The 57,671-nt window shown below is 70.3% G+C and carries 46 protein-coding genes and 1 tRNA gene (1 of these 47 cut by a window edge); 19 read left to right on the top strand and 28 right to left on the bottom strand.

Features of this window, described 5'->3' with window-relative positions:
• Nucleotides 1-435, bottom strand: partial view of a carboxyl transferase domain-containing protein gene (locus MUN33_RS04975; RefSeq protein WP_244803782.1) — the start only. Its footprint begins 1,191 nt before the window's first position; the window shows 435 of its 1,626 coding nt (coding positions 1-435); its start codon is at nt 433-435; its stop codon lies off the left edge, out of view.
• Nucleotides 436-697: 262 nt separating this feature from the next.
• On the opposite strand from MUN33_RS04975, the gene MUN33_RS04970 reads away from it, so the two are divergent.
• Entirely contained in the window at nt 698-1,318 is a 621-nt protein-coding gene (locus tag MUN33_RS04970) for a TetR family transcriptional regulator (protein WP_244803781.1), read from the top strand.
• 49 nt (nt 1,319-1,367) lie between these two features.
• On the opposite strand, the gene MUN33_RS04965 is transcribed toward MUN33_RS04970, so the two are convergent.
• Nucleotides 1,368-2,588 (bottom strand): acetyl-CoA C-acetyltransferase, encoded by a 1,221-nt coding sequence (locus tag MUN33_RS04965; protein WP_244803780.1) that lies wholly within the window; start codon nt 2,586-2,588, stop codon nt 1,368-1,370.
• A 156-nt stretch (nt 2,589-2,744) separates the two neighbouring features.
• On the opposite strand from MUN33_RS04965, the gene MUN33_RS04960 reads away from it, so the two are divergent.
• The gene (locus MUN33_RS04960; RefSeq protein WP_244803779.1) at nt 2,745-4,202 is read left to right on the top strand and encodes a phytoene desaturase family protein; all 1,458 of its coding nucleotides are present in this window, start codon (nt 2,745-2,747) and stop codon (nt 4,200-4,202) included.
• A 29-nt stretch (nt 4,203-4,231) separates the two neighbouring features.
• Here MUN33_RS04960 and MUN33_RS04955 read toward each other — a convergent pair whose 3' ends face one another.
• From MUN33_RS04955 to MUN33_RS04935, 5 genes are all read right to left on the bottom strand, one after another.
• Nucleotides 4,232-4,801, bottom strand: a complete 570-nt coding sequence (locus MUN33_RS04955; protein ID WP_244803778.1) for a dihydrofolate reductase family protein — start codon at nt 4,799-4,801, stop codon at nt 4,232-4,234.
• A gap of 68 nt (nt 4,802-4,869) precedes the next feature.
• A complete protein-coding gene (locus MUN33_RS04950; RefSeq protein ID WP_244803777.1) occupies nt 4,870-5,844 on the bottom strand; it encodes a sigma-70 family RNA polymerase sigma factor in 975 nt (324 codons plus the stop codon).
• A gap of 40 nt (nt 5,845-5,884) precedes the next feature.
• Complete coding sequence (purH, locus tag MUN33_RS04945) at nt 5,885-7,483, bottom strand: bifunctional phosphoribosylaminoimidazolecarboxamide formyltransferase/IMP cyclohydrolase (protein ID WP_244803776.1); 1,599 nt, start codon at nt 7,481-7,483, stop codon at nt 5,885-5,887.
• Nucleotides 7,476-8,111: a phosphoribosylglycinamide formyltransferase gene (gene purN, locus MUN33_RS04940; RefSeq protein WP_369414928.1), complete on the bottom strand. Its 636-nt coding sequence runs from the start codon at nt 8,109-8,111 to the stop codon at nt 7,476-7,478. The genes purH and purN overlap by 8 nt, the downstream gene beginning before the upstream one ends.
• Nucleotides 8,112-8,206: 95 nt before the next feature.
• A complete protein-coding gene (locus MUN33_RS04935) occupies nt 8,207-9,919 on the bottom strand; it encodes a cell division protein PerM (protein WP_244803775.1) in 1,713 nt (570 codons plus the stop codon).
• A 299-nt stretch (nt 9,920-10,218) separates the two neighbouring features.
• On the opposite strand from MUN33_RS04935, the gene MUN33_RS04930 reads away from it, so the two are divergent.
• The gene (locus tag MUN33_RS04930; RefSeq protein WP_244803774.1) at nt 10,219-10,971 is read left to right on the top strand and encodes a M23 family metallopeptidase; all 753 of its coding nucleotides are present in this window, start codon (nt 10,219-10,221) and stop codon (nt 10,969-10,971) included.
• A 103-nt stretch (nt 10,972-11,074) separates the two neighbouring features.
• Here MUN33_RS04930 and MUN33_RS04925 read toward each other — a convergent pair whose 3' ends face one another.
• Nucleotides 11,075-13,579, bottom strand: coding sequence for a UvrD-helicase domain-containing protein (locus MUN33_RS04925; RefSeq protein WP_244803959.1), 2,505 nt, complete (start codon nt 13,577-13,579; stop codon nt 11,075-11,077).
• A 359-nt stretch (nt 13,580-13,938) separates the two neighbouring features.
• Between MUN33_RS04925 and MUN33_RS04920 the strand changes: the two genes are divergently transcribed.
• Nucleotides 13,939-14,232 (top strand): chorismate mutase, encoded by a 294-nt coding sequence (locus MUN33_RS04920; protein WP_244803773.1) that lies wholly within the window; start codon nt 13,939-13,941, stop codon nt 14,230-14,232.
• Between the two features lie 26 nt (nt 14,233-14,258).
• On the opposite strand, the gene MUN33_RS04915 is transcribed toward MUN33_RS04920, so the two are convergent.
• The gene (locus MUN33_RS04915; RefSeq protein WP_244803772.1) at nt 14,259-15,092 is read right to left on the bottom strand and encodes a S1 family peptidase; all 834 of its coding nucleotides are present in this window, start codon (nt 15,090-15,092) and stop codon (nt 14,259-14,261) included.
• 277 nt (nt 15,093-15,369) lie between these two features.
• Here MUN33_RS04915 and MUN33_RS04910 point away from each other — a divergent pair, with 277 nt between their 5' ends.
• From MUN33_RS04910 to MUN33_RS04900, 3 genes are read left to right on the top strand one after another with little or no spacing between them, the layout of a single operon-like run.
• Nucleotides 15,370-16,149: a DeoR/GlpR family DNA-binding transcription regulator gene (locus MUN33_RS04910; protein ID WP_244803771.1), complete on the top strand. Its 780-nt coding sequence runs from the start codon at nt 15,370-15,372 to the stop codon at nt 16,147-16,149.
• Entirely contained in the window at nt 16,146-17,156 is a 1,011-nt protein-coding gene (locus tag MUN33_RS04905; RefSeq protein ID WP_244803770.1) for a 1-phosphofructokinase family hexose kinase, read from the top strand. The genes MUN33_RS04910 and MUN33_RS04905 overlap by 4 nt, the downstream gene beginning before the upstream one ends.
• Nucleotides 17,157-17,158: 2 nt before the next feature.
• The gene (locus MUN33_RS04900; RefSeq protein ID WP_244803769.1) at nt 17,159-19,306 is read left to right on the top strand and encodes a PTS fructose transporter subunit IIABC; all 2,148 of its coding nucleotides are present in this window, start codon (nt 17,159-17,161) and stop codon (nt 19,304-19,306) included.
• 57 nt (nt 19,307-19,363) lie between these two features.
• On the opposite strand, the gene MUN33_RS04895 is transcribed toward MUN33_RS04900, so the two are convergent.
• The 3 genes from MUN33_RS04895 to MUN33_RS04885 form a co-directional block, all read right to left on the bottom strand.
• Nucleotides 19,364-20,623, bottom strand: coding sequence for an acid phosphatase (locus tag MUN33_RS04895; protein WP_244803768.1), 1,260 nt, complete (start codon nt 20,621-20,623; stop codon nt 19,364-19,366).
• A gap of 380 nt (nt 20,624-21,003) precedes the next feature.
• Nucleotides 21,004-21,077, bottom strand: a tRNA-Met gene (locus MUN33_RS04890).
• A gap of 199 nt (nt 21,078-21,276) precedes the next feature.
• Nucleotides 21,277-24,357 carry a UPF0182 family protein gene (locus tag MUN33_RS04885; protein ID WP_244803767.1) on the bottom strand — a complete coding sequence of 1,027 codons (3,081 nt, stop codon included), beginning with the start codon at nt 24,355-24,357 and terminating at the stop codon, nt 21,277-21,279.
• Nucleotides 24,358-24,517: 160 nt separating this feature from the next.
• Here MUN33_RS04885 and MUN33_RS04880 point away from each other — a divergent pair, with 160 nt between their 5' ends.
• Nucleotides 24,518-25,054, top strand: coding sequence for a PPA1309 family protein (locus MUN33_RS04880; protein WP_244803766.1), 537 nt, complete (start codon nt 24,518-24,520; stop codon nt 25,052-25,054).
• 2 nt (nt 25,055-25,056) lie between these two features.
• On the opposite strand, the gene MUN33_RS04875 is transcribed toward MUN33_RS04880, so the two are convergent.
• The gene (locus tag MUN33_RS04875; protein WP_244803958.1) at nt 25,057-26,154 is read right to left on the bottom strand and encodes a YlbL family protein; all 1,098 of its coding nucleotides are present in this window, start codon (nt 26,152-26,154) and stop codon (nt 25,057-25,059) included.
• Nucleotides 26,155-26,366: 212 nt separating this feature from the next.
• Here MUN33_RS04875 and MUN33_RS04870 point away from each other — a divergent pair, with 212 nt between their 5' ends.
• On the top strand, nt 26,367-27,848 hold the full coding sequence (locus MUN33_RS04870; RefSeq protein ID WP_244803765.1) for a zinc-dependent metalloprotease: 1,482 nt from the start codon (nt 26,367-26,369) through the stop codon (nt 27,846-27,848).
• Here MUN33_RS04870 and MUN33_RS04865 read toward each other — a convergent pair whose 3' ends face one another.
• Nucleotides 27,849-28,433, bottom strand: a complete 585-nt coding sequence (locus tag MUN33_RS04865) for a M48 metallopeptidase family protein (RefSeq protein ID WP_244803764.1) — start codon at nt 28,431-28,433, stop codon at nt 27,849-27,851.
• Nucleotides 28,434-28,533: 100 nt separating this feature from the next.
• On the opposite strand from MUN33_RS04865, the gene MUN33_RS04860 reads away from it, so the two are divergent.
• On the top strand, nt 28,534-29,436 hold the full coding sequence (locus tag MUN33_RS04860) for a TOMM precursor leader peptide-binding protein (protein ID WP_244803763.1): 903 nt from the start codon (nt 28,534-28,536) through the stop codon (nt 29,434-29,436).
• Here the strand turns inward: MUN33_RS04860 and MUN33_RS04855 are convergent.
• From MUN33_RS04855 to MUN33_RS04825, 7 genes are all read right to left on the bottom strand, one after another.
• Nucleotides 29,417-31,540 (bottom strand): ATP-dependent DNA helicase UvrD2, encoded by a 2,124-nt coding sequence (locus tag MUN33_RS04855; RefSeq protein ID WP_244803762.1) that lies wholly within the window; start codon nt 31,538-31,540, stop codon nt 29,417-29,419. The two genes, MUN33_RS04860 and MUN33_RS04855, sit on opposite strands and share 20 nt — an antisense overlap.
• 43 nt (nt 31,541-31,583) lie before the next feature.
• Nucleotides 31,584-32,657, bottom strand: coding sequence for a potassium channel family protein (locus tag MUN33_RS04850; RefSeq protein ID WP_244803761.1), 1,074 nt, complete (start codon nt 32,655-32,657; stop codon nt 31,584-31,586).
• Nucleotides 32,654-36,277, bottom strand: coding sequence for an ATP-dependent helicase (locus MUN33_RS04845; RefSeq protein ID WP_244803760.1), 3,624 nt, complete (start codon nt 36,275-36,277; stop codon nt 32,654-32,656). Before MUN33_RS04845 ends, MUN33_RS04850 begins: the two co-directional genes overlap by 4 nt.
• Entirely contained in the window at nt 36,278-39,679 is a 3,402-nt protein-coding gene (locus MUN33_RS04840) for an ATP-dependent helicase (RefSeq protein ID WP_244803759.1), read from the bottom strand. It lies immediately after the preceding gene.
• 3 nt (nt 39,680-39,682) lie between these two features.
• Complete coding sequence (locus MUN33_RS04835; protein ID WP_244803758.1) at nt 39,683-40,711, bottom strand: TIGR02569 family protein; 1,029 nt, start codon at nt 40,709-40,711, stop codon at nt 39,683-39,685.
• 72 nt (nt 40,712-40,783) lie between these two features.
• Nucleotides 40,784-41,938 (bottom strand): DUF3152 domain-containing protein, encoded by a 1,155-nt coding sequence (locus MUN33_RS04830; RefSeq protein ID WP_244803757.1) that lies wholly within the window; start codon nt 41,936-41,938, stop codon nt 40,784-40,786.
• 72 nt (nt 41,939-42,010) lie between these two features.
• Nucleotides 42,011-42,247, bottom strand: coding sequence for a DUF3107 domain-containing protein (locus MUN33_RS04825; RefSeq protein ID WP_244803756.1), 237 nt, complete (start codon nt 42,245-42,247; stop codon nt 42,011-42,013).
• 92 nt (nt 42,248-42,339) lie between these two features.
• Here MUN33_RS04825 and MUN33_RS04820 point away from each other — a divergent pair, with 92 nt between their 5' ends.
• Entirely contained in the window at nt 42,340-43,632 is a 1,293-nt protein-coding gene (locus MUN33_RS04820; RefSeq protein ID WP_244803755.1) for a DEAD/DEAH box helicase, read from the top strand.
• Nucleotides 43,629-44,942 (top strand): Rv3212 family protein, encoded by a 1,314-nt coding sequence (locus MUN33_RS04815; RefSeq protein WP_244803754.1) that lies wholly within the window; start codon nt 43,629-43,631, stop codon nt 44,940-44,942. Before MUN33_RS04820 ends, MUN33_RS04815 begins: the two co-directional genes overlap by 4 nt.
• Here MUN33_RS04815 and MUN33_RS04810 read toward each other — a convergent pair.
• Nucleotides 44,930-45,379, bottom strand: a complete 450-nt coding sequence (locus MUN33_RS04810) for a hypothetical protein (RefSeq protein WP_244803753.1) — start codon at nt 45,377-45,379, stop codon at nt 44,930-44,932. The genes MUN33_RS04815 and MUN33_RS04810 overlap by 13 nt on opposite strands.
• Before the next feature lie 443 nt (nt 45,380-45,822).
• Here MUN33_RS04810 and MUN33_RS04805 point away from each other — a divergent pair, with 443 nt between their 5' ends.
• Complete coding sequence (locus MUN33_RS04805) at nt 45,823-46,086, top strand: WhiB family transcriptional regulator (RefSeq protein ID WP_038546744.1); 264 nt, start codon at nt 45,823-45,825, stop codon at nt 46,084-46,086.
• A 113-nt stretch (nt 46,087-46,199) separates the two neighbouring features.
• The gene (locus MUN33_RS14280) at nt 46,200-46,274 is read left to right on the top strand and encodes a 50S ribosomal protein bL37 (protein ID WP_439647833.1); all 75 of its coding nucleotides are present in this window, start codon (nt 46,200-46,202) and stop codon (nt 46,272-46,274) included.
• Nucleotides 46,275-46,342: 68 nt separating this feature from the next.
• Here the strand turns inward: MUN33_RS14280 and rsrA are convergent, their stop codons facing one another.
• The 3 genes from rsrA to MUN33_RS04790 all read right to left on the bottom strand — a co-directional run bounded on the left by rsrA (nt 46,343) and on the right by MUN33_RS04790 (nt 48,056).
• Complete coding sequence (gene rsrA, locus MUN33_RS04800) at nt 46,343-46,672, bottom strand: mycothiol system anti-sigma-R factor (protein WP_244803752.1); 330 nt, start codon at nt 46,670-46,672, stop codon at nt 46,343-46,345.
• Between the two features lie 15 nt (nt 46,673-46,687).
• Nucleotides 46,688-47,302, bottom strand: coding sequence for a sigma-70 family RNA polymerase sigma factor (locus MUN33_RS04795; protein WP_244803751.1), 615 nt, complete (start codon nt 47,300-47,302; stop codon nt 46,688-46,690).
• Between the two features lie 64 nt (nt 47,303-47,366).
• Entirely contained in the window at nt 47,367-48,056 is a 690-nt protein-coding gene (locus MUN33_RS04790) for an SOS response-associated peptidase (RefSeq protein WP_244803750.1), read from the bottom strand.
• A 59-nt stretch (nt 48,057-48,115) separates the two neighbouring features.
• Here MUN33_RS04790 and aroA point away from each other — a divergent pair, with 59 nt between their 5' ends.
• The 4 genes from aroA to katG all read left to right on the top strand — a co-directional run bounded on the left by aroA (nt 48,116) and on the right by katG (nt 53,291).
• Nucleotides 48,116-49,399, top strand: coding sequence for a 3-phosphoshikimate 1-carboxyvinyltransferase (gene aroA / locus MUN33_RS04785; RefSeq protein WP_244803749.1), 1,284 nt, complete (start codon nt 48,116-48,118; stop codon nt 49,397-49,399).
• An 8-nt stretch (nt 49,400-49,407) separates the two neighbouring features.
• Nucleotides 49,408-50,430, top strand: coding sequence for a ribosome small subunit-dependent GTPase A (gene rsgA / locus MUN33_RS04780; RefSeq protein WP_244803748.1), 1,023 nt, complete (start codon nt 49,408-49,410; stop codon nt 50,428-50,430).
• 100 nt (nt 50,431-50,530) lie between these two features.
• A complete protein-coding gene (locus tag MUN33_RS04775; RefSeq protein WP_244803747.1) occupies nt 50,531-51,016 on the top strand; it encodes a Fur family transcriptional regulator in 486 nt (161 codons plus the stop codon).
• Nucleotides 51,009-53,291: a catalase/peroxidase HPI gene (gene katG / locus MUN33_RS04770; protein ID WP_244803746.1), complete on the top strand. Its 2,283-nt coding sequence runs from the start codon at nt 51,009-51,011 to the stop codon at nt 53,289-53,291. The genes MUN33_RS04775 and katG overlap by 8 nt, the downstream gene beginning before the upstream one ends.
• Before the next feature lie 20 nt (nt 53,292-53,311).
• On the opposite strand, the gene MUN33_RS04765 is transcribed toward katG, so the two are convergent.
• Both MUN33_RS04765 and MUN33_RS04760 read right to left on the bottom strand, forming a co-directional pair.
• Complete coding sequence (locus MUN33_RS04765; RefSeq protein WP_244803745.1) at nt 53,312-53,818, bottom strand: DUF6912 family protein; 507 nt, start codon at nt 53,816-53,818, stop codon at nt 53,312-53,314.
• Nucleotide 53,819: 1 nt separating this feature from the next.
• Nucleotides 53,820-54,230 (bottom strand): HAD-IA family hydrolase, encoded by a 411-nt coding sequence (locus tag MUN33_RS04760; protein WP_244803744.1) that lies wholly within the window; start codon nt 54,228-54,230, stop codon nt 53,820-53,822.
• 40 nt (nt 54,231-54,270) lie between these two features.
• Between MUN33_RS04760 and MUN33_RS04755 the strand changes: the two genes are divergently transcribed.
• Nucleotides 54,271-54,849, top strand: a complete 579-nt coding sequence (locus MUN33_RS04755) for an Rv3235 family protein (protein WP_244803743.1) — start codon at nt 54,271-54,273, stop codon at nt 54,847-54,849.
• 15 nt (nt 54,850-54,864) lie between these two features.
• Here MUN33_RS04755 and secA read toward each other — a convergent pair whose 3' ends face one another.
• The gene (secA, locus tag MUN33_RS04750) at nt 54,865-57,498 is read right to left on the bottom strand and encodes a preprotein translocase subunit SecA (protein WP_244803742.1); all 2,634 of its coding nucleotides are present in this window, start codon (nt 57,496-57,498) and stop codon (nt 54,865-54,867) included.
• Between the last annotated feature and the right edge of the window lie 173 nt (nt 57,499-57,671).

Genomic DNA, 57,671 nt, shown 5'->3' with positions numbered 1-57,671 from the left:
GTCGACCAGGTAGATGCAGGGCAGGCGGTTCTGTTCGGCGATCTCCTGGGCCCGCAGGTGCTTCTTCACGCTGACCGGGTAGTAGGTACCGCCGGACACCGTGGCGTCGTTGGCGGCGACCATGCACAACCGGCCTTCGACCAGACCGACACCGGCGACGATGCCCGCACCCGGGGAACGCCCGTCGTACATGCCCTCGGCCGCCAGCGGCGCGATCTCGAGGAAAGGGCTCCCCGGGTCGAGCAGGGCGTCCACCCGGTCCCGGGGCAGCATCTTGCCGCGGGCGACGTGGCGCGCCCGGGCCGCCTGTCCCCCGCCGCGGCGCGCGCGGTCGAGCCGGTCGCCGAGTTCGGCGACCAGGTCCCGGAGACCCTGTGTCTCCTGTGTCTCTTGGGTCTCCTGTGCGTCCTGTGTGTCCTGTGTCCCTGCCGTCATCGCTTGGTCCTCTCCGGTCCGTCCGTCGATGGTTCACTTTCGGCGACCTCATCACTGTCGGCTTGCAGCGAGCATATATGACGGGGATCACACCGTAAAGAGATCACGCGAGATTTTTTTCTCGGCGCCCCTGAAACGACTCTCAACAGCGTGCTTACCGAACATCCCTGACTTCTCCGCCGGATCACCTGGACTTCACCGGACCAATGAGTCACAATTGACTCAGCATTTCCCCCACATCCCCCTCGCCCCGGGAGCCCCCATGCCGCCGACCCCACAGCAGGACCGCAGCCGAGAAACCCGTCGCAAACTGCTCGACGCCGCCATCGCCACGCTCTCGGAACACGGGGCCGCCGCCACGACCGTGAGCGCCGTCGCCACGCGCGCCGGCATGTCACGGGGCGCGGCCCAACGGCACTTCCACACCCGGGACGTCCTCATCGAGGAAACCGTCACCGAGTTCTACTCCCGCCTGACCCGCCACCTGCGCCAGGCCGTGACCGACCTCGGCGTCTCCCCCGGCGTCTCCCCGGGCGCCGCCACGACGACCCGCGTCGTCGAGCTCGTCGTCGACTCCTTCAGCAGCGACCCCTTCCGGGCCGCCCTGCACGTCTGGTCCGCCGCCGCCGGGGCGGAGAGCGGCCTGCGCGAACTCATCGTCTCCGCCGACGCCCGCTACGCCCGCGAGGTACTCCAGCTCATGGCACTGGCCCTCGACGCCGACCTGACCGACCCCTCCACCCGGGAGCTGCTGCGCATGACCGTGGACCTCGCCCGCGGCCTCGGCCTCGGCGCCGTCCTCATCGACAACGCCGACCACCGCGACAAGGTCGTGGCACGCTGGGCGACCATGCTCGACCAGGGGCTACGCCACAACAGCTGAAACCGGGGCCCGCCCCCTGTGTGCCCCCCGCACCCCCTTTTCCGTGGCCTCAGCGCCAGAGCAGCAGCGCGTCCCCCTGGCCGCCACCGCCGCACAGCGACACCGCGGCGCGTCCCCCACCACGCCGGTTCAGCTCATGGGCCGCGGTGACCACCAGCCGGGCCCCGGACGCCCCGATCGGGTGCCCCAGGGAGATGCCGCCGCCGTGGATGTTCGTCTTCTCCAACGGGTAGCCCAGGTCCTTGAGCGACTGCACCACCACCGCGGCGAACGCCTCGTTGACCTCCAGGAAGTCCAGGTCCGAGGCCTCCCAGCCCTGCTTCGCCAACGCCGCCGACACCGCCTGGGCCGGCTGGGAGTGCAGGGAGGTGTCCGGCCCGGCGGTCTCCCCCGACGCACCGAGGGCGGCCAGCACGGTCAGCCCGTTCTCCTCCGCGTAGGCACGCGTCGTCAGCACCACCGCCGACGCGCCGTCGGAGATCTGCGACGCCGAGGCCGCGGTGATCGTCCCGTCCTTCGCGAACGCCGGACGCAGCCCCGCCAACCCCTCACGGGTCGTCCCGGGACGCACACCCTCGTCGGTGTCCACCACGACCGTCTCACGGCGCCGGGTCACCTCCACCGGCACGATCTCCTCGGCGAAGGTGCCGTCGGCGATCGCTGCCTCGGCACGCTGGTTCGACAGCACGGCGACCTCGTCCTGCTCCTCACGGGTGATGCCACGGGTGGTGTTGCCCTGCTCGGTCTCCACCCCCATCGCCGTGCCGTGCACCGGGTCCGTCAGCCCGTCACGCTCCAACGAATCCTGCAACGCCAGCGACCCGAACTTCGCCCCGGCACGCACACCGGCGGCGAGGTGCGGGGCGTTGGTCATCGACTCCTGACCACCGGCGACGACGACCTCGGCGTCCCCCACCCGGATCATGCGCGCGCCGTTGATCACCGCGTCCAGGCCCGACAGGCACACCTTGTTCACCGTGACCGCCGGCGTCGACATCGGCAGCCCGGCGGCGACCGCCGCCTGCTTGGCCGGGTTCTGCCCCGCCGCAGCCTGGACGACCTGCCCCAGGTACACGTAGTCCACGGTCTCCGGCGACACCCCGGCCTTCCGCAGGGCGCCGGTCACCGCCGCGGCACCGAGCTCCACCGCGGACTTCGACGCGAGGGCGCCGAGCATCCTCCCCTGCGCGGTGCGCGCCGCACCGACGATCACGACGTCCCGGGGGGACGGGGTCAGAGACTGGTCAGACTGGTCAGACTGGCTGGACATGTTGGTTTCCTGCACCTTTCACGGGGGGATGGTTCTGGCGATGGTTCTCCAGTGCTCCATTATGGGCCAGACCGCGCGTCAGGGGGCGGTTCCCGGAGGTTTTCCCCTCCGTGTCCCCGGCCCCGGGGACACGCGGCACCGGATAAGGTGGGCGCCATGTCCGGACCAGCCACCACCGCCGTCGTCGTGGGCTCAGGACCCAACGGACTCGCCGCCGCGCTCGTCCTCGCCCGGGCGGGCCTGTCCGTCACCGTCGTCGAGGCCGGGGACACCCCCGGCGGCGGGGTACGCAGCAGCGACCTCCTCGGCGCCGGGCTCATCCACGACCACTGCTCCGCGGTGCACCCGCTCGCCCAGGTCAGCCCACTGCTACGCGACCCCGCCATCGGTCCTGGACTCGCCGACCACGGCCTGCGCTTCGCCACCGCCCCGGTGGACATGGTCCACGTCCTCTCCCCGTCCACCGCCACCACCCTGCACACCTCCGCCGCACAGACCGGCGCCGGCCTCCCCGGACACGACGGACGCACCTGGCAGGCCAGCTTCGCACCGCTGGCGTCCCGCGCCGACGCCGTGGCCGACGAACTCCTCGGCCCCCTCGTCCACCTCCCCCGCCACCCCCTGCTCCTCGCGGCGTTCGGTGCCGGCGCGGCCCTCCCCGCCTCCTGGTCGTGGCGACGGTGGCGGTCACCGGACGCCCGGGCCCTGTTCGCCGGTATCGCCGCCCACGCCTTCACCCCACTGCACCACCCCGCCTCGGCCGCCGCGGGGACACTGCTCACCGTCGCCGGACACCGGCACGGCTGGCCGGTCGCCGTCGGCGGATCCCGACGGATCGCCGACACCCTGATCCACAGCCTCCGCCAGGCCGGCGGCACCGTGACCACCGGCACCCGGGTCACCGACCTGTCCCAGCTCGGCGACGCCGACATCGTGCTCCTCGACACCTCGGTGGAGGCCGCCGCGGGCATCCTCGGCGACCGGATCCCGGGCCGGGTCGCACGCGCCTGGTCCAGGTTCACCCGGGGCCCCGCCGTCGCGAAGATCGACGTCGTGCTCGACGGCGACGTCCCCTGGACATCCACCGACGCCCGGCGCGCCGGGACCGTGCACCTCGGAGGGACCGCCGAAGAGATCGCCGTCGCCGAACGTGACTGCTGGGAGGGCCGGCTCCCCGACCGGCCGTTCACCCTGGTGGCCCAGCAGTACCTCGCCGACCCCTCGCGCAGCCGGACTGTCGGCGGCCGCCGATTGAACCCGTTGTGGGCCTACTCCCACGTACCGGCCGGGTGGGACGGGACGGCACAGGAGACCTTCGACCTCGTCGCCGCCCAGATCGAACGCGTCGCGCCGGGCTTCCGGGACGCCGTCGTGGACTGGGCGGCCACGCCCCCGTCCGCGGTGGAGGCCCACAACGCCAACAACGTCGGCGGGGACATCTCCGGCGGCGCCAACCACCTCCGGCAGCTCGTCGCCCGCCCCCGGTTCAGCCCGGACCCCTACTTCACCGGCGTCCCCGGGGTGTACCTGTGCTCGTCGTCGACCGCGCCCGGCGGCGGGGTGCACTTCATGTGCGGGGTCCGGGCGGCGGAACGGGCGCTCACGGCCCTCTGAGCGGGGATGACGGACCCCGGGGGGTCCGGTCAGTCGCGCAGCCCGTAGGTCAGCACGGCGTTCCCGCTGGAGGTCCGCGAGGAATTCAGCAGCCGCAGGCGTGTGGTGGGGACCGTGCCGTCGAAGAGACGACGGCCCGATCCCGCGACGACCGGATGGGTCGTCAGTGTGAGCTGGTCGATCATCCCGGCGAGGAACAGGGACCGGACCGTGCGGATGCCGCCGAGCACGGCGATGTCCCCGCTGCCGGACGCCTTCAGCCGCCTCATGAAGGCGACCGGGTCGCCGGTGGCCAGGGTGCTGTTCCACGGCAGGCCGTCCGGGTACTCCGCCGCCAGCGTGGAGGAGACGACGTGTTTGCGGACCGGGTTGATCCAGCCGACGAAATCGTCGGGCTCACCCGCGTGCTCGGCGTTGGGCCAGTAGTCCAGCCACTCCTTCCACAGCGTCCTGCCGATGACCGCGTCGGTCACGGGGGCCAGGTGGGCGTCCATCGCGGCGCCGTCCTCGTCTCCGAAGGAATCGAACTGCCACAGGTGCGGGTCCCCGACGACCCCGTCGAGGGAATGGAACAGGTGGGCAATGGTCGTGCGGCTCATGGCCGCCTCCTTTCAACCTCGGGTTCCCCCGGGTGGGGACCCCGTCACCCATAAGACGGAACCGGGCGTCAGAACTCGTCGGTCTCCGACAGGGATCCCGGTAACCCGAAGTCGGCGAACACCTCCGGCCCCATGAAATGGGTCAACCCCGTGATACGCCCGTCCCCCGTCTCCACGACGTGGAGGGCGAACGGCGTCCAGCGCCCCGGGCCGTCGGCGTGGTACACCGCCACCGCCGGGGCACCGTTCGCCGAGGTCGGCACCGTCCTAGAGTGCCGGCAGACCTGGCCGGGCCCGTTCCACCACTGCCTGATCGCGCTCCGCCCCCGCAACCAGAGCGTGAACGGCGGCATGCTGAAGGTGGCGTCCTCGGCGAGAAGTGCGACGAGCGCGTCGACGTCGAAGGCCTCGAACGCCGTCACATAGCGTCCGAGCACCGTCTCGTCGAACTCCGCGGCCGGGGCCGAGAGCCGGTCCCGCAGCGTGGTGCGGGCGCGGGCGAGGGCCGAGTTCACCGCGGTGACCGACATGTCCAGCAGGTCCGCGCATTCAGCGGCCTGCCACGCCAGCACGTCGCGCAGGATGAGGACCGCCCGCTGCCGCGGGGGCAGGTACTGCAGTGCCGCGATGAACGCCAGCTGCACGGTCTCCCGGCGTACCGTCACCTCCGCGGGGTCGTCCGCCAGACGCGTCGAGGGCAGCGGACTGATCCACACCGGGTCACCGGCGGTGGCCAGCGTCCCGGGATCCTCCGGGACACTCCCCGGCCCCGACAGGTCTACCGGGAGACCGCGTCGTTGCCTCGCCCTGCTCATGTCGATGCAGACGTTCGTGGCGATCGCGTACAGCCACCGGCGTAGCGACGCACTCTGCCGGAAAGTCGCCCTGGCCTGCCACGCCTTGACCAGGGTGTCCTGGACGGCGTCCTCGGCCTCGCCGTGGCAGCCGAAGAACCGGTAGCAGTAGGCGACGAGTTCGCCCCGGTAGGACTCCAGGCTCTCCCCACACAGGTCAGGCACCGGCGGACGTCGCTTCCCGTTCATGCCTGCATACTAGCGGCTCCCCGGCGCCGGAGCCGGTGGGTCAGTGCGCGAAGTGGCGCTCCCCGGTGAGGTACATGGTGACACCGGCGGCCACGGCCGCGTCGACGACCTCCTGGTCACGCACGGAGCCGCCGGGCTGGACCACGGCACGCACGCCGGCCGCCGCCAGGGTCTCGAAACCGTCGGCGAAGGGGAAGAAGGCGTCGGACGCGGCGACCGCGCCCTGCGACCGGACCTCGTCACCGGCGAGGGTGTTGGCCCGCTCCACGGCGATCTTCGCGGAATCCACACGGTTGACCTGACCCATGCCCACCCCGACGGTCGCGCCGTCCTTGGCGAGCAGGATCGCGTTCGACTTCACCGCACGCACCGCGCGCCAGGCGAACTCGAGCTCGGCGAGGGTCTCGGCGTCGGCGGCCTCACCGGCGGCCAGCGTCCAGTTCGCCGGGTCGTCGCCGGGCGCGTCGACGAGGTCCCGCTCCTGGACCAGCACACCACCGGAGATCTCGCGGTGCTCCACCGCGCCCTCCTTCACCGGCGGGGTCGTCTGCAGGATCCGGATGTTCTTCTTCTGGCTAAGCACGTCCACGGCACCGTCCTCGTAGCCGGGGGCCACGATGACCTCGGTGAAGATCCCGGCCACCTGCTCCGCCATCTCGACGGACACCGGACGGTTCACCGCGATGACACCGCCGTAGGCGGACACCGGGTCACAGGCGTGGGCGGAACGGTGCGCGGTGGCCACGTCGTCCGCCACGGCGATACCGCAGGGGTTGGCGTGCTTGATGATCGCCACGCAGGGGCGCTCGTGGTCCCAGGCGGACCGCCAGGCCGCGTCCGCGTCGGTGTAGTTGTTGTAGCTCATGGCCTTGCCGTGGAACTGCTCGGCGTTGGCGAGACCACCCTGCTGGCCCGGGGCGGTGTACACCGCGGCGGCCTGGTGCGGGTTCTCGCCGTACCGCAGGGAGTGGACACGCTCGTTGACCTCGCCGATCCACTCGGGGAAGCGGGCCGCGCCCTCGGCGTCCGAGGCGTCCGACTCCCCGATCTGCTCCGTCATCCACGACGCCACGGCCACGTCGTAGGACGCGGTGTGGCGGAATGCCTCGGTGGCCAGGCGGGTACGCGCGGCACGGGTGAAGCCACCGGCCTCCACGGCGGCGAGGACGTCCCCGTACGCGGCCGGGTCCACGACCACCGCGACAGACGGGTGGTTCTTGGCCGCGGCGCGGACCATCGACGGTCCCCCGATGTCGATCTGCTCGACGCAAGCGTCGAAGTCCGCACCGGAGGCCACGGTGTCGGTGAACGGGTACAGGTTCACCACGACCAGGTCGAACGGCTCGACACCGAGCTCCTTGAGCTGGGCGAGGTGGTCGTCCTTGCGGGTGTCGGCCAAGATGCCGGCGTGGACCCGGGGGTGCAGCGTCTTCACCCGCCCCTCGAGACACTCCGGGAACCCGGTGAGCTCCTCGACGCGAACCACGGGCACGCCCGCGTCGGCGATCTTCGCCGCCGTGGACCCGGTGGAGACGATCTCGACACCGGCACGGTGCAGGCCGGTGGCGAGGTCCTCCAGTCCGGTCTTGTCGTAGACGCTGATCAGAGCGCGGCGGATGGGGCGGGTGGTCTCAGTCATTGATCCATGCCTTTCGTCCTTCGATGGTGTAACCGCTCTCCGCGGTCTGGTGGAGCACGTCGACGATCAACGCACGCTCCACGGTCTTGATCCGTTCATGGAGCGACTCCTCGGTGTCGTCCCGGGCCACCGGGACGGCACGCTGGGAGAGGATCGGTCCGGTGTCCACCCCGTCGTCGACGATGTGGACGGTCGAGCCCGTGAGTGTGACACCGTAGGCGAGGGCGTCCGGCACGGCGTGGGCGCCGGGGAAGGACGGCAGCAGGGCCGGGTGGGTGTTGAGGATCCTGCCGCGGAACCGGGTGACGACACCCGCACCGAGGATCCGCATGAACCCGGCACTGACGACCACGTCCGGGTCCCAGGCGCCGATCTGCCCGGCCAGGCGGTCATTCCACCCCTGACGGTCGTAGTCGGCGACCCGGTCCGGGTTGTAGTCCTCCCGGAACACCGCGACCCCGGCGCGGGCGGCCCGCTCCAGTGCCGCGCACGGCCGGTCCGCGCCCACGGCGACGATCTCGACGGACGGGCCCAGGTCGTCCAGCATGGCCTGCAGCAGCGTGCCGCTGCCCGACGCCAGGACGACGACCCGGAGGGCACCGCCCCTGCCCCGGACCGTACGGCCCACCGTCTCCCCCGCTGTCGTGGCGGTAGGCACGGCACCGCCTCCGGCGGGTCCACCGGTCGGTGCGGAAGTTACGGGCTCACTCACGATGGGCCAGTTTACTGTGTCGGGTTCTCGTCCTCGACGTCGGTGTCCTTCCGCTCCCCCGGAACGGCGGTGTCCCCGTCCGTCGTGTCGTCGGGTTCGTCGGGCTCGTCCGGTTCCGTCCCGTCGTCGGCATTCTCGGTGGACTCGGTGGACTCGGTGGACTCGGCGTCCGCAGTGGACGCAGCGTCCTCCGGCTCCTCGGCATCCCCGGCGTAGTCGGCGTAGTCGGCATAGTCCGCGTATCCCGAGTCCTCTATGTCCTCCGTATCTTTCGCGTCCTCTGTATCCTCTGTATCTTCCGGTTCCTCCGCCGCGGTCTCCCGGACGCGTGCCCCCTGCCACTGCCCCCAAGCGAGCACCAGGAACGCCGGGACCAGGATCCAGCAGGCGAAGACCAACGGCGTCAGCCACAGCAGGGGCCCGGCTGCGCCGTAGACCCCGAGCGTGCCACCCGCCGCCAGGCTCACGAGCAGCCCCAGCACGCCCGACGCCACCCCTGCGCCGAGAGCAGTGAACACCGGCGACTCCACGAAGGTGCGCGTGCTGAAGAACCGGTACACGATCACGATGGCCACCACGGCCGGGACCACCAGGAGGAACTCGCCGAACCGCATCCCCGAATGGGGCATCGCGGCAAGCACCGGCAACGGCGGCAAGTTGGCGTTGGTGACCGCGAACAGCGACGCCGAGGCGTCGCCGAGATGCATCTCACTGCCCATGAGCACACCGGCCGCCCCGACAGCCAGGTTCGGCACGTAGAGCACCGACAGGACGCTCAGCCCGACCTTCCCCCAGGTGTCCGGGGCGATCGTGTAGGCGTCGGTGAACGAGGAGATGTTGATCACCAGCTGCACCAGGACGGCCACCAGCCCGGCGACCAGCATCCACCGCACGAAGGCGCCGGCCAACCGCACCGACTCCACCGGCCATGTCGGCAGACCCCGGCGCAGCAGCAGGGCACGCCAGACCTTCGGCCCCAGCCCCAGCACGAACACGACACCGTTCAACAGGGCCGTGGTCGCCACAGCCAGCGCCAGGTTCGGCGGCGCGATGTCGAAGACCTTCGAGGCGTCCCAGAGCACCAGCCACGCGAGCACCGTGAGGATCACCGGCACCGTGACAGCCAGCACCGCGAAGACCCTGATGTTACGGACGGTGATCTGGGTACCGCAGGTGACACGGATCCTGCGCGAATGGACGAGGACGATCAACGCCGCCGGCAGCAGGGGGACAATGCCCAGCTGCGCCCCGGCGAACTCCACCGGGGCGAGGTTGGCGACCATCCAGAAGGACCCGACCATCGCCGGGACCGCGGTGAACGTCTCGCCGATACCGACGACGACCGCGAGAGCGATCGCGACGGCCAACGTCACCGCATGGCTGACCAGGACGGTGGGGGCGAACCGGCGGACGTGCGGGCCCCACAGCCCCCACCAGGACGCCAGGGCGCCGCGGACGCCGCGCGCCTCGACGACCGGCGCCGCGCCGTCCTGCGCCCCCGGCGGGGTTGCGGTGGCGGCACGGGCGGCACCGGTGGCGCGGGACGGGACCCGTCCGTTCTCCCCTGCCACGAACCGTTCGGAACCGGTGGTCGCGGTGGACGCGCCCCACCCCGGGTCGCGTCCCGGGTCGCGCCGCCGAGCGTCCGGACCTCGTCTGGTCCCACGGCGGGGCCGCTGTCGTCTCGAAGTCGGTCGCTGGGATTCGTTACTCACCTGTCCCATTGTGCACAACACGGGGACACTCACCGGTCAGGCACGCCCACCGACGAGCGCTACATCACACCTACCCCCGTCACACCAGTCACACCCCGCCCGTGACCTGCCCGTTATGAAAGCGTATCGACCCCGCACCCCCCTCAGGCCCCGTTTCACCGATACCGATTCGTGACCTTTTTGGCGAAGTGGCTTGCCCGGGACGTCGCGTCCCGATAGTGTTACGTCTCGTTGATAACGATCCGGTCACGATTTGAAACTGATCGGGTAACGGCACGAGAGCAAGACTACGGAGAGGTTCACAGAGAATGACTGTTGCACGGCGAGGCGGAGCCCACCGCAAGCTGGACACCGCTGCAAAGCGTCGGATGGCGTTCGTCGCGATCGCCGCCACGGGCGTCGCCGCCGCCGGTGCCACCGGTGCAGGTGCCGCCACCGTGCACGAGTCCGCCGACCGGGACGGTCAGGACACCAGCGACATCTCGCTGGCCTCGAATACCGAGGTCCTGGCACAGGGTGCCGGCAGCAGCGCCGGCGGTGCCGACGTCGACGCCGCCGCCGCACAGATCCTGGCCCTGCCGCAGACCACCCAGATCGACAACCTCTCCGCACAGCTCTCCAGCGCCCTCGAGTTCGACGCCGAGCGCGCCGCCGCCGACCTGCTCTCCCGCGCCCCGCAGGTCGTCAAGCCCGCCGAGGGCAGCTACACCTCCCCCTTCGCGATGCGCTGGGGCACCATGCACAAGGGCATCGACATCGCCAACGCCATGGGCACCCCGATCGTCGCCGCGATGGCCGGCACCGTGATCGACGCCGGCCCGGCCTCCGGATTCGGTAACTGGGTCCGCATCAAGCACGACGACGGCACCATCACTGTCTACGGACACATGGCCACCATCGACGTCACCGTCGGCCAGCAGGTCCAGGCCGGCCAGAAGATCGCCGGCATCGGCAACGAGGGCTTCTCCACCGGCCCGCACGTCCACTTCGAGGTCTACCCCACCGAGGGCAACGCCGTCGACCCGGAGCCGTGGCTCCGTGAGCGTGGCGTCGAGCTCTGACCCTCCTCCCCTCCGCCGTCATCAACACCGGCTGAACACCCGCCGTCTGTCCCGCCTCCCCGGGAACGACGGCGGGTTTTCCGTTACCCCGGGCGCCGGGCCCCTACAGCTTCTCCATCGGCACGCCACCGATGAGCATGAGCCGCACGGTACCGTTGCTGCCGAAGTCGATCATCACGGTGGCACGCGCCCCCTGGCCGTCCACGCTCTTCACCGTGCCCAGGCCGTACTTGTCGTGGTTCACCCGGTCACCGACCTCCAGCTCGAGCTGCTTGCCTGACGAGCGCAGGACCCCGGAGGACCGGGACGCCGACGGGGACTTCTTCGGTGTACCGCGGCGCGAGCTCCCCGGCGTGGACCAGCCGCCACCACCGAAACTCGTGCCGTCGGCGTACCCGCCCGACGCCCCCCAACTGTCCGACCAGGCCGGTGCCGGCTCCTCCCGGATCCAGTCCACCAGCTCACCGGGGATCTCGCCGAGGAACCGCGACGGCGGGTTGTTCTGCGGGGTACCCCAGCTGGAGCGGGTCATCGCGCGGGTGAGGTAGAGCCGCTTCCGTGCGCGGGTGATCCCGACATAGGCCAGACGCCGCTCCTCGGAGAGCTCGGTCGGGTCCCCGAGCGCCCGCATGTGGGGGAACTGGCCGTCTTCCCAGCCGGTCAGGAAGACGACCGGGAACTCGAGCCCCTTGGCGGTGTGGAGGGTCATCAGGGTGACCATGTCCTGTTCCTCGGCCGGGAGCTGGTCGGCGTCGGCGACGAGACTGACCCGCTCCAGGAACGCCTGCAGACTGCCGGGCTCCGGCTCGCCTTCCGCCAGCACGGCGTCCTCGGCGGCACCGGACGCGGCGGACACCGCCGACCCGGTCGGTTCCGTCGGTTCCGTCGCGGACGACGCCTGGGACGGCATGGCCTCGTAGGCGGCGAGGTTCGCCGCCTCCTGGGAGAACTCATGCCCCACGGACACCAGTTCGTTGAGGTTGTCCAACCGGGTCCCGTCCTGCGGGTCGTTCGACGACTCGAGCTCCGAGTCGTAGGACGTGGCGTCCAGGACGGCCCGGACGATCGCCCCGACATCGGGGATGCCCAGCGACTCGCCGTCCGAGGTGCGCATCACCGCTGCGTCGACCTCGGTGCGCAGCGCGTCCATCATCTCGAGGAACCCGGCGATGGCGTTGCGTCCGCGGCCGCTGAGCCCGGGCACCTCGCCACGGCCTGCCGCGGCGAGCCCGTCGGCGAAGCTCACGCCGATGTTCTCTGCGTGCACCCTCACCTGGGACAGCGCACGGTCGCCGATGCCGCGGCGCGGCGTGTTGATGATGCGCCGCAGTCCCATCGTGTCGTCGGGGTTGTCCAGCACCTTGAGGTAGGCGACGATGTCGCGGATCTCCTTGCGCTCGTAGAAGCGGGTGCCGCCGACGACCCGGTAGGGCAGGCCGGAACGCACCAGGACGTCCTCGACGACACGCGAGGAGTTGTTCGTCCGGTACATCACCGCGATATCGCCGTAGGACGCCTCCCCGCGGTCGACGAGCTCGTCGATGGTCTGCGCGATGAACCTCGCCTCGTCATGCTCGTTGTCGGCGACGTATCCACCGATCAGGTCGCCCTCGCCGGAATCGGTCCACAGGTTCTTGTCCCGCCGGCCCTGGTTCCGGGCGATCACCGCGTTGGCCGCGGAGAGGATGTTCTGGGTCGACCGGTAGTTCTGCTCCAGCAGGATCGTCCGGGCGTGGGGGTAGTCGCGTTCGAACTCCTCGATGTTGCGCACCGTCGCACCGCGGAAGGCGTAGATCGACTGGTCGGCGTCACCGACCACGCAGAGTTCGCCGGGCTCACCGGCGCCACCTGACCCATCCACATCGGCGCTGTCACCGACCAGGGTGGACACCAGCACGTACTGGGCGTGGTTGGTGTCCTGGTACTCGTCGACGAGGATGTGCCGGAAACGGCGCCGGTAGTGGTCGGCGATACCCCGGTTGTTCCGCAGCAGTCCGACGACCTCACCGATGAGGTCGTCGAAGTCGACGGCGTTGGCCTGCCGCAGCCGCACCTGGTACTCGCGGTACACCTGGGCGACGGTCTCGCGGTGGCGGTTACCGTCCTCCTGCGCCTCCCGCAGCGCCTCCTCGGGCCCCTGGAGCTCGTTCTTCCAGTTCGAGATCACGCTGAGGACCGCCCGTGGGGCGTACTCCTTGGCGTCCAGGCTCCGGTCCCGGAGGATCATGGTGACCAGACGCTTCATGTCGTCGGAGTCGTAGATGGTGAAGTTCGAGTTCAACCCGTCGACGAGCTGGGCGTTGGCCCGCAGGATACGCACGCACACCGAGTGGAACGTGGACACCCACATCCGTTCCGCCGCCGGCCCCACCAGCCCGGCGATACGTTCCCGCATCTCGGCGGCGGCCTTGTTGGTGAAGGTGATCGCCAGGACCTGCCACGGCGCCACTCCCCCGGCCAGCAGCCAGGCGATGCGACGGGTGAGCACACTGGTCTTGCCCGATCCGGCACCGGCGACGATGAGCAGAGGGGAGCCGGTGTGGGTCACCGCCTCACGCTGGGCCGGGTTCAGCCCCTCGAGCAGCTGGTCGCGGGTCTGCGGGCTCATCACCCTGCCCTGCAGCCCGCCGTGTACCCCGCCGTGTACCCTGCCCTGGCCGTCGACCCCGGACGAGGCGGCCGGCGCCCGGTCGTGCACGGGGACAGGGTACTCCGGCAGCGGTGCCAGGTGGGACGCGGTCTCCGCCATCTCCGCCAGGATCGCCGCGGCGTCCTCCGGAGGCTGGTCGTCCTCGTCGGGCGGCGGTTCCCACAAGCCGTCCTGACCGTCCCACGGTCCCGGCGCGGGTTCCGCGGGGAGGGGGATCTCGTCGAAGGCGTCGGATTGGCCCGGAATCACTGTCGTGTTCTCCTGTCGGTAGGGGTCATGTTCACCCTACAACCCGGTACAGACGTAGAATCAGGGCCATGACAAACGACGTGGAGTTCTCCAGCGGGACCGATGATCCGTTGTCCGACGCCCAGATCCAGGATTACCGCAAGGAGATCAACGAACTGGACCAGACCATCATCGCCTCCGTCAAGCGCCGGTCGGAGATCTCGAAGCTGATCGGGCGCACCAGGACGGCCTCCGGGGGGACGAAACTGGTGTACTCGAGGGAGACAGCGATCCTCAACCAGTTCCGCGAGGAACTCGGACCCGAGGGTGTCGCCATCGCCAACGCGCTGCTCCAGCTCGGCCGCGGACGGCTCGGCGCCTAACCACTCCTGCCTCCCCCGGGGGCAGGTCAGGCCAGGTGGAACCCGGCGCCGACGCCGCCGACGGAGTTCATCTCGGCGACGACCGCGTCCCACGTCACCGCCGTCACCGGGGAGTGCAGGGGGCCCTGCAGCGGGGTACGGCAGGACGGCACACCCGCGAAACCGCCGCTGAGCAGACCCACGAGTCGCCCACCGGCGTAGACCGGGGCGCCGGAATCCCCGTGCGAGGAGCACACGTGCATGGCGAAGCCGGGGCTCCCGGTGACGACGACCGGCCCGCAGGAGGTCCCGGTCGCGATGCCGGTCTTGCAGACCTGTGCCCCGGCACCGGGCAGCGGGCCGCCGGCGCTGTGGAGGACCGCGGCGTTGTAGGCGCTGGTGACCTGTGCGTTGCCGTTCAGCAGGATCACCCCGTTGTCCACCGCACCGCGGCGCTGGAAGGTGCCGACGACGGTACCCTCCGGGTCGTCGGCGGAGCGGACCTCGTCACCCGGCGCACCGCAGTGGCCTGCGGTGACGGCGACGGCGTTGCCGGCCGCATCGTACCCTGCGGCGGTGGCGGTGCAGACCGCCCCGCCGACGATGAGCGGGGTGGACGGGCCGACGAGGACTGTCGGCCGGATGTCCTCCGCGGCGGCGGGGACCCCGGGTGAGGTGAAGTACTGGCCGTCGATGCGGTGGGGTCCGGGCTCCCCGGTGGCGGTGAGGAGATCGTCGACAGCCTGATCGACAGCCTGACCGACAACGCTGTCCACCGAGGGGAGTGCGCTTGCCGACGGGGCGACCGCGGCTCCGGCGAGGACGGTGGCGGCGGCAGCGGCCGTGGCGACGGCGAGCCTGCGAAGGGACCGGAGGGGCATCTGAACCATTTCTTCTCTCATGCGGGGCCGTGTCCCGGGGCGACGGAGTCGCCGGACGTGGACACGGCACGTCGGTGTCTCCCGCCAGCCTATCCTCCCGCGCCCGGGCCGCCCCACCGGTTCCGCGAGACCGGTGCCGACGCCACCCCCGCCGGTCACGCGCAGTGCACTGCAACGGAGCGACGCAGTGACCGTTTATGCCCGGTCTGCCACAAAACCACATTCACATGACCATATAACCGTTGACTTCCCACACATTCCCACAGATACTGGAGACATGTACGCGCCACAACGGCAGGACGTGATCGCCGGCGAGATCCAGGACCGGGGTGGGATCTCCGTGTCCGAACTCGCCGAACGCTACGGCGTCTCCGCCGAGACGATCCGCCGCGACCTCGATGTGCTGGAACGCCAGCAGCGGCTCACCCGCGTCCACGGCGGCGCGGTCCCCTACCGGACGCACAGCGGTGACGAGAACACCGTCGCCGCACGGACGACGACCTCCCGCGACGCCAAAGCCCGGATCGCCGCGGCCGCGGCCGAACACTTCCCGCCGACCGGCGGGTCGGTCATCGTCGACTCCGGCACCACCACCGCCGTGCTCGGCCAGCACCTCGCCGAGCGCCCCGACCTCACCGTCATCACCAACTCGGTGCTCCTGGCCTACCAGCTGTCGCTGGAGTCGCCGGCCTCGTCACCCAACCGCCTCCACCTCGTCGGCGGCCGGGTCCGCGGGATCACCCAGTCCGTCGTCGGCTCCGACACCGTCACCGCACTGCGTGGCCTGCGTGCGGACGTGGCCTTCCTCGGAGCCAACGGAATCACCGCCGGCTTCGGCTTCTCCACCCCCGACCAGGCCGAGGCGCAGACGAAGCACGCGATGACGGAAGCCGCCCGCCGACGCATCGCGCTCGTCGACGAGGCGAAACTCGGGGAGGAACTCCTGTGCTCCTTCGGCACCTCCGCCGACATCGACGTCCTCATCACCGACGCCCCCTCCGACAACCCCGTCATCACCGGCCTCCGACATGAAGGAATGGACGTGATCCACACGTGATCATCACCGTCACCCCCAACCCCAGTATCGACCGCACCCAGCGGCTCCCCGGCCCGCTGGACGTCGGCGGCGTCAACCGGGTCGTCTCCGGCACCGACCAGGCCGGCGGGAAGGGCGTCAACGTCGCCACCGTGGTCCACCACGCCGGCGACGAGGTACTCGCCGTTGTCCCCGCCGACGCCCACGGCCACTTCGCCGACCTGGTCCGGGACGGCGGGGTCCCCGTCCGTTTCGTCGGGGGCGGCGGAGTGCGGGTGAACCTCACCCTCACCGACGGTGACGGCGTCACCACCAAGATCAACTCACCCGGTGACGCCTCCGCCGACGGCCGTGCCCTGTCGGACGCGGTGGAACAGACGTTGTCCGACGTGACCGCCCAGGGGGTGCCGGGCCCCCACTGGGTGGTGCTCGCCGGGTCCCTCCCACCCGGGTTCCCCGACGACTGGTACGCCAGGATGACCGCCACCGCGCACGAACAGGGGTTCCGCGTCGCCGTCGACACCTCCGACGCCGCCCTGGCCGCCCTGGTCGACCTCTCGGACCGGAACCCCGCCGCGGCACCTGACCTGGTCAAACCGAACTCCCATGAACTGGCGCAGGTCGTCGGCGGTGACGGCGACGCGATGGAACGGGCCGCCGCGGACGGCGACCTCTCCGCCGTCGTCGAGGCGGCCTCCACGCTCATCGCCCGAGGCTTCGGCGCCGCACTCGTCTCCCTCGGGCCCGCCGGCGCACTGCTGGTCACCAGGGACGAACGCACCGACGGTGCCGACAGGGACGTGGCGGCCTGGTTCTGTCCGAGCCCGTCGGTCACCGCCGTATCCACCGTCGGAGCCGGCGACTCCACTCTCGCCGGCTACGTCATCGGCGCCGTCCGGGGTGCGGACGCCCCGGCGCGGCTCGCCCTCGCCGTCGCCCACGGTTCCACCGCCGTCACCCTGCCGGGGACCACCCTCCCCCGACCCGCCGACCTTCCCACCGTCCTCCCCGACGCAAGGAGAGTATGACCATGACCACACCCACCACGGGCGGTCCGGACGACCGCCCAGTCATCATCCCCGAACTCGTCTCCCTCGACGCCGACCTCCCGGCGGAGAAGGACGCGGTCCTCACCGAACTGGCGAACCTCCAGGTCGCCGCAGGACGTGCCTCCGAGACGACCCAGCTCCTCGCCGACATCCACGCCCGTGAAGAGAAGGCCGCCACCGGACTCCCCGGCGGTATCGCCATCCCCCACTGCCGCACCACCGCCGTCGACGGGCCGTCCCTCGGCTTCGCCCGGTTGCGGACGCCCACCGACTTCGGGTCCGACGAGACCGACAACCAGGGCAATCCGCTGGGCACCGACCTGGTCTTCATGATCCTGGCCCCCGAGGGAGCCGGCAGCGCACACATGAAGGTGCTGAGTACCCTGGCCCGCGCCCTGGTGAAGAAGGACTTTGTCGCCGCGTTGCGCTCGGCGGAGTCGGAGGAGGAGATCGTCTCCCTGGTCACCGCGGTCCTGGACAAGAAGAAGGCGAAGAAGGCCACACCCGCCGCTGCCGACGACGCCGACGGTGCCGACGCTGCCGCCGCCAGCCCCGCTGCAGCGCCGCGGACCGTGAAACTCGTCGGCGTCACGTCCTGCCCCACCGGCATCGCCCACACCTACATGGCCGCTGACGCCCTCACCCAGGCCGCCGACGCCAGGGACGACGTCGAGCTCGTCATCGAGACCCAGGGCTCCTCCGGGGGCGACAAACTCACCGCCGCGCAGATCGACGGGGCCGACGCGGTGATCTTCGCCCACGGTGTGGGGATCCGCGACATCGCCCGCTTCGCCGGCAAGCCCGTCGTCGACGTGCCGGTGAAGAAGGGCATCTCCGACCCCGACGAACTCATCGACCGCGCGATCGCCGCGTCCACGGCGGAGAACCCGCCCCGGGTGTCCGCCAGCGGCTCGTCCGACGACGGTGACGGCGACGGTGGTGACGGCGACACGAGCGTCGGCTGGGGCCGGCGCATCCAGCAGTCCGTCATGACCGGTGTCTCCTACATGGTGCCCTTCGTCGCCGCCGGTGGTCTGCTCATGGCCCTCGGCTTCGTGATCGGCGGGTACAACGTGTCCAACGTCTGGGACACCGTGGTCCAGGAGTTCTCCCTGTGGAACCTGCCGGGGCACCTGCCGTACACCCTCGACGGCTCCGAGATCGAGATGACCGACCGCTCCGGCCTCATGCTGTACCTCGGCGCGGTCTTCTTCGGCGGCGGTACGACGGCGATGGGCTTCCTCGTCGCCGCGCTGTCCGGCTACACCGCCTACGCCCTGGCCGACCGCCCCGGCATCGTGCCGGGCTTCGTCGGTGGCGCCGTGTCCGTCCTCGTCGGCGCCGGCTTCATCGGCGGCCTGATCACCGGCATCATCGCCGGCCTGGTCGCGATGTGGATCCAGACCTGGAAGGTCCCGCGCTGGCTCGGCTCGATGATGCCCGTGGTGATCATCCCGCTGCTGGCCACCCTCGTCACCGCCGCATCCATGTTCCTCGTCCTCGGACGTCCCCTGGCCGCGCTGATGGAGACCCTGCAGAACTGGCTGGCCGACATGTCCGGGTCCTCCGCGGTCATCCTGGGCCTGATCATCGGGCTGATGATGTGCTTCGACCTGGGTGGGCCGGTGAACAAGTCCGCCTACCTCTTCGCCACCGCGGGACTGTCCACCGGTGACACCGCCGCGTTCCAGGTGATGGCCGCCGTCATCGCCGCCGGTATGGTGCCGCCCCTGGCACTGGCCCTGGCCACGACGCTGCGTCCGAGTATGTGGAGCAACGTCGAACGCGAGAACGGCAAGTCCTCGTGGCTGCTGGGCGCGTCCTTCATCTCCGAAGGTGCGATCCCCTTCGCCGCCGCCGACCCCCTGCGCGTCATCCCCTCGATGATGGTCGGTGGCGCCGTGACCGGTGCCCTGTCCATGGCCTTCGAGGTCGGCAGCCGCGCACCCCACGGCGGTATCTGGGTCATGCCGCTGATGGAGAACTGGTGGGGCTTCATCATCGCCGTGGTCGCCGGCACGGTGGTCTCCGCGGTGACCGTGCTCCTGGTGAAACAGTTCACCGCCACGGAGCCGGAGGCCACCCCCGCGGAGGCCCCGGAGCAGGACCCGGCCGCTGCCTCCGCCTGAGACTGCCCGGGAACGACGACACCCCCACCATCGGTGGGGGTGTCGGTGTCTGCAGGGTCAGGCCGGACGACCGTTGACGGTCATCGCACCGCCCTGACCCACCTCGACGTCGGCGGTGAAGGCGGCGGCGAGGTTGATCCGCTGCCACCCCCCGGCCTCGCGACCCGACCGCGACGGGTCGTCCAACGGGTAGCCCGCCGGCAGAGCCGTCGCCGCCAGGACCCGGGCGCGCTGTCCCCAGTCCAGGTGCGGGAACGCCGTCACCAACAGTTCCGGGGCGCCCTGCGGCACGACGGCCGCACGGTCGGCGTCGTCCATCCTGGTGAGCCCGTGGGTCATCCTCTCGGTGTACTCCTCCACCGCCGCCGCAGTCGTCCGGTAGGGGGTGTCCGCGGCGACCGCGTCCGCCAGGGACGTCCCGGTGCGCCACTCCAGTTCCGCACGGATCTCGTCCCCGGCACGTGTGAGCACCTCCCGCATCCGCGGGTCGTTCCACCGGTCCGCGGCCGCGGCCTGCCCGGTCATCCGGCCGCCCGCGACGTCCAGCGGGTAGTGCACACCCATCACCATGCGGTTGTACCCGGCCTCCGCACCGCGGGCCAGCAGCTGGGGCGCCAACTCCGGCAGCAGGACCGCCAGCAGCGTCGTCGTCCAGACGGCCTGGTTGGTGTGCCCGGACGGGAAGGACGGCGAGTCCTCGAGGTCGTAGAGGTCCTCGTTACCGCCACCGGTGTGCTTCGTGATCCGGTCGGGCGCCACGATGAACGGCCGGTCGTAGCCGAAGATCTGCTTCTCGATCAAGGTCGAACTCGCCAGTCCGCCCGCGCGTGAAAGGTACCCGGAGTCCATCAGCGCCCGCGTCACCGGCAGCCGGTTCTCCCGGAGCGCGGTGCGCAGCTCCCCACCGAGGGTGGAGCCGAACGCGTCCGAGAGCGCGGTCATCAGGTCCCCGTCGTCGGCGGCGGCGTCGACCTGGGCCCGGCGCACGGTCTCCGCGTCGGCGTTGTTGTTGACCTCCACGACCGTGTCGAGGTTCTCCTTCATCACCTCCGGGTGGTGCGCGCGGAGGTCGTCGAAACCGCTCACGACGTCGTAGTAGATGCCGCCGTTGTAGGAGCTGAGGTCAGAGATGTACCACCCGTAGTCGGCCGGGGACAACGGCTTCGGGACCGGTGCGCCCGGGTGCTGCACCGGCGGGAGCGTGGCGGGCAGGTACTCCCCCACCATGTCCGGCACCGGGGCCGCACCGGCCGGGACAACACCCACCCCGGCCGCTAATGCCACGGTCAGTGCTGGTGCGATACTGGCGCAGGCCATTCGGCGGATGGTTGTCTGGCGGGCGGACGGCGACACCGCGTTCTCCTCAGTCAGTCAAGCCCCACAGGGCACCCGGAACTGTTCCCGGCCAGGTAATCGTACGTCGCGGCGGTGTACGGGATGTGAACATTCAGTGGATCCGGGAAGAAATGCCTACTGCCGGCCCACAGAACCAAGCCGACTGCGACCTTCGCACTCCATAAGTATGCTATCCACACAAACGCCCTGGTCAGATTCCTAACACCGGCTTATGGGGTGTAATATCGGGAGGCTGGACGCAGCCAGGCTCCGACCCCCGCCGGATAAACGGCCCGCCAACGGTCCATACGCAGAAGTGCAGGCCACCGGATTTCTCCGGTGACCTGCACTTTCTTTCCTAGTAGCGGGGGCAGGATTCGAACCTACGACCTCTGGGTTATGAGCCCAGCGAGCTACCGAGCTGCTCCACCCCGCGACGGGTAACTGATCAGAACCGGACTTTTCCGTCCCGCTCTCTCAGCGACTCCATTAGTGTAACGCGGAGTGCCGAGAATGTGAAATCGTGTCTCCGCGCCACTTCCCACCCAGACAAAAATGCAGCGCACCGGGGGTTTCCCGGTGCGCTGCCCCGCTGTTCACCCGGCGGAGGACAGGGTGTCACGGACTGATGCGGACTACTGTGCGGCGCCCACCGCTTCATCGAGGGCGTCGAGGGCCCGTCCGAACTCCTCGAAGGTGCCGTTCTCGCGGGCGTCGTTCACCCGGTCCATGGCGTCGCGGATCGCGGACAGCTGCTCGTCTGTCGGCTCGGAGCCGCCGTTCGAGCCCGACCCACTGCCCGACGACGGTGCCTCGGAGGTACTCGTCGGCGACGACGTGGTCGTCGAGTCCGAATCGCTGTCGGAGTCGTCCCCTCCGGCGGCCGCGGCGTTCTCGTCGGCGGCCTCACCACCGGACTCGGCGATCTCCGTCGCCGCGTCCGGGTCGATGCCCACCTGCTCGAGAGCCTCACTGATCGTCGGCGCGTAGCCGACCGACCCGTTGTAGCTCACCAGCACGCGCAGCAGCTTCGGGAACGCCGACTCCTGGTCGGCACGCTGCGAGTACACCGGCTCCACGTACAGGATCTGGCCGTCACCGACCGGCAGGGTCAGCAGGTTGCCGTTGGTCAGGGTGTTCGTACCCTCCAGCAGGGTGCGCTCCCGGGCGATCTCGTCGGAGGACATCATCGTGTCCTGCGCCTGCTTCGGACCCTGCGTCTGGGTGTTCGTCGGCAGCTGCCGGACATGGATCCGCCCGTAGGTCTCCGGGTCGGAGCTGACCGTCATGTGTGCGGCGAGGAACTCACGGCGCAGACCGCGGAACGGCGTGATCAGCTGGAAGCTCGGCCGGTTGGTCTCCGGGTCCGTGGCCACCACGTGGTACGGCGGCTGGGCGAGCTCCTGACCGCGCTCGGGTGCCGTCGGGTCACCGGGGACGGACCAGAAGGCGTCGTTGGTGAAGAAGGTCCCCGGGTCGTCGACGTGGTACTTCGCGATCAGTTCACGCTGGACCTTGAACAGGTCCTCCGGGTACCGCAGGTGGTCCATCAGCTCGTCGCTGATCTCCTCCTTCGGCTTCACGACGTCGGGGAAGACACCCTCCCACGCCTTGAGCACCGGGTCCTCTTCATCGAACTCGTAGAGGTCGACCGAGCCGTCGTAGGAGTCGACGACGGCCTTGACCGAGTTACGGATGTAGCTGACGTCGTTGGTGACGGCGCGCTGCTGCGACGCCGGGTCCTCGGTCAGTGCGTCCTCGGTGGCGGCGTCGAGCTGGGTGCGCTCGGAGTACGGCAGGTTCTCGAGGGTGGTGTACCCGTCCACGATCCACTTGATCCTGCCGTCGATGACGACCGGGTAGGTCTTCGAGTCCGTGGTCAACCACGGCGCGACCTTGTGGACGCGCTCACGGGGGTCACGGTCGTAGAGGATCTTCGACTCGTCGCCGATGACGTCCGACAGGAGGATGTTCATCTCCTGGAACTTCGCGGCGTACATCGCACGGTGGAAGATGTTCGAGACATCCACTCCCCCGCTGCCTGTGTAGGTGTACTCGGAGTTGTCCGTGTCGTACTCACGCGGGGTGCCGGACCCGTCGTCACCGACGATGGCGTAGTCGGCGTTGACCGCGTCAGCGCCGGCGATGACCGGGCCGAAGTAGATACGGGGCTGTTCCATCTCGAGGTCCAGCTCGCCGGTCTGCCGCTCGGCCTCCATGTTCTGGAGGTCGGCGACGGTGTAGATCGGGTAACCGCCACGTGCCGACGCCGCGTCCTGCGCGACCTCGTCCACGGTGTTCGCCGGCGCGGCGATGAAGCCGTTGCCGTGGGTGTAGACGGTGTGCTGGTTGATCCAGTCGGTCTGGTTGCCCGACAGCGCGTTCGGGTCGATCTCACGGGCCGCGACGACGAAGTCGCGCATCTCGCCGTCGACCTCGTAACGGTCCACCGAGAGCTCCTCGGGGAAGCCGTAGAAGTTCCGCAGCTGCTGCTGCTGGGTGAACGTCGGTGCCAGCACGTCCGGGTCCAGGAGGCGGATGTTCGACAGGGTCGCGTCGTCGTCGGCGATCGAGCGGCGCTCGCTGGCGTCACCGGAGGTCTGTCCACCCCAGTTGCGCTCGTAGACGACCTGGCCGTCCGGGTTCTCGTAACCGTCGCGGGCACTGTCCGTCGCCGTCTCGATGCCGTACGCCTGACGCGTGGACTCGATGTTCCGGGCGATGTACTCCCGCTCCTTCTCGGCACGGTTCGGGTTGACCGAGAACTGCTCCATCACCGCGGGCCAACCGACCCCGATGGCCAGGTTGGCGACGACCATTAGTGCCACGGCGAGGGCCGGGATCCGCAGGTCCTTCAGCAGGATCGAGCTGAAGAACATGGCGGCGACGAACAGCGACACGACGAGCAGCAGGATCTTCGCCGGCAGAATCGCGTTGATGTCGGTGTAGGAACCACCGGTGAAGGTCTCGTGCCGGTTGTTCAGCAGGGCGTAGCGCTGGAACCAGTAGTCGACCGCCTTGAGCAGCATCCAGATGCCGGCGATGATCGCCAGCTGCCGGCGGGCGGGGGTCCCGATCCGCGCCTTCTCCCCGACACGGGGGTTACCCGTGCTGATCGTCCCGAGCAGGTAGTGCGCCAGCAGGTTCACCAGGAACGCGACGATGACCAGCAGGGACAGTGTCCCCAGCACGAAGGTCAGCATCGGCAGGGTGAAGGCGTAGAACCCCAGGTCCATCTGGAACTGCGGGTCCTTGATTCCGAAGTCGCCGCCGGACAGGAACAGCCGGACGGACCGCCAGTTACCCTGCGCGACCATGCCGGTGACCACACCGGCGATCAGCGGGACGATGACGAGGAAGGGGCGGATCGCCTTACGGATCTCGGCCCGGTTCACCGTCAGCGGGGAGTCACCGCCGCCGAGGCCGATCTCCGAGATGTCGGGGAAGTCGGACTCCTTCGGCGCCGCCCGGAACGCCGCGAAGCAGGCGCCCCAGACGATGGCGGCGGCCACGAACCCGAACACGATGAACAGAATCACCCGGGTCACGAGGACGCTGAAGAAAATGGCCTGGAAGTCGATCGACCGGAACCACTGCAGTTCCGTGTAGTTCGAGACCAGGACCGGGACAAGGAAGAAGAGCAGAGCGATCACGACGGCGACGGTGCCGAGGATCTTCGATCTGCGTCCTGGTTTTGGGATCTCCGGGATGCTCAAGGGTTCAGTTCTCTCCTGCTGTCGGTCATGAGAGTCGGGCCGACCCCGGGTTCCGGCGGGGATGACGCCAGATGCACGGACTGTCGGATGCCGACGACAAAACTGTCTGGGTCTAGACTACTGTCCGCACCCTGCCGCCGTCACCGTGAGGCCCTCCTAGATGAACGCCAGTAACCCCCCGGGCGATATCCGCCCGCTCAACGCCGCCCTCCGCGAAGCCGTGGATTTCGTCCACGCCGAAGGCTGGGACCGTCCCGCCACGCTGTTCGCGCTGGTGCCGGCCGAGCTCGTCCAGGACGCCATCGCGTCCGGGGACAACGACGGCGACGACGCCGACGCGCCGCTCGCCCTGGTCGTCCAGGACGACCTGCCGGACCACATCCGCCCGGGGTCCGACGAACTCGGCGAGTACATCGCCACGGTCCGCTGGCCGGAGGTCGTCGTCGGGGCGGTCCTGGCGCAGGAGATCATGTTCCGCAACTCCGCGGACCCGGAGTCCACACCGCGTCAGGCACGGATCTTCACCGGGGTCATCGACGGCGGCCCCGACCGGACGCTGCTCCAGCTGCGCCCGTCCGAGGACGACCTCGACGCCGACCCGTTCGCCGAGGACAAGGTGGAGCTGCTCGGCGGGTTGGACGGGGCGGAGATCGCCCCGGGCGTCACCTCGATGCTGCGCTACACCTTCGAGGACTGAGTTCAGCCGCAGGTCGGGGCGTCGTCCCCGTTGTTGTACTTCTCCAAGGCGTCGACTGCACCCTCGAGGGAGTCGACGGACAGCAGGTCGATGTCGCCGTCGTAGGACCGTCCCGTCGCCTCGCTGCAGTTCCCGGCCGGGACCAGGAAGACCTCGGCACCGGCGTGCTCGGCGGCGGCGATCTTGTGGGTGATGCCGCCGATCGGGCCGACGGAACCGTCGGCGGAGATCGTCCCGGTCCCGGCGACGAACTTGCCGCCGCTGATCTCCCCCGGGGACAGTTTGTCCACGACGGCCAGGGAGAACATCAGCCCGGCGCTGGGGCCGCCGATGTCCTTCAGGTTGTACCGGACCTTCAGGTCACCGGCGGGCTGCGCCACCATCGTGACCCCCAGGTAGGCACGGTCCGATTCGCCGGCGTCCTCGGCGGCCGACGCCCCCGGCCCGTCCCGCAGCTCCTCGGGCACCTCGCCGAGGGTGACGGTCTCGGTCAGCTCGTCCTGTCCACGGCGCACCGTCAGCTCGACGTCGTCGCCCGGGGCGTGCTCGGCGACGGCGTCGGCGACGTCGGAGGGCAGCGTCACCTCCGTGTCGTCCACGGCGGTGATGACGTCGTTCACCCGGAGCGTGCCGGCGGCGGGTGCGTCGTCAGCCAACTCGTAGACCGTCGTCTCCAACGGACGGCCGAGATAGCCCATCGCGGCGACCGTCGCATTGGACTCCGAGGCGGCGAAGGCCGCGGCGTTGCGCCGGGCGACCTCCTCCGGGGTGGAGTCCGACGGGATGACCTGCTCGACGGGGACGATGGTGTCGTCGCTGCCCAGCCAGCGCTTCATCGTCTCGGCCAGGCTGAGCTTGGTCCGCACCGCCACCGTGGTCATGTTGAGCTGCCCGTCCGACTCCGACAGCGCCTCGTCCAGCTCGGCGTCGGTACCGGTGACGTCCACCACCGGTGTCCCGTCGACCTCACCGAGGGTGTCGAACGTCGGTCCCTCTCCCTCGGCGGCGAACGGCACCGTGAGGTTGACTTCCGTCCCGGGGATCGTGGGGACCGCGAGCAGCGCCACCAACGCCACCACGGGCAGCAGCCCGACGACCACGGTGCGGAACCTGCGTCGGCCGGCGGCGGTCGACGCCGGGTCGCCCGGACCGGAGGGGCCGGGCGAGGCGGAGGGGGCGGCGCTGTCGCTGTAGGGGGGGATACTGGAACTCACCCCGGACACTTTACAGCCCGTCCCGGACATCGGCGGTGTTCGCTGTCAGCGCACGGACGACGGTGGGGCCCGTGGGAACACCCGGGTAGTCTCGTGGCATGAGCAATTTCGGATTCGGTTCCAACGGCCCTGACGATGAGTCCGACGACGAGCGTCGGCGGCGGGAGAACGAGAACGGGCGCTCCGGCAACGACCCGTTCGGATTCGGAGCGAACCCGTTCGGCATGTTCTTCGGCCCGCAGGGCGGACCGGGCAACCAGGGCAGTCACGGCGGCCCGCAGGGACCGGGTCTCGGGGACATCCTCAACCAGTTCGGCTCGATGCTGAGCGGCTTCGGCAGGGACATGAACTCCCCGGACGCCCAGGGGCCGGTGAACTACGCCCTCGCTGAACGGATCGCACGCCAGCAGCTGTCCGGCAGCGCGGCGAAGAGCAGGCCCGCCGCCAAGGACAGCCAGGCCGTCGCCGAGTCCGTGCGCCTGGTGGAACTGTGGCTCGACGAGGCCACGACGCTGCCCGCCGGCGCAACCGGGTCCGTGGCGTTCACCGGCCCGCAGTGGCTTGACGAGACGCTCCCGCGCTGGAAGCGTGTCATCAACCCCCTCGCCGAGAAGCTGGGCGACGCCACGATGGAGGGCATGCCCGAGGAGATCCGGTCCCAGATGGGCCCGATGATGGGGATCTTCAGCCAGGTCAACGGCATGAACTTCGGCATGCAGCTCGGGCGTGCCCTCGGTGAACTGGCCGGCAGCGTGGCGATGTCCACCCAGTGGGGCATCCCGCTGGCGGAGGGGTCCGTCGCCGCCATCGCCACGGACCGGCTCGACGACCTGTCCAGGAAGCTCGGCGCCGAGCGTCGCGAGACCCTGATCTACCTCGCCGCCCGTGAAGCCGCCCACCTGCGCCTGTTCCAGCACGTCCCGTGGCTCGTCGAGCGCGTGATCCTCGACGTCGAGGAGTTCGCCACCGGACTGAGCCTGGACAACTCGGCGCTGGAGGAGGCCAGCCAGGAGTTCAACCCGGAGATGCTCGGCGACCCGGAGAAGCTGCAGGAGATGATGTCGCAGCTGCAGAACTCCGACCTCTCCCCCACCATCGTCTCCTCGACCGACCACGCCCGCGTCCGGCTCGAGACCAGCCTGTCGCTCATCGAGGGCTGGGTGGACGTCGTCGTCGGCGAGGCACTCGGTGAACGGCTGCCGGTGGCCTCCAGCATCGGGGCCGCCTGGTCGGTCTACCGGGACAACGACCAGCCCGGCATGGAGTCGCTGGTGAAGACCGTCGGGATCAGCCTGGCCGCCCCCAAGGCCTCGGAGGCCGCGGAGCTGTGGCGCCGGCTGACCGTCGCGGTGGGCACCGAGCGCCGCGACGACATCTGGAACCACCCCGACTTCCTGCCCGTCGACACCGACCTGGACTCCCCCGCCGGGTTCATCGACTCCGTCCTGGCCTCCCAGGAGGAGGTCGCCGGTTTCGACCCCATCGGCGAGATCGAGCGTCTCGAACGCGAGCTCAACGAGGGCTTCGACGCCCCCGACGACGGGGATAACGGGGATACCGGGGACAGCGACGACAAGTAGTCAGTCGACGTCGCCGGACTCCTCGCCCCGTCCGACGCCCCACCGGCCGTAGGCCTCCAGGTACCCCGCAGCGCGTTCCGCCTGCGGGGCTTTCGCCGCCCAGGCGTGGAAGTTGGCGCCGTGGTCCGGGATCCAGGTGTGCACCAGTTCATGGATGATCACCGAGTCCAGGACGTACCCCGGCACCTCCTTGAGGCGGTCGGAGACCCGGATCCGGCCGGTGTCGACCGAACAGCTCGCCCACCGGCGTGTCATGTTCCCGACCCACCGCACGCTCCGGAACTCCGCACGCCCCTCCAGGTACTTGTCGTTGAGCTCCGCCGCGCGGAGCAGCAGGTCCTCGTCGGACGCCTGTCCGGCAGCCGCGCTGTTGCGGCGCCGTATCCGTTCCACCAGGTCGGTGGTGCTGCGCCGCAGGTTCGCCGCGTCCATGGACATCGGGGCGAGGACCACGACCCGGCCCCGTTCCATCCGGCCGGCGATGGTGCGCTCGCGACGGGCGGAGAGGCGGATCTCGACGTCCGGGGCGAAGTCGTCGACGACTTCGAGTTGCGCCCGCGTGGGGGTACGCCGCCGTCCTGCCATGAGTCACCTTCCGCGGTCTCGTCGACCTGCTGCACAGTGCCGGGAACGCAGGCTACACTGTGCGTGTCGAGAGCTTGTGTGCCAGTCAGGGGGATTTTACATGACATCGACCGTCGTCGGGGGCGGGAACATGGTGATGCTGAGGGACGCCACGTCACTGATCCTGCGTTCGCCGCACCACCTCCAGTTCGGGACGCTCCCCGGTCATTCCCTGGTGCTCACCATGCCGACCGGGGTGTCCGCCAACCAGGTGATGCTCGTGCTCCGGGAATCGATGCGCCCGGTGGCGGCCACGGAGCTCGTCGACCGGCTCGGGCACTGCGGTTTCTCCGCCGAGCACGCCGCCGGTGTCCTCGCCGACCTGGTGTCCGCCGGCCTGCTGCGCCCCGTTCCGCACACGGCCACGTCCGTGCACGTCACCGGCCCGGCGGCGATGTCGACCGCGCTCCTCCGGGACCTGCTCCGCCGTGGTGTCACGGCCGCGACGGTCACCCCCGGTGCCCCGGCGTTCGGCCGCCTGGGGCCGGAGTCACTCGTCGTCCTCGCCGGACAGCTCTTTCCCCCGCAGGACGTCACCCGCCGGCTCATGGCGCAGGGGGTGCCGCACCTGCCCTGCGGTGTCGTCGACGGCAGGGTCGTGGTCGGTCCACTCGTCCTGCCCGGCACCACCCCCTGCCTGACCTGCCTCGACACCCAGCTGCTCAGCGAGGACCCGGAGTGGCGGCTGATCCGGGCCCAGTCGCCCGGCAACGTCGGACGGCCCGGGCCGGGGCTGACCGACCTCGCGTCCTCCGTCGTCGCCGAGGTCGTCAGGGACGCCCTGGGCGCCGGGACGCCCACGGACGCGCGGCACCTGGACGGGCTGGTGGACCGCCGGTTCCTCGACCCGGTCACCCTGGACACCTCCCGGGTGACGCCGCTGGCGCTGCGGGGGTGCCCGTCCTGCCGGGCTGCCCCGGTCCGGCACACCGCGCCGGCGGTGGTCAGCGGAAGTTCCGGATGATGCCCAGGATGTCCTCCCCGAACTGATCGACCTTCATCGGCCCGATCCCGGGCACCTGGACCAGTTCCTGCGCGGTCGTCGGCGCGCGGTGGCAGACCGCACGCAGCGTCGCGTCACTCATGATCACGTAGGCGGGCACTCCCCGCGAGCCGGCCAGGGAGCTGCGCCACCGCCGCAGCTCGGTGACCAGGACCTGGTCGACCTCCGCGGCGTGGGCGTCGCACAACCCGAGGATGCGCTGCTCCGGCGTGGTCAGGCGGGTACCGCAGTTCTCGCAGGCGTCCCGTGGTTTCGCCTTCGGGCCGCGCTGCTGCGACTGCCGGGACGGCAGGGCCTGCTGGGCGGCGGCGCGCTCGGCCTCCCAGGGCACCATGCCGTCGAGGAAGCGTGTCCGTCGCCGGGTCGCCTTGCCCCCGGGCTGGCGGGCCTGCGACCACGACAGGTGGAGGTGCTCCCGGGCGCGGGTGACCCCGACGTAGAGCAGCCGGCGTTCCTCCTCGATGGCGTCCTCGGAGTGCGAGCCCTTCAACGCATGGCGGATCGGGACGGTGCCGTCGACGAGCCCGACGAGGAACACCGCGTCCCACTCCAGGCCCTTGGCGGCGTGGATGCTGGCCAGGGTCACCCCCTGCATCCGCGGCGGGTTCTTCGCCTGGGCGCGCTCCTTGAGCAGCCCCATCAGCCCCGGCAGGTCGAGCCCCGGGGTCGTCGTCGCCAGCTCGGCGGCCAGGTCCACCAGGGCGCTCAGCGACTGCCACCGCTGGCGTTCCTGGGCACCTTCCGGTTCCGCCGGTGTCAGGCCGACCGGCAGCAGGACGGCCTTGACCTGGTCGACGAGGTGGCCGGACGGCCCGTCGGCACCGGCGTGCACCTTGCGGGCCGCCTGGCCGAGCGCCTGGACAGCCTGCCGGATCTCGGCACGCTGGAAGAACCCGTCGCCGCCCTTGACCTGGTAGGCGATGCCCGCCTGGTCGAGGGCGTACTCGAAGGCGGCGGACTGCGCGTTGATGCGGTAGAGCACCGCGATCTCCGCAGCGGGCACGCCCTGCCTGATCAGTGCGGCGATGCGGCGGGCCACGTCGTCGGCTTCGGCGGTCTCGTCCGGGTACTCGGTGAACTCGGGGTCCGGCCCCGGCGCCCGCTGCCCCTCCAGCACCAGGCGGGTCCCGGCCGCCCTCCCCTTCGCCTGCCCGATGACCCGGTTCGCCAGATCCACGACCTGCGGCGTCGAGCGGTAGTCACGGTGCAGGCGCACCGTGGTGGAGTCGGGGAACCGCGTGGAGAACCGCAGCAGGTGGTCCGGGGTCGCCCCGTTGAAGGAGTAGATCGTCTGGTTGGCGTCACCGACCACGGTGAGGTCGTCCCGTGGGCCGAGCCAGGCGTCCAGGAGCCGCTGCTGCAGCGGGGTCACGTCCTGGTACTCGTCGACGACGAAGGTGCGGTAGCGTTCCCGGAACTCGTCGGCGATGCCCACCTCCGACTCCAGCAGTCCGGCCATGGACTGCAGCAGGTCGTCGAAGTCGAGCAGGACCCGGTCCGGGGTCGCCTTGGCCTGCTCGTACCCCTCGAAGATCTTCACGAACTTCTCCGGGTCCACCGGGCAGTCCCGACGGTCCGGGCCGATGCGCGCCGGATAGGAGGTCGGGGCGACGAGGGACGCCTTGGCCCACTCGATCTCACCGAGCAGGTCGGCCAGCATCGTACGGTCGGGTTCCAGGCCGACGGCACGGGTGATCCGGGCGACCAGCGGGAACTTCGAGTCCAGCAGCTCCCACGGGGTGTCGCCCATGACCTTGGGCCAGAAGTACCGCAGCTGGTGCATCGCGGCGGCGTGGAAGGTCTTGGCCTGCACCCTCGCCACGCCCATCATGGTGAGGCGTTCCCGCAGTTCCGCGGCCGCCCGGTTGGTGAACGTCACCGCGAGGACGTGGTCCGGGTTCACGAAACCGCCGGACACCAGGTGTGCGATGCGGTGGGTGATCGTCCTGGTCTTGCCGGTGCCGGCGCCGGCGATGATGCTCACCGGACCGCGCGGTGCGGTGGCCGCCCGGAGCTGTTCGGGGTCCAGTGCGTCCAGGTTGAGCTGGTCGAGTCGTCCTGACACGGTGGGTGTTCTCGCCTCCGTCGGGGGGGGTGTGCGGTTGAAGTCAGTCGGTGCCGGGGGCGCCGGTGATACGTCGGATGTAGAGCAGCCGGTCACCGGGCTCCACCGTCTCCGCCTCCGAGGAGTTGACCCGGTAGAGCACGCCGGAACGCACCACGCCGAGGACGATGTCCTCGAGGTTGCGGGGGTTGCCGCCGACCTCGTCCTCCCCGACCACCCGTTCGGCCACGGAGAACCCCTCGTCCGGGCTGAGCAGGTCCTCCATCATGCCGGTCACCGACGGGCTCACCGTGGCCAGGCCCAGCATCCGGCCGGCCGTCTCGGAGGAGACCACCACCGAGTCCGCCCCGGACTGCCGCAGCAGGTGGGAGTTCTCCGACTCCCGGACGGAGGCCACGATCGTCGCCGAGGGGGCGATCTCACGGACCGACAGGGTGATCAGCACGGCCGTGTCGTCCTGGTTCGGCGCCACGACCACGGCACGGGCGCGGGCCGCCCCGGCCAGTTTCAGGACGTCGGACCGGGTGGCGTGGCCGTGGACGGTGACCAGGCCCCGCGACGAGGCGTGGGTGAGCGCCTCGGAGTCGGAGTCGACGACGACGATCTGCGAGGCGGGGACGCCGTCGGCCAGCAGTGCGGTGGTCGCCGCCCGGCCCTTGGTCCCGTACCCGATGACGACGGTGTGGTTGCGCATATGCCTTCTCCAGCGACGGATCTGCAGGGTCTTGCGGGATTCCTCGGTCAGCACGGACAGGGTCGTGCCGACCAGCAGGATCAGGAAGATGACCCGCATCGGTGTGATGACGAGGATGTTGATCAGCCGGGCGGACTGGGTCACCGGTGCGATGTCCCCGTACCCGGTGGTGGACAGCGAGACGGCCGCGTAGTAGACCGCATCCAGGAACGTCTCGAGGCCTGTGTAGCCGCCCCGGTCGAAATAGGCCGCCATCGCAGTCGCCAGTACGAGCAACATCGCGTAGAGCATCCTGCGGCTGATCAGCCACCACGGGCTGGCCGGCGCGCTGTCCGGGATGTTGACGATCCTGATCAGTGACTGCGGTGGCAGCGCCTCGATATCCGAGTCCGACCGGAACCGGTCCCTGAGCCTGTCGTTCACCGCCGCATCCGCTCCCTGTCATTTCCGTCGTGTCCGTTGTTTCTGCCGTGTCCGTCGTGGCCGTCCTGTCCGATCAGTGCGGCCAGTTGCTCCGATGACGGCAGTGTACCCGGTTCATAGGTCTCATTGGAGAGCACGTAGTGGAACGCGGCGCGGACGGAGTCGGGGCTGACCGGTCGCCCCAGCCGGACGCTCTGGACCTTCGCCCAGGCGAGCCGGTACACGGCGAGCTGGAGTTCCGCGGCGGCGAGTTCCGCCCCGCCGGGACGCTTCCCGGTCTTCCAGTCGACGACGAACCAGCCGTCGCCGTCCCGGAAGACCGCGTCGATGCGCCCCTCGAAGACGTGTCCGGCCAGGGTGACCGAATATGCCCCCTCCACGCTCTCGGGTGTACGCCCGGCCCAGTCGCTGTCGAGGAAACGCTGCTTGAGGTGCTCCAGGGCCGGGTCGGTCAGTGTCGCGTCCGCGGCACCGGGCAGGTCGTCCTCGTCCAGGAGGCTGGCGACACCGTAGTGTTTCTCGACCCAGTTGTGGAAGGCGGTGCCCCGCTTGGTGTACGGGCGGGGCTCCATCGGCACCGGGCGCCGGCGACGACGGGCGAACTCGGCGCGGTCGCGCGACAACGACACCGCCTCGGTCGCGGTGAGACGGGATCCGAGGGGGACGACGACCTCAGGCACCGCGCCGGCCCGGAACTCGTCGATGAGGACCCGGGTCTCCTGGGTCCACTGGTCGGCGAGTGTCCCGGGGTCGGGGGCCCGGCGCGCGACCTGCTGTCCGATGTCCCGGCGCGCCTGGCGGACCCTCCGGATACCGTCGACGACCGCTGCGGCGTTCTCCCGTGACGGGTCGGTGAGGGTGGGCCGGGGCCACACCGCTGTCGGGGCGGCGGGTGCCTCGCGGTGGAACTCGGCGACGAGGTCGTTGCGTGCGGCCGGGTTGTCCGGCACCATCACCGGGTCCTCCCGGTGGTGGGGCCCTTTCTCCAGCCGGCGTAGCTCGGTCTTGGAGTACTCCATGCCCAGGTCGGACCAGGTGACGACGGACTCCGGGTGGTTCGCCCGTGCCCGGTCCCGCAGGAGGGTGAGTGCCACGGACGGGTCGACGGGCCGGCGGTCGGCGTTGTTGAACGCCGCGCCGCTGACCAGCAGTGTCTGTTCGCTGCGAGTGACCGCGACGTAGAACAGGCGGTCGTCTTCGCGCGCACCGTGCACCCCGAGGTCGACCTTGAACCTCTCCTGCGCCTCGACCACGCCCTTGCGGTCCTCGACGTCGCCGAGATCGAGCACCGGAGCACCGGTGTCGTCGTCCGGCCCGGTGGCGGCGTCGCCGCGCAGCCCGGACGGGAGGATCTTCGCGTTGGTCGTCCAGGACGTCACGGTGGGACGTTTGACGGCGTCGGCGTAGGTCTTGCGCGTGGCGTGGGGTACCGCGACGATCTCCCACTCCAGGCCCTTGGCCTTGTGCACGGTGAGCAGCTGGACGCAGTCGGTGCGCACCTCGACTTCGCCGGGGTCGAGGCCCTTCTCCCTCGCCGAGGCGGAGCGCAGGTAGTCGACCAGGGCCGCCGGGCTGGAGGCGCTGAGTTCGGAGAAGGACCGGACCACCTCGGCGAACTTGTCGAGGTGGCTGGTGCCGATCGACCGGTCGGTGGAGCGGTGGTAGCGGGTGAGGACCTCGGTACGCACGCCGGTCATGTTCTCGATGTCGGCGACGAGGTCGGTCAGTGGTTTTGACAGGGAATGCCGGCGCAGGAACCGGAGTTCCCGGCCGAGTTCGCCGAGACGACGGACCCCCTCGTCCGACATCCCGTAGTTCTCCATGCCGCGCAGGTCCGCCAGCGCCTCCGCCAGCCCGACGGCCACCCGGTTGGTGTCACGGTCGATGTCGGCGAGCCGACGGCGCACCGTGGCCAACGCCGGGGAGTCGCCGAAACGCCCGGTGACCAGTGCGGTGAGACCGGCAGCCCCCGCGTCCGTGTCCGTGTCCGTGTCGGCGGCCGGATTCGACTCCGTGTGCGCCGCGGCGGCGTCACGTCGGGACAGCTGGTCGACACGCCTGGCCAGGGCCAGGAGGTCGGCGGCACCGATGTTCCAGCGCACGCCGGTGAGCAGCCGGAGCAGGGCGATGTCGTCGTCGGGGTCGACGAGGACCCGCAGGGTGGCGAACACGTCGGCGACCTCGGGGACGTCGAGCAGGCCGGGCCCGGCCGTCATGTCGACGGGAACCCCCCGGGCGCGCAGCAGGTCGTGGATGGGTTGGGCGTCGGCGTTCTTGCGCAGCAGCACCGCGGCGGAGAACGGCGCCGCGGCCGGTCCGCCGTGCTCACGGTGCCCCCCGTGCTCACGGTGCTCGCGGTGCTCGTGGTAGCGGGCCGCAAGGTCGTCGGCGAGCCAGTCGAGTTCCTCTTCACGGGTGTCGAACCACCCCAGCAGAACCTCCCCGGTCCCCGCCCCGGGGCGGGCCGACAGTGGGGAGACCATGGGGGTGTCGGTGTCCATCGACCACCGTGACACGGTGTTCGCCAGGTCGAGCACCCGGGCGGGGTTGCGCCACGAGGTGGTCAGCTCGAGGATCGGCGCGGGGCCGGTGGCGGTGGGGAAATCCGTGCGGAAGTGGGCCAGGTTGGCCGCCGTGGCCCCGCGGAAACCGTAGATGGACTGCATCGGGTCGCCCACGGCCGTCACCGTGAGCCCGGGGTCGGCACCGTTGCCGAAGAGGTTCTGCAGCAGCACCCGCTGGGCGTGGCCGGTGTCCTGGTACTCGTCGAGCATCACCACGCGGAAGCGGCGGCGCTGCGCCTCCCCGACCCGGTCGTGGGTGCCGACGAGTTGGGCGGCCTTGGACATCTGCTGACCGAAGGTCATCAGGTTGCGCTCGCTGAGCGTGTCCCGGTAGGCGGTGACCAGATCGAGCAGTTCCCGGCGGTAGGTCAGGGCGTCGTTGATCGACTCCAGGGTGGCGTCGACCCCCTTGAGCACCTTGCCATCCCGGTCGGGCAGCCCGTCGATCTCGGCGGCGGTGATGCGGCACTCCTCGGCGACGCGGTCGGCGCTGACGAGGTGGTTGTCCATCTCGTCGGAGAGGTCGAGCATGTCGTCGATGATCGACGGCAGGGACCGGGTGGTGGTGAACCCGGTGGGCCAGTCGCTGACCACGTCGCGGGCGATCATCCACCGTTCGGTGTCGGAGATGATGCGGCCGGCGGGTTCCATCGGCAGCAGGAGGCCGTACTCGCGCACGACGGAGCCGGCGTAGGCGTCGTAGGTGGAGACGGTGGGGATGATGTTGTGCAGGGCCTCGTGACGGGGGTCGTCCGGGGGGAGGGCGTCGAGGAAGCCCGACTCCGCGAGTGTCTGCAGTCGCCGCCGGATCCGTTGGCCCAGCTCCCGCGCGGCTTTACGGGTGAACGTCAGTCCGAGCACCTGCTCGGGCGCGACGAGCCCGTTGGCGACGAGCCAGACGACGCGGGCGGCCATCGTCTCCGTCTTCCCCGCCCCCGCGCCGGCGACGACGAGGGTGGGGCCGGGGTCGGCCCCGATGACCGCGGCCTGCTGGGTGGTGGGGCCGAACTGCTGGCCCAGCATCCGCGACAGTTCGTGCGGGTCGATCGTGTCCATCTAGATCACCTGCTCCCCTGCCCGGCAGGCCGGGCACAGACATGCGTAGTCGGATGATTCACAGTCCTCCGCGGTGGCCTGGAAGACCGGGCCGGTCACCCGGGCGGCGGCGTCGACGGCCAGCGCCCGGAACTCCTCCAGCTCGTCGGGGCCCATGGCCGCCTGCTGCAGCACCGTGACGGTGCTGGTCTCACGGCGCGGGTACACCAGCATCGCCCCGTCCGGGGTCATCCCGGGCTCACCGTCGACGAGCAGCTGGTAGGCGGCCAGCTGGCGGCTCTCCGCCGCCTCCTTCTTCGTCTTGGCGGTCCGTCCGGTCTTGAAGTCCACCACGGTGGTCCGTCCGTCGGCGTCGGTCTCGACGCGGTCGGTGCGCCCGGCCAGCACGATCGGCAGGCCGCCGTCGGTGGTGCCGATGGTGCGTTCCAGGGTGCGTTCGACCTCGACGGTCCGTCCCAGCCCCTCGCGTTCCAGGATCCACGTGTGGAGCCGGTCCACCGCGGTCAGGCAGCTCTCCGCCAACGGCGCGGCCGTCCAGGCGGGTCCGTCGACGAGGTAGGGCACGGCCGCGGCGACGATGTCGCGGGCGTCGTCGTAGTCGAGCCCGGTGGCGAACCCTTCGGCGACGGCGTGGATGAGGATGCCGACCTTCATGGCCTCGGTGGAGGCCCCGCCGGTGAGTCCGCGCAGGAAGGCGACGGTGTCGCACCCGTCGTCGAGGGTCTCCAGGGTGGTGGGGCTGATGCGGACGGCAGGGGCGGCCCCGCCGCGGGGTGGGGCGACGGCCGGCCCGGTGGTCGAGGGCGGCGCGACGCCCCACCACTGGTCGGGGTCGGCACCGTACACCCCGGCCTCCGCCAGTCGGGCGAGGTTGTGTGCCGCCGCGTCGCGTTCGTGCCCGGCACGGTTCTCGTCGCAGACGACGTCACGGAGTTCGGCGATGAGCGGTTCGAGGGCCAGCACCCGCGGCAGCGCCGGTGCCACGGTCGTCTCAGCGGCCTCGGCGGCCTCGGCGGCCGTCTCTGCATCGGCAGCCGCGTCGGACCCGGCAGCGTCGGCGGCGGCCACGCCCCCGATCTCGTCGAGGAACCTCGAGGGCACGCTGGTGTCGTCCCCGGCGGCATCGACGGCGGTGACCAGTGTGCGGAGCCGGGCGCGGGACACCGCGAGGAGGAACAGGCGACGTTCCTCCGACAGCGCCGCGGCCGCCCGGGACACCGGGATCTCCGGTGGGATCCCGCGGTCGACGAGGTCGACGAGCTCCTGCTGACCGAACAGGCCGCCCACCGTCGGGCCCGCCGGCCAGCTGTCCTCCTGCACCCCGGCGACGACGACCACGTCCCACTCCTGTCCTGCGGCGGCGTGGGCGGGGAGGATCTCCACCGCGTCGGGGCGGACCCCCCGTCGGTCGCGGCCACCGGTGGGCAGTTCCTGGGACCGCACGTCCTCCAGGAAGGTCTCCAGGGTCGCGGTGGGGGTCCGTTCCACCACGTCGCCGGCGAGGTCGAAGAGGCTCATGACCGCGTCGAGGTCACGGTCGGCCTGGGAACCCAGGGTTCCGCCGCGCAGTGCCTGGACCTGGAGCGACGTCGACAGGTCGGCAGCCTGCCAGACGGCCCAGAGGACCGCCTCCACCGGCGAGGTGGAGGTCTTCTGCTCCAGTGCCGCGCGGCCGGCCTCGATGACCCGGCTGACCCGCTCGACGACCTGGTGTTCGCGGGGGCCGAAGCGGGCGGTCCACCGCTCGCGTTCCTCCGCGGTGGCCTGACCGGTGACGATGGCGGTGACCGCGTCCATCGCCCGCATCCCGGTCCCGGTCAGCACCGGCGCGACCGCACGCTCCACGCGGCGCAGCATCACCGGGTCCGCCCCGCCGATCGGGCTCTCGATGAGCTGCTGCATCTCCGGCCCGCCCAGGGGACGGACCAGTGCGTCGAGGGCGAGCAGGATCACCCGGACCAGCGGCTGGTCCGCCAGCACCACGCTCGTCGGGTCGACCTTCACCGGCACCCCGTGCGACAGCAGGGCCCGTCGCAGCACCGGGATGTCGGCGGTGGAACGCACGATGACGGCGATGTCGTCCCATGCGACGCCGTCGATGACGTGCGCACGCCGGATCTCGTCGGTGACGGTGAGGGTGTCGGCGGTGCGGGACGGGGACCGCCGGACCGCCAACGCCGCGCGGCCGTCGTCCGGACCGTCCGGACCTTCAGGACCTTCCGGACCGTCCGGACCACCGTCGCGCAGCATGACACGGGTCGGGTGGGCCGGGAGCCGGGACTCCAGGACGTTGACGGCCCGGACCAGGTCGCCGGGCAGGCGGTGCGACCGGGACAGCACGATCCGGCGGTCCTCGACGGCGGCGACACCGGTGAGGAAGGTCTCGTCGGCACCGCGGAAGTGGAAGACGCACTGGTCCGGGTCACCCGCCACCAGGCTCCGCACCCCGGGGACCATGAACCGGGAGATGAACCGGCCGGACGCCGGGTCGAGGTTGTGCGCGTCGTCGACGAGCACCAGCCGGATTTTGCCGCGGTGCCGGTCGAAGACCTCCGGGTGGTCGTCGAGCATGGCCAGGGTGGTGTGCAGCAGCTCGGAGGCGTTGAGGTTGTTCGTCGCCGACAGGGCCTGGATCTGCCCGTACTCCCGGAGGAAGTCCCCGGCGGCCGACCACATCGGTTCGTGGTGCCGGGCCCCGAGCTCACTCAGGTCGGCGGCCCCGACCCCACGTTCCGCCGCCCGCAGCAGCAGGTCGCGGAGCTGACGGGCGAACCCCACCAGTGGCAGCGCCGGGCGGATGTCGGCCGGCCACTGCCCGGTCCCGTCCTCGGCGTGACCGCGCAGCAGCGTGCGGATCTGGAGGTCGTGCTCGGCACCGGTCATCAACCGCGGCTGCGCCGTCCGTCCGGTCTGGTCCTCCTGCGCGACCGCGCGCAGGTAGACGAACGCCCAGGAGTGCACCGAGCGCACCATCGTGCCGGTGGTGGCGTAGGTGTCCCGGGCGCGCAGGACGTCGGTGATCTGGTCGCGCAGTGCCGCCGCGGCCTCCTTCGACGGGGCCACCACCATCACCTCGTCCGCCGTACCACCGGAGTCGAGGAAGTTGACCACCGTGTCGACGAGCAGGGAGGTCTTCCCGGTGCCGGGGCCGCCCAGGACCGAGTACGGCAACCGGTGGTCCACGCGTGGGTCACCGGACACCAGTGCCCCGGCCAGCCCGTCCCACCGACGTGCCGGGCCGGCCCCGGCCGGGTCCTGCCCGGTGTCGAGCCGGACGTCGACGGTGCCGGACGAGCCGATGCGGCGCCGGAGCTCCGCATCGGCCATGGCGTCCTGCCGCGACCGGCCGCCGGTGGTCTCCGCCGTGCCTGCCGTCTCACGGGTGCCACTGCCGTCTGCCATCGCTCAGTGGTCCCCCTCGTCCCCGGGCAGGTCGGCCGTACCCGGCTCTGCGTCAGACTCCGGGGCGCCGTCCCCCACCGGGGCGGCGCGGCGTACCCCGCCGACCCGCGCCGAGATCACGTCGCTGACCCTGGACAGCCCCGGCCAGGCCTGTGGCAGGGTGCCGGGGACCGCGGCGTGCGCGAAGAGGCGGAACAGGACCGCGCGCAGCAGCAGCTGGTCGAAGTCCTGCAGGTGCGACCAGCGGTCGAGCAGGCCGTCCTCCGCATTCGCCCAGGCGATGGCGTCGACCACCAGCAGCGCCACCGACCAGCCGGTGGGCCGCCAGGCCGGCACGAAGTCCACGATCGCCGGATCGGCGTACCCGTCGTAGACCGTGCACCCCAGCGCGTCACCGTGGACCAGCTGGTCCGGTGCGGTGACCTCCTCACGCAACAGCATCAGCCCGGTGGCCTTCTCCATGGCCGCGGCGACGTCGTCCCGCGGGACCACACCCAGGTCCATGACGGGCATCAGCAGGTCGGTGGGGTCGTCAGCCCACGCGGCGGCCTCCGCCACGGCGAAGAGCTCGGTCTCGCTCAACGTGTCGACCTGGCCTCCGGCGGCCGCACCACGGGAGACCCGGGCCGCCATGTCCAGGAACGCCGGACGCGGCTCCCCCTGCATCGCCTGGTCCAGGGCCTCGTTGAAGCGCAGGACGCTGGCCGCGGTCTCGTCGAACCGGGGTGCCCGGTGCCCGGAAAGGAAGGCACGGGCCGTCCACCCGCCGACGGCGTAGCGTCCGTCGGTGGAACGCAGCGGACGGGCGACGGAGACCCCCGCGGGCCTGACCCGGTCCATCATCTGCGCCGTCCACGTCGCCCGGGCACGGTCCTCCGACGGGACCAGCACGGCACGGTCGCACCGCCAGCCGTCCCCCCACGCCCCGCCGAGCTCCACCGGCGTGGCCTGCGACACCTGGAAACCTGCCCGGATCGCCGCAGGCGGCGCGGCAGCGGGGACAGGTGCATTCGACACGGAGTTCTCGATCATGGCTACACACTCTAACGCCCGTTCCGGACAGTTCCCTGTGACCATTCGAACACGCAGGTCAGGTGGGAAAAGTCAGTCCCGGACGTCGACGGGGTCGCCCTCGCTCCGCCCGTGCGGGAACGGCCAGGCGTTCGGACGGCAGGTCGTGTCCCGGCCGGCCGCCCCGTACTCCCGGCCGGCCTCGAGGTCCTGGAGCTCGCCGTTGTTGAGGCTCATGGTCTGCTGCATCATCAGCGGGGCCAGCACACCGTCCTCCGGGCACACCTGGTGCCGGGCGAACCCGAGCCCATGCCCGACCTCGTGGTTCAAGAGGTACTGGCGGTATGCGCCGAGGTCCCCCTCGAAGGTCGTCGCCCCGCGGACCCACCGGGCGGCGTTGACCACCACGCGACCGGCGTTCGCCGCTCCCCTGCGTTCGCCCTCCACGTCCGGCCCCTCGACGAAGCAGCTGGTCTCCAGCTCGATCTGGCCACCGCAGACCTCGCGTGTGGTCTCCGGGGAGGTCAGCCGGATCCGCAGGTCCGGTGCGCGCCGGTCGGTGACACTGACATGGCGGAAGGCGAACGAACCGTTCGAGATCCACGACCTGGGGTCCGACAGCGTCGCGTCGACAGTGGAGGCGAAGGCGTCGCCGCCACCGAGCACGGAGGTGTCGAGCCCCTTCTCCACCTCGACGACGAAGGTGTAGGTGTCGGCGTCCCGCCGGTCCGGGTCGCCGGCGGTCATCCCCGCTCTCCCGACGCCGCGGTAGTCGCCGTCGCCGCGTGCGGTCACCTCGGGTCCGGCCGGGAGTTCACCGACACCGCCGGTGTCCGGTGCGTCACCGGGGACAGGGCCTTCCCGGCCCTCCCCGTGTCCCTCGGAGACGAGTGTCTCCGAGGCCCCCGTGACGTGTGTGTCACCGGTGTCACCGCCGGCATCACCGCCGTCGTCGTCCCGTCCGGCGACCACGAGCTCGGTGACCACGGCGATGGTGAGCAGCAGGACGAGGACGCCGCCGACGCCGAGCCAACGGCGCCGCTGCGGCTGCCGCGGTGCCGCCTGCCGGGACTGGCCGGGACGCCCGGAACCCCGGTACGGGTCGCGGTCGACGTTCCCGGCGTGGCGGCCCGGGCCACCGCCGTCCGTCCCGTTGGACCGGGGCAGGTCGAAGCGCTCCCGACGGATCGGCCCGTCCGCTCCCCCGTTCCGGGGTTCAGGGGTACGGGAAGGGTCGTCGGGAGGCATGGGGTCCACTGTCCGTCGTCGGTTGCGGTCTCGGGTGTGCCGGCGGTCTCGGGTTCAGACTGGTGCGCGGACTCAGGCGATGAAGCCGACGGGGCGCTGGGCGGAGGAGCCCACCTCCACGTAGGACACCTGGTCACGCACGATGATGTAGATCGACCCCTTGTTGTCCTTCAGGGTCAGGGTGCCTGTGGAGTCGGTGTTCTTCGAGGCGAGGAACTCCTCCACCTGTGCCACGACTGCGTCCTGCTCATCTGCACTGCTGATGACGAGATCGCGGGGGTTGTCGACGAATCCGACCTTGATGTCCATATGGTGCCTTCAGGCCTTTCTTTCTCTCTCGCATTGCGATGACTGTAACGTGGACCATCATAGCGACGAACGTGGAAAAGACGATGGAGGGGATGACGCCCGTGGTGAGACCAACATTCCGGGATCTCGGTGTGGCCGCCGAGATCGTCGACGCGCTCGAGGAGGACGGCATCGCGGAGGCGTTCGCGATCCAGGAGCGCACGCTGCCGCTCGCCCTGGTCGGCAAGGACCTGATCGGGCAGGCGCGGACCGGAATGGGCAAGACCCTGGGATTCGGCGTCCCCCTGCTCGACCGGCTCTTCGACGACGCCGCGATCGCGGAGCTCGACGGCACGGTCCGTGGCCTGGTCGTGGTCCCCACCCGGGAGCTGGGCATCCAGGTCACCGGGGACCTCTCGGCGGCGGCACGCCACCTCACCGTCGGTGACCGCCCGTTCACCGTGACCACGATCTACGGCGGGGTGCCGTTCGAGAAGCAGACCGCCGCACTGGAGGCGGGGGCGGACCTGGTCGTCGGCACGCCGGGGCGTCTGCTGGACCTCGCCCGCCAGGGGCACCTCGACCTCTCCCACGTCCAGGTGCTGGTGCTGGACGAGGCCGACGAGATGCTCGACCAGGGGTTCCTGGACGACGTCAAGAAGATCATGGCGCAGACCGCGGACGACCGGCAGACGATGCTCTTCTCGGCGACGATGCCGGGGCCGATCGTCGCCCTGACCCGCCAGTTCATGAACCGGCCGGTGTTGATCCGCGCCGACCTCGAGGACGCCCGCGCCACCCACGTCACCACCCGGCAGACCGTGTTCCAGTCCCACAAACTCGACCGGATGAGCGTGCTGGCCCGGATCCTGCAGACGCCGGGCCGGGGCCGCACCATCGTCTTCGCGAGAACGAAGCGGCAGGCGGCGATCATCGCCGGCGACCTGGCGGAGCTCGGTTTCGACGTCGGTGCCGTGCACGGGGACATGCGCCAGAAGGACCGCGAGAACTCCCTGGACGCCTTCCGGGAGGGACGGGTCAGCGTGATGGTGGCCACCGACGTCGCCGCCCGCGGCATCGACGTGGACGACGTCACCCACGTCATCAACTACCAGGTGCCCGACGACGACAAGACCTACGTCCACCGCATCGGCCGGACGGGCCGTGCGGGGCGCTCCGGCGTGGCCGTCACCCTGGTCGGGTGGGACGAGGTCACCCGGTGGCGTGCCATCGACGAGACCCTCGACCTCGGCCGGCACGACCCGCCGCAGTGGTTCTCGGGGTCACCGGAGTTCCTCGCCGAGTTCTCGCTGCCCGACGACGTCCGGGACCGGGTCGGTCCGCCCAGGAAGGTGCAGGGTGCCGCGTCCGCCACGGCGCCGGCGAAGAGGAGAGCCCGGCCGTGAGCCCGCTGCGTGTCCGGCGGGACCGCGGCGTCCCCCCTGAACAGCGCTCAAGAACCGATGTCACGGTCACCGCGGTGATCACCGTGGCCGTCCTGCTCGTGGTCCTGGCCACCTGGTACTTCTCCGACGCCCGCGGTACCTCGCACACCGAGGCCGGCCCCGGGGAGGCCGTCGCACCCCCGTCGGCGGCGGTGGCTCCGCCGGAGAACCTCGCCGAGATCTGGCGGACGCGTTCAGAACCCTCGGGCCCCTCCGGAGTCGGTGAGCCGGTGCTGGTGGACGGCACAGCCGTGGTCCGTGACGGTGACCGCGTGGCCGGTGTCGCCGTGGACGACGGACACGAGGCGTGGAGCTACAGCCGCGACCGGCATCTCTGCGGTGTCGCCGGCAACTGGGGCCGCGTCGTGACGGTCTACCGCGGACCGAAGGGCTGCTCGGACGTCACCTCGCTCGCCGCCTCGACCGGAGGCTACGAGGACACCCGGTCCTCGCTGGGCAGTACGGATGTCGGGCTGTTCCGCTCACTCGACCACGTCGGGGTGCTCAGTGAGGACCGGGTGGAGCTGTGGCGCTCCGACCTGGTCCGGACCGTGGAGGTCGGGCATGTCGAGACACCGGTGTCCGCCGACGCCCAGCCGCTCGACGGCTGCCGGTTCAGCTCCTCGCTGACCCGGAAGGACCTCCTGGCCGTCATGGCCGACTGCGACCGGGAGGACGGCAAGGGGACCGTCAGTCTGCAGGTCGCCGACCCGGAGGAGTCCGGGGAGCCCGAGGTGACCCACGAGTTCACCGTCCCGCCGGACGCTGAACTGGTGGGGGTGGCGCAGGAGGCCGCGGTGATCTACGTGCACGGCGACGGACGACGGGCCACCGGCCCGGACGACTACTCCGGCAGCCGGTTCCAGGTCCTGCACACCGACGGGTCCTTCGAGCAGCATCCGGCCGACCCGTCCCCCGCCCTGACATATCTCGCCGAGGGGCACGCCGACGCCCCGTTCATCCCGGTCACCGGGGACCTGCCCCACCATATGACGTGGTTCGACGGCGAGCGGCTCGTCGGGTTCGGCCCGACGAACCTGGAGCCCCGGTTCAGCGTCCCCGCACTCGGCTCCGGGGACGCCATGGCGGGGTCCCTGCTGGTGCCGGTACCCGGGGGGATCGCCGTGGTCGACTGGGACACCGGCACCGTCGAGCGCACCGTACCGGTCGACCGCGGGGACCACGACGGCCCGGTCAGTCTCCGGGTCCGGGGCGACGTGGTGGTCGAACAGCGCGGAGACGAGATGGTCGCGCTACGTCAGCGACCGTAGCGGCGGGCCGCCCACTCCACGGCCGTGGGGTTGAACAGCAGCGCCAGACCGAGGGCGCCGACCGCCGCCGTCGGGACGGCCAGCTCCGGGCGCCCCGAGGAGAACATGTAGACCGAGATCGGCAACAGGAACAGGTGCAGCATAGCCACCGGTCCGCGCCCCCACCGGCGCCCCGTCGACAGGCACCAGCCGGCCACGGCGACGACACCACCGAAGAAACCGAACCAGGCAGCGGTGCCCCACCCGTACCCGATCGACTCCACCGCGACACCCCCGAACTGCGCGGTGGAGTCCTCGTCGCCACGGACCGCGCCGACGGCGAGGTAGACCGCGAACGCGAGGCCGACGATCCCCTCGACCATGCCGATCCATCCGGCCCACCGCACGCTCGGGGGAAGGACAAGTGCTGTACCGTCGTCTGCGCTCGTGGGACTCATGGGGGCCGATTCTACTGGGCATGCGCCCCCACCCCACAACCGGCACCGGACGGTACGCAGGCCGCGAAGACCATACCGTACCGAGCTGTCCGTTAACCCACCCTTACCTAAAGCCCCAAATCATACCCCTGTGAGCTTAACCACAAAAATGGCCGCCCCTCTAGCGCACTCCACCGCGACATGCCAATATTGCACATGTAACGGAGAGAGGGCCACGAGGTTACGGACAGGTTACCGAGGCCGAACCCGACCCTGCTTTCCCACCTGACACCATTGCATGGCCCCACCCTACCGTGGTCCGGCTCGTGTCAACGAATCCCCACCGACGACTCCAGAACCGTCCCCCCACGGCGACGGGCACGACAGCCCGCCCAACCATTCCCGTGAGCACGGTTCGCCACTCTGCACCGACGCTGTCAACACTGTTGAAGGAGAAGATCACCATGGACTGGCGCCACGAAGCCATCTGCCGTTCCGAAGACCCCGAGCTGTTCTTCCCGGTGGGCAACTCCGGCCCCGCACTCGCCCAGATCGCCAAGGCGAAGCTGGTCTGCAACAAGTGCCCCGTCACCAACGCCTGCCTCGCCTGGGCCATCGAGTCCGGCCAGGACGCCGGCGTCTGGGGCGGCATGAGCGAGGACGAGCGTCGCGCCCTGAAGCGCCGCAACAACCGCGGCCGGGCACGCACCCGCGTCGCCACCGCCTGACGTTCCCCTGCATTCCCGCGGCACCCCGTGCCGCGGGATTTCCCACGCGACACCGTCCCCCGGTATCCTGAAGCGGTTATACGTACCATCTACACCGTCAACGAGGAGCCGTCATGAGCAAGCGTGGCCGCAAGCGTAAGGACCGTCGCAAGAACAAGGCGAACCACGGCAAGCGTCCGAGCGCCTAACGTTCGTACAGCACCGACGAGGCCCGACCAGGATCACGATCCCGGCCGGGCCTCTCGCTATGGTGCACTCACTCCGAGTAGCGCACCCGCACCGACGTCGTCACCGTGGCGTGCAGCGACGTCATGATCCTCCCCCGCAGTTCCTGCGGTGCGCGGCCACAGCACCGGGACCGCAGCAGTTCACGGACCTGTTGTTCGATACCGAGCGCCTCCAGACACGACGGGCACTCGTCCACGTGCCGCTCGAGCCGGGCGCGCACCTGACGGTACTGCTCGCCCTCGCAGTCGCCGTTCTTCACGTCGATGTACTCGTAGAGCACCTCGACGAGCTCGTCGCACTCGCTCCTGGCCGTCCCGCTGCACGGGTTGTGGCTCATGTTCCCAGGGTTGTCAGACATTCCTTGTCACACTCCTCAGATCTTGCCTGCCGGCCGCTTCGCTGTACCGATGCCGTGCTCGACGGCGACGTCCTTGAGTTTCGCCCGCAGCTGACGCCGCCCCCGGTGCAGACGGCTCATCACCGTGCCGATCGGGGTGTCCATGATCTCGGCGATCTCCTTGTACGGCAGCTGTTCGACGTCGGCGTAGTAGACGACCATGCGGTAGTCGTCCGACAGGCTCATCAGGGCGTCCTGGATGCGCTTGTCGGGGATCCGCTGCAACGCCTCGATCTCCGCCGACTGCAGGCCGATCGAGTCGTGCGACGCCGAATCGGCCAGCTGCCAGTCGGTGACCTCCTCGTCGGACGTCTCCTTCGGCCGCCGCTGCGCCTTGCGGTACTGGTTGATGTAGGTGTTGGTGAGGATGCGGTACATCCACGCCTTCAGGTTGGTGCCGGGCCGGTAGGAACCGAACGCCTGGAACGCCTTCATGTAGGCGTCCTGGACCAGGTCCTGCGCATCGGCGGGGTTGCGGGTCATCCGCAACGCCGCGCCGTAGAGCTGATCCAGCAGCGGCAGCGCATCCTCCTCGAAGCGGGCGAGCAGTTGCTCGTCGCTGTCACCGGTGCGCTTCACTGGGTTGTTCATGGGCTCCTTCCCGTTCACCCTGTCGGACTCAACGCCACATGCGTCGGTCTTGTTCCCTCCCATCCTAGTCCCCTTCTGCCCGGGCAGGGTCCCCCGTCGCACCGATCAGCTCCGGGCCGTTCACCGCGACGTCGCCCACCCGGCGGTCGGCTGCCCTAGTGCGCAGCAGGTCGAGGACGCCGTCACGCGGCGGGGAGGCGGCCAGGGCGCGCCGGTCGCTGTCGGCCCCGTCCAGCCACGACAGCACGTCCCCACCCCCGTCCGTGCCGGCCGCGAGCAGCCGGGGCATACGGTCGTGCACCCAGTCCACCGGCCCCGCCGAGGCGGTGGTCACCATGGTGGCGGTGAGCCGTCCGGCGAGGTCACCCTCCCCGGCGCGGCACAGACCGGCCGCCACGAGAGGTCCGGACGGCGTGTCGACGTAGTGGGGCTGCCGGTCCTTCCACTCGTACCAGCCGTCCATGACGAACAGGCAGGGGGACGACCCGCGGAAGCTGGCCTTGTCGAAGACGGTCTCCCCGCGGGCGTTGAACAGCACGGTCCCGGCGCGCCAGGGTGCCGGGTAGCCCCACACCGCCGGCCCGAGCGTCACGGCACCGGTGTAGCGCCGCAGGACGGCGACGGTGTGTGTCGGCGCGATGTTCCAGCTGGGCGCGGGCCCGCCGCCGACCGCCCCGACCTGCTCACCGACAAGGCGGGAGGTTGTCTCGAGGAGGGTCTCGGTGGTACTGAACATCACGTAGCGGCCGCACATGACCCCGAAACTACCTCCGTTCACCCACCTGTGGACCCTCCCGTGGGATAATGGCGCCCATGACAGCCGAACTGTGGCCGGCTCCCGTGGCCGCCTCCCCCGTGTCCGCGACCGTGTCTGTCCCCGGGTCGAAGTCCATCACCAACCGTGCCCTGGTGCTCGCCGCGCTGGCGGACGGTCCGAGCGTCGTCGACGGTGCGCTGCGCAGCCGCGACACCGACCTGATGGCGGACGCCCTGAGCGCGCTGGGGGCGTCCGTCACCGTCGACGGCGACACCTTCACCGTCACACCGGGCGCCCTGCACGGCGCCGAGATCGAGTGCGGGCTCGCCGGTACGGTCCTGCGGTTCCTCCCACCCGTGGCGGCGTTGGCGCACGGCGAGGTGCTGTTCACCGCCGACGACGCCGCGCAGAAGCGCCCCATGGGCACCACGCTGAGCTCGCTCGACGCCCTGGGGGCGCAGGTCACCGGGTCCGGCGACCCGGCCCGTCCCCTCCCCTTCCGGGTGACCGGTGCCGGGGGCCTGCGCGGCGGCGAGGTCCACATCGACGCCTCGGAGTCGTCGCAGTTCGTCTCGGGTCTGCTGCTCGCCGGTGCCCGTTTCGACGAGGGGGTGACGGTGGTCCACACCGGCACCGCGATCCCGAGCCTGCCGCATGTCGAGATGACGGTGGAGATGCTGCGGGCCGCCGGAGTGCGTGTGGACGCCGAGTTCAACCGGTGGACGGTCCACCCGGGGCCGGTCGCCGGCCGGCACTGGTCGGTGGAGCCGGACCTGTCGAACGCCACGCCGTTCCTCGCCGCCGCGGCGGTCACCGGTGGGACGGTCCGGGTGCCTGACTGGCCGGCGACGACGACCCAGCCCGGCGACCAGTTCCGGGTGATCCTGCAGGACATGGGTGCCGTCGTCGAACGGCACACCCACTCCGGTATCCTGGAGGTCACCGGTGCCGCCGGCGGCGCGCTGCAGGGGATCAGCTGGGACATGCACGACGTCGGGGAACTGACCCCCACCGTCGCGGCACTGTGCGCCGTCGCCGAGGGACGCAGTCACCTGTACGGCATCGCGCACCTGCGCGGGCACGAGACCGACCGGCTCGCGGCCCTGCAGCGTGAACTGTCCGGCCTGGGCTGCGGGGTGACCCAGACCGAGGACGGACTGGTCATCGACCCCGAGCCGTTGCACGGCGGGGTCTGGCACACCTACGCCGACCACCGCATGGCGACGGCCGGTGCGGTGCTCGGCCTGGTCACCCCGGACGTCCTGGTGGAGGACATCGCCACCACGGCAAAGACACTGCCGGACTTCGACCTGCGGTGGACGCAGATGGTCGAGGGCTGAGCGCACTGATGGCACGTTCCAGCGGCAGGCGCCAGTACGACGAGTCCGACATCCGGGTGCGTCCCGGACGGGGCACGCGTCCCAGGACGAAGGACCGTCCCGACCACAAGAACGCCCTGACCGGCATGGTCGTCACCAAGGACCGGGGCCGGTGGGGGGTCGTCATCGACGGTCACGGGCCGGACAGCCCGCCGGCGATCTGCATGCGGGCCCGTGAGATGGGCCGCACGCCCGTCGTCGTCGGCGACCGGGTGGCTGTGGTCGGCGACGTGTCGGGGCGCGACGGGACGCTCGCCCGCATCGTCCGGCTGGAGGAACGGTCCACGGTGCTGCGCCGCACCGCCGACGACACCGACCCCTACGAACGTATCGTCGTCGCCAACGCAGACCAGCTGCTGATCGTCACCGCGGTGGCCGACCCCCCGCCGCGGTCGGGGTTCGTCGAACGCGCCCTGATCGCCGCCTTCGTGGGCGGACTCCGGCCGGTGCTGTGCCTGACCAAGTCCGACCTGGCGGACCCCACGGCGTTCGCCGCCGAGTTCGAGGCGCTGGACGTCGAGGTGATCCTCGGTGGGGTCGACGATGCACTGACACCGGTGACCGACGTGGTCACCGGCCACCTCACCGCCCTGATCGGCCACTCTGGTGTCGGGAAATCCACGCTGGTCAACCGGTTGGTCCCCGGTGCAGGCAGGGAGACCGGTGCGGTGTCCGGGGTGGGCAAGGGACGCCACACCTCGACCCAGTCGGTCGCACTGCGCCTCCCCGGAGACCCCGGGGCCGGCTGGATCGTGGACACCCCCGGCATCCGCAGTTTCGGGCTGGCCCACGTGGACCCCGACACCGTGATCGGGGTGTTCGAGGATCTCGGTGCCGTCATCGAGGACTGCCCACGGGGATGCACCCACGCCGGCCCGCCGGCCGACCCCGAGTGCGCCCTCGACACGCTGACCGGGGCGAGCGCCCGACGGGTCGCCGCCGTGCGGTCCCTGCTGGAGGCACTGCGCAGCAACAACGACTGGGAGATGTGAGCTGCGGGGCGTAGCCGGCCGCGAGTAGCTATACGGGGACAGCATTATTTTTAGTGATTCAAAGTTGTGAGCATTCAAATCTGCGGGTAGTGTGGGAGCCATGCGCACAGATCCGACGGCACCCTGGGCCGACCAGGTGCGGCAATTGGGGCTCCGGGCCACACCGGGCCGCGTCGCCGCCCTGCGGTACCTGCACGACCACCCCCACAGCACCGCCGCACAGGTCCATGCCGGGATCAGCGGGGAGCTGCCCACGGTGTCCATGCAGTCCGTCCACAACGTCGTCAACGATCTGAGCGCACGCGGACTCCTCCGCCGGATCGACCTTCCCGGCGCAGGCGCCGCACGCTTCGAGACCAACTCGGAGGACAACCACCACCACATCCAGTGCGTGGTGTGCGGACGGCTCGAGGACGTCGAGTGCGTCATCGGCCGCGCCCCCTGCCTGACACCGGCCGAGGGGCACGGGATGCACACCGTGCTCGCGGCCGACGTCATGTTCCGCGCCGTCTGCACAGACTGTGCGACCGCCGAAAACACCCAGTCCACCAACCCGACCCACAACCAGGAGAAGACCGATGACTGACCCGATGTCCGGCTGCCCCGTCGCCCACGGTGGCGGCTCCGCCCCCCAGGGCGGCAACGCACCGCAGGCACAGCAGGCCGAGCGGGGCGACGCCCAGGGGTCCCGCCTACCGCTGCCCACCGAGGGCAACGCGAACCAGCGCTGGTGGCCCAAGCGGCTGAACCTGCGCCTGCTCGCCCACAACCCGCAGGAGATCCGTCCGACCTCGGCGGACTTCAACTACGCAGAGGCCTTCAGCCAGCTCGACCTCGCCGAGGTCAAGAAGGACATCGAGGAGGTCCTGACCACCTCACAGCCGTGGTGGCCGGCGGACTTCGGCCACTACGGCCCGCTGATCATCCGTATGGCCTGGCACTCCGCCGGCACCTACCGCTCGCAGGACGGACGCGGTGGCGGCGGCGCCGGCCAGCAGCGGTTCGCCCCGCTGGACAGCTGGCCCGACAACGTGGGCCTGGACAAGGCCCGCCGGGTCCTGTGGCCGGTGAAGAAGAAGTACGGCCAGAACCTCTCCTGGGGTGACCTGATGATCCTGGCCGGCAACGTCGCCCTGGAGTCCATGGGCTTCGAGACCTTCGGCTTCAGCGGCGGACGCGAGGACGTGTGGGAGCCCGAGGACGTCTTCTGGGGTGCGGAGACCGACTGGCTCGGCACGGACGCCCGCTACGCCGGGACCAACGACACCTCCCGTGAGCTGCAGAAGCCGTTCGGCGCCACGACCATGGGCCTGATCTACGTCAACCCGGAGGGCCCGGAGGGCAACCCCGACCCGGCTGCCGCCGCCCACGACATCCGCGAGACCTTCGGCCGGATGGGTATGGACGACGAGGAGACCGTGGCCCTGATCGCCGGTGGCCACACCTTCGGCAAGACCCACGGTGCCGCCCCCGACAACGAGGAGAACGTCGGTCCCGACCCCGAGGCCGCGCCGCTGCGGCGCCAGGGACTCGGCTGGGAGAACCACTACGGCACGGGCAAGGGCGACGACCAGATCACCTCCGGTCTGGAAGTGACCTGGACCTACCACCCCACCCGCTGGGACAACGAGTTCTTCCACATCCTCTTCGCCTACGAGTGGGAGCTCACCAAGGGCGAGGGCGGGCACTTCCACTGGCGTCCGAAGGACGGCGGCGGCGCCGACATGGTCCCCATGGCGCACTCCGCCGGGCGTCGTGAGCCGCGCATGCTGACCACCGACATCTCCCTGCGCGTCGATCCCGCGTACGAGAAGATCTCCCGGAAGTTCAAGGACAACCAGGAGGCCCTCAGCGACGCCTTCGCCCGCGCCTGGTTCAAGCTGACCCACCGCGACATGGGCCCGAAGTCCCGGTACATCGGCCCCGAAGTGCCCACCGAGGACCTCCTCTGGCAGGACCCCCTGCCCGAGGCCGAGGGCGAGGCCCTCACCGCCGCCGACGTCGAGGCACTCAAGGCGAAGGTCCTGGAGTCCGGCCTGAGCGTGTCCCAGCTGGTGAAGACCGCCTGGGCGTCGGCCTCCACCTACCGCGGCACCGACTTCCGCGGCGGCGCCAACGGCGCCCGGATCCGTCTCGAACCGCAGCGCAGCTGGGAGGCCAACGAGCCTGCACAGCTCGCCGAGGTGCTGTCCACGCTGGAGTCCATCCAGGCCGGGTTCAACGAGGAGAACGCTCCCCGGCACCTGTCCCTGGCCGACCTGATCGTGCTGGCGGGCAACGCCGCCATCGAGAAGGCCGCCGCGGACGCCGGAACGCCGGTGAGCGTGCCGTTCACCCCGGGCCGGGTCGACGCCGCGCAGGACCAGACCGACGTCAAGTCCTTCGCCTACCTGGAGCCCCAGGCGGACGGGTTCCGCAACTACCAGGCCGCCGGCCTGGACGTCCCCGCCGAGCACCTGCTCGTCGACAAGGCGGACCTGCTGGGCCTCACCGCACCGCAGATGACCGTGCTGGTCGGTGGCCTGCGCGCCCTGGGTGCCACGCACGGCGCCTCCGAGCACGGCATCCTCACCGACCGGCCCGGCGTGCTCAGCAACGACTTTTTCGTCAACCTGCTCGAGCTCGGCAACGACTGGGTCGCCGTCGACGACCGGTCCACCGTCTTCCGTTGCACCGACGGTGAGACCGGCGAGGAGAAGTGGACCGGGACCAGGGCCGACCTGGTCTTCGCCTCGAACTCCGAGCTGCGCGCCCTGGCGGAGGTCTACGCCAGCGACGACGCCGTGGACCGGTTCCTCGCCGACTTCATCGCGGCCTGGACCAAGGTCACCGAGGCCGACCGCTTCGACCTGCACCGCTGACGGCGCGGGGCCCCGTCGGTCTACATCAGGTCGACGAGGACCCCGAGCTCGCGGGAGTCGTACCAGCTCATCAGGTTGTCCTCGCAGTCGCCGAGGGTGATCTCGGCGTCCTCGTCACCGAGGTCCGCGGCGTCGACAGCCTCGATCGCCGCGGCCGTGGCCGGCTCGTTGCCCTCGTCGTCCACGTGGATCGCCGCGAGGTCGTCCACCGACACGACGGGGGACTGCAGCCGGACGACGGACTCCCCCTTCTCCGGCTCCGGGGTGACCGCCGCGTCGTCCAGGTCCAGGGACACGACGACCCGACGGTGCGGGAAGCGGTCCTCGTCACCGATCCCCAACAGGCGGAGGGACGCCCGCGCCGCCTCCAGGAAGGCCGCGTAGGACATCTCCTCGTCGTCGCCCGCGGTGTAGAACTCCCGCAGCGCCGGGGTGAGCGCGAAACCGATCCCGGAACGCACGGGCATCTGCCCGTCCTTGGCCAGGGTGCCGAGCATCCCGAATGTCGCCGGTACGAAAACCCGCATCCTAGTACGTCCCTTCCAGCCCGAGGAGACCCGAGATCTCCACGATCGCGCGGTCGAACTGCTGGTAGTACACACCGATCAGGCCGGACTCCACCGCACCCTTGACGTTGAGGATCGAGTCGTCCACCAGGATGCAGTCGCTCACGTCGACCCCGAGCCGGTCAGCGGTGATCATGAAGATCTCCGGATCCGGCTTATCCATGCCGACCTCACCGGACAGCACGACGGTGTCGACGTAGCCGGCCTCCTGCCAGGTCCGGATCGGGTCGGCACCGGGGCCACCCGGGTCGTTCGAGAGGATCGCCGTTCCGTAGCCGGCGTCCCGGGCCGCGGTGAGGACCTTACGCCAACGGCGGCGGTCCTCCTCCGCTCCGTCGAGGACGCCACAGTAGTCCACAATCAATGCTCGCATACCTCACATTGTGCCACGCTGACCGCTATCATCGTCGACCATGGGGGCTGTACCGGGGAACATCGACGACAAGACACCTGCGACGCCAGCGAGGACCCGCTACGAGGCGGTGCCGGGGCTGGTCTACCTGCGCCGTCCATGCCCGGTCGGCGGCCCTGTCGAGGGCTCGGTCGCGGCGCCCGAGACCGCTGCGCAGGCGCCCACGGACACGGCGGTGCCCGGTGATGCCCACACGGACCAGAGCCCAGGCACGGACACGCCACAAGGCACCGCCGACGTGCCCGCCCCCGCGGCGGTCCGCGCCCGCATCGGCATTCTCGTGGGGGTGTGGCTCGAGGTCCTCGACGGCCGCCGCCCGGTGTCGGCCCTCCGGAAAGGCCCGTTCTCCCCGGGGGTCACCGAGGACCTGCGGGGGCGCATCCGGGACGCCCGCCCCTCCCCCGGGACGACGTCTCCCCCGACGGTCTCGCGGGTGTTGAGTGTCCACCTGCCGCCCACCCGCCCCGACCGCCTGGCGTTCACCGCCAGCGTCGCACACGGCGACCGCGTGCGGGCCGTCGCCGGGCATCTCTCCCGCTACGACGGACGCTGGCGGGTGGAGACGATGACCCTGATCTGAACCGCGACCGCGGAATCAGCCGCCGATGATCGTCTTCGGCACGGACTTCTGCTGGTCCTGCTCCTGCGACGTGCGGGTGTCCGCCGGGTCGTCGACGTTCAGCGGCCCGTCCTGCTCCGGCTTCTTCTCCCGGAGCTGCTTGCGCACGAGGAAGAGCTGACGGATCGTCTCCTCCTTGATGCCGTCGTTCATGCGGCCGAACATGTCGCCGCCCTCACGCTGGTACTCGACCAACGGGTCGCGCTGCGCCATGGCCCGCAGGCCGATGCCCTCCTTGAGGTAGTCCATCTCGTAGAGGTGCTCGCGCCACTTCTGGTCGACGACGTTGAGCACCACGCCGCGCTCCATGCCGCGCATCTGCTCGTCGCCGCCGACAGAGGTGACGGACTCCTCCAGCTCGTCGTAGAGCTTGTGTGCGTCCTCCTGCAGGGCCCGGAGCAGCTGCGAGGCGGTCAGCTCACCCGGCGACCCGTACTCGGAGCCGTCGATCAGCTCGGTCGAGGACACGGACGGGCCGTAGAGGGCGTCCAGCGCCGTCCACAGTTCGTCGAGGTCCCAGTCCTCCACGTAGCCCTCGGCGGTCGCACCGTCGACGTAGGCGGCGATGGTGTCGTCCATCATCGTGCGGACGTTGTCGGCGATGTCCTCGCCCTCGAGGATCTGGCGACGCTCACGGTAGATGACCTTGCGCTGCTCGTTGAGGACCTCGTCGTACTTGAGCACGTTCTTACGCATCTCGAAGTTCGAGTTCTCGACCTGCGCCTGCGCGCCCTTGATCGCGTTGGTGACCATCTTGGAGTCGATCGGCATGTCGTCCGGCACGTTCAGCCGGGTCATGAGATTCTCCATGGTCTGGCCGACGAACCGGGTCATCAGGTCATCACGCATCGACAGGTAGAACCGGGTCTCGCCCGGGTCGCCCTGACGCGCCGACCGGCCACGCAGCTGGTTGTCGATACGGCGCGACTCGTGCCGCTCGGTGGCCAGCACGTACAGTCCACCGACCTCGCAGACCTTCCCGGCCTCCTCCTTCGACTTCTCGCGTGCCTTGACGATCTCCTCGTCCCAGGCCGCCTGGTACGCCTCGGGGTCCTCGACCGGGTCGAGCCCCCGCTCACGCAGGGTGAGGTCGCAGATGATGTCCGGGTTACCGCCGAGGACGATGTCGGTACCACGGCCGGCCATGTTCGTCGCCACCGTGACCGCGCCGAGACGGCCGGCCTGGGCGACGAACTCGGCCTCCTTCTCGTGCTGCTTGGCGTTGAGGACGTTGTGCCGGATGTGACGTGCCTGCAGCAGCTTCGACAGGTACTCGGAACGCTCGACCGAGGTGGTGCCGACCAGGACGGGCTGGCCTTTGGCGACGCGCTCGGCGATGTCCTCGGCGACGGCCTCGAACTTCGCCTCCTGCGTCTTGTACACCAGGTCGATGTGGTCGTGGCGCTGGTTCGGCCGGTTGGTCGGGATCGCCGCCACGTCGAGCTTGTAGATCGACTTCAGCTCCGCGGCCTCGGTCTCCGCCGTACCGGTCATACCGGCGAGCTTGTCGTAGAGACGGAAGTAGTTCTGCAGCGTCACCGTGGCGAGGGTCTGGTTCTCGTTCTTGATCTCCACACCCTCCTTCGCCTCGATGGCCTGGTGCATACCTTCGTTGTACCGGCGGCCGTCGAGGATACGTCCGGTGAACTCGTCGACGATGACGACCTCACCCTTGCGGACGATGTAGTCCTTGTCCCTGGTGAACAGCTCCTTGGCCTTGATGGCGTTGTTCAGGTAGCTGACCAGCTGCGAGTGCTCCGGCGAGTAGAGGTTGTCGATACCGAGCTGGTCCTCGACGAACTCGACACCCTCCTCCTTGACACCCACGGTCTTCTTCTTCACGTCGACCTCGTAGTGGATGTCCATCGTCATCTTCGGCACGATCCGGGCGAAGGCGGTGAACCACTGGGAGGAGCCGGACACCGGACCGGAGATGATCAGCGGGGTCCGGGCCTCGTCGATGAGGATCGAGTCGACCTCGTCGACGATGGCGTAGTTGTGGCTGGAGTCCCGCCGCTGGACCAGGTCGTCCAGCGAGTGCGCCATGTTGTCGCGCAGGTAGTCGAACCCGAACTCGTTGTTGGTGCCGTAGGTGATGTCGGCCGCGTAGGCCTTACGACGGTCCGCCGGGCGCTTGCCGGACAGGATCACGTCCGTCTCGAGCCCGAGGAAGCGGTGGACACGGCCCATCCACTCCGAGTCACGACGGGCGAGGTAGTCGTTGACGGTGACGACATGGACACCCTTGCCGGACAGGCCGTTGAGGTACGCCGGGAGCACACAGGTCAGGGTCTTGCCCTCACCGGTCTTCATCTCGGCGACATAACCCCAGTGCAGGGCTGCACCACCCATGATCTGCACCTTGTAGTGCTTCTGCCCCAGCACACGCCACGACGCCTCACGGGCCGTGGCGAAGGCCTCGAGGAGGATGTCGTCGAGACTCTCGCCCTTCTCGAGACGTGCCCGGAATTCAGCGGTCTTGCCCTGCAGCTCCGCGTCCGAGAGGGCGGCGTACTCGTCCTCCTTGGCGATGACCTGGTCCGCGATCGCGGACAGGCGCTTGACGGCGCGGCCTTCACCGAGGCGGAGAATCTTCGAAAGTCCTAGCACGTGCTACTCGTCCCTTACCTTGTGTTGCACCTGTGGGTTCTTGCTGGCGTTGTTGCTCACGGTCTTGCACCGGCACCGGGGTACCTGCGCGCGATCAGTCTTTCAGTCTACCTCCGCCACCGCGCCTTGCACAGCGGCAGGCGCGGTCGGCGCCGCCGGCACAACGCGGTCGG

The organism is Corynebacterium kalidii, from assembly GCF_022869005.1.
Lineage (GTDB): Bacteria > Actinomycetota > Actinomycetes > Mycobacteriales > Mycobacteriaceae > Corynebacterium > Corynebacterium kalidii.
Note: the sequence above shows the minus strand (reverse complement) of the source record. Positions and strands in the feature narration are given on the sequence as shown.

Coding starts and splice junctions, on each gene's coding strand:
- MUN33_RS04900 (WP_244803769.1), top strand. CDS start 17,159: ATGACCACACCCACCACGGGCGGTCCGGACGACCGCCCAGTCATCATC.
- MUN33_RS04930 (WP_244803774.1), top strand. CDS start 10,219: ATGACTGTTGCACGGCGAGGCGGAGCCCACCGCAAGCTGGACACCGCT.
- MUN33_RS04970 (WP_244803781.1), top strand. CDS start 698: ATGCCGCCGACCCCACAGCAGGACCGCAGCCGAGAAACCCGTCGCAAA.
- MUN33_RS04825 (WP_244803756.1), bottom strand. CDS start 42,247: ATGGACATCAAGGTCGGATTCGTCGACAACCCCCGCGATCTCGTCATC.
- aroA (WP_244803749.1), top strand. CDS start 48,116: ATGACAGCCGAACTGTGGCCGGCTCCCGTGGCCGCCTCCCCCGTGTCC.
- MUN33_RS04840 (WP_244803759.1), bottom strand. CDS start 39,679: ATGGCAGACGGCAGTGGCACCCGTGAGACGGCAGGCACGGCGGAGACC.
- MUN33_RS04795 (WP_244803751.1), bottom strand. CDS start 47,302: ATGAACAACCCAGTGAAGCGCACCGGTGACAGCGACGAGCAACTGCTC.
- MUN33_RS04895 (WP_244803768.1), bottom strand. CDS start 20,623: ATGGCCTGCGCCAGTATCGCACCAGCACTGACCGTGGCATTAGCGGCC.
- MUN33_RS04870 (WP_244803765.1), top strand. CDS start 26,367: ATGAGCAATTTCGGATTCGGTTCCAACGGCCCTGACGATGAGTCCGAC.
- MUN33_RS04910 (WP_244803771.1), top strand. CDS start 15,370: ATGTACGCGCCACAACGGCAGGACGTGATCGCCGGCGAGATCCAGGAC.
- MUN33_RS04835 (WP_244803758.1), bottom strand. CDS start 40,711: ATGATCGAGAACTCCGTGTCGAATGCACCTGTCCCCGCTGCCGCGCCG.
- MUN33_RS04860 (WP_244803763.1), top strand. CDS start 28,534: ATGACATCGACCGTCGTCGGGGGCGGGAACATGGTGATGCTGAGGGAC.
- MUN33_RS04915 (WP_244803772.1), bottom strand. CDS start 15,092: ATGCCCCTCCGGTCCCTTCGCAGGCTCGCCGTCGCCACGGCCGCTGCC.
- MUN33_RS04790 (WP_244803750.1), bottom strand. CDS start 48,056: ATGTGCGGCCGCTACGTGATGTTCAGTACCACCGAGACCCTCCTCGAG.
- MUN33_RS04950 (WP_244803777.1), bottom strand. CDS start 5,844: ATGAACGGGAAGCGACGTCCGCCGGTGCCTGACCTGTGTGGGGAGAGC.
- rsrA (WP_244803752.1), bottom strand. CDS start 46,672: ATGTCTGACAACCCTGGGAACATGAGCCACAACCCGTGCAGCGGGACG.
- MUN33_RS04830 (WP_244803757.1), bottom strand. CDS start 41,938: ATGCCTCCCGACGACCCTTCCCGTACCCCTGAACCCCGGAACGGGGGA.
- MUN33_RS04760 (WP_244803744.1), bottom strand. CDS start 54,230: ATGCGAGCATTGATTGTGGACTACTGTGGCGTCCTCGACGGAGCGGAG.
- MUN33_RS04920 (WP_244803773.1), top strand. CDS start 13,939: ATGACAAACGACGTGGAGTTCTCCAGCGGGACCGATGATCCGTTGTCC.
- MUN33_RS04810 (WP_244803753.1), bottom strand. CDS start 45,379: ATGAGTCCCACGAGCGCAGACGACGGTACAGCACTTGTCCTTCCCCCG.
- MUN33_RS04755 (WP_244803743.1), top strand. CDS start 54,271: ATGGGGGCTGTACCGGGGAACATCGACGACAAGACACCTGCGACGCCA.
- katG (WP_244803746.1), top strand. CDS start 51,009: ATGACTGACCCGATGTCCGGCTGCCCCGTCGCCCACGGTGGCGGCTCC.
- MUN33_RS04775 (WP_244803747.1), top strand. CDS start 50,531: ATGCGCACAGATCCGACGGCACCCTGGGCCGACCAGGTGCGGCAATTG.
- MUN33_RS04880 (WP_244803766.1), top strand. CDS start 24,518: ATGAACGCCAGTAACCCCCCGGGCGATATCCGCCCGCTCAACGCCGCC.
- MUN33_RS04965 (WP_244803780.1), bottom strand. CDS start 2,588: ATGTCCAGCCAGTCTGACCAGTCTGACCAGTCTCTGACCCCGTCCCCC.
- MUN33_RS04865 (WP_244803764.1), bottom strand. CDS start 28,433: ATGGCAGGACGGCGGCGTACCCCCACGCGGGCGCAACTCGAAGTCGTC.
- MUN33_RS04955 (WP_244803778.1), bottom strand. CDS start 4,801: ATGAGCCGCACGACCATTGCCCACCTGTTCCATTCCCTCGACGGGGTC.
- MUN33_RS04960 (WP_244803779.1), top strand. CDS start 2,745: ATGTCCGGACCAGCCACCACCGCCGTCGTCGTGGGCTCAGGACCCAAC.
- MUN33_RS04845 (WP_244803760.1), bottom strand. CDS start 36,277: ATGGACACGATCGACCCGCACGAACTGTCGCGGATGCTGGGCCAGCAG.
- purH (WP_244803776.1), bottom strand. CDS start 7,483: ATGACTGAGACCACCCGCCCCATCCGCCGCGCTCTGATCAGCGTCTAC.
- MUN33_RS04765 (WP_244803745.1), bottom strand. CDS start 53,818: ATGCGGGTTTTCGTACCGGCGACATTCGGGATGCTCGGCACCCTGGCC.
- MUN33_RS04935 (WP_244803775.1), bottom strand. CDS start 9,919: ATGGGACAGGTGAGTAACGAATCCCAGCGACCGACTTCGAGACGACAG.
- MUN33_RS04820 (WP_244803755.1), top strand. CDS start 42,340: ATGACGCCCGTGGTGAGACCAACATTCCGGGATCTCGGTGTGGCCGCC.
- rsgA (WP_244803748.1), top strand. CDS start 49,408: ATGGCACGTTCCAGCGGCAGGCGCCAGTACGACGAGTCCGACATCCGG.
- MUN33_RS04805 (WP_038546744.1), top strand. CDS start 45,823: ATGGACTGGCGCCACGAAGCCATCTGCCGTTCCGAAGACCCCGAGCTG.
- MUN33_RS04925 (WP_244803959.1), bottom strand. CDS start 13,579: ATGAGCCCGCAGACCCGCGACCAGCTGCTCGAGGGGCTGAACCCGGCC.